Source organism: Streptomyces sp. NPDC003393, assembly GCF_053589015.1.
In genome coordinates this window covers 57,672-99,446 of record NZ_JBSFRB010000015.1, presented here as the reverse complement: position 1 = coordinate 99,446, position 41,775 = coordinate 57,672, and the positions used below count along the sequence as shown (strand labels likewise).

At 73.3% G+C, this 41,775-nt stretch carries 40 protein-coding genes and 1 pseudogene (1 of these 41 cut by a window edge); 12 read left to right on the top strand and 29 right to left on the bottom strand.

The window, feature by feature from the left end; all coding sequences use genetic code 11:
* Window positions 1–266: 266 nt before the first annotated feature.
* Both ACWDUZ_RS17270 and argH read right to left on the bottom strand, forming a co-directional pair.
* On the bottom strand, window positions 267–1,238 hold the full coding sequence (locus tag ACWDUZ_RS17270; protein WP_451632646.1) for an aldo/keto reductase: 972 nt from the start codon (window positions 1,236–1,238) through the stop codon (window positions 267–269).
* A 74-nt stretch (window positions 1,239–1,312) separates the two neighbouring features.
* Window positions 1,313–2,740: an argininosuccinate lyase gene (gene argH / locus ACWDUZ_RS17265; RefSeq protein ID WP_451632645.1), complete on the bottom strand. Its 1,428-nt coding sequence runs from the start codon at window positions 2,738–2,740 to the stop codon at window positions 1,313–1,315.
* A gap of 254 nt (window positions 2,741–2,994) precedes the next feature.
* On the opposite strand from argH, the gene ACWDUZ_RS17260 reads away from it, so the two are divergent.
* Window positions 2,995–3,582, top strand: coding sequence for a pyridoxamine 5'-phosphate oxidase family protein (locus ACWDUZ_RS17260; RefSeq protein WP_451632644.1), 588 nt, complete (start codon window positions 2,995–2,997; stop codon window positions 3,580–3,582).
* 9 nt (window positions 3,583–3,591) lie between these two features.
* Here ACWDUZ_RS17260 and ACWDUZ_RS17255 read toward each other — a convergent pair whose 3' ends face one another.
* The gene (locus ACWDUZ_RS17255) at window positions 3,592–5,100 is read right to left on the bottom strand and encodes a sensor histidine kinase (protein WP_451632643.1); all 1,509 of its coding nucleotides are present in this window, start codon (window positions 5,098–5,100) and stop codon (window positions 3,592–3,594) included.
* 11 nt (window positions 5,101–5,111) lie between these two features.
* Window positions 5,112–5,861, bottom strand: a complete 750-nt coding sequence (locus ACWDUZ_RS17250) for a response regulator transcription factor (protein ID WP_451632642.1) — start codon at window positions 5,859–5,861, stop codon at window positions 5,112–5,114.
* A 153-nt stretch (window positions 5,862–6,014) separates the two neighbouring features.
* Between ACWDUZ_RS17250 and ACWDUZ_RS17245 the strand changes: the two genes are divergently transcribed.
* The 5 genes and pseudogenes from ACWDUZ_RS17245 (at window position 6,015) to ACWDUZ_RS17225 (ending at window position 10,583) form a co-directional block, all read left to right on the top strand.
* Complete coding sequence (locus tag ACWDUZ_RS17245) at window positions 6,015–7,367, top strand: ferredoxin reductase family protein (RefSeq protein WP_451632641.1); 1,353 nt, start codon at window positions 6,015–6,017, stop codon at window positions 7,365–7,367.
* A 7-nt stretch (window positions 7,368–7,374) separates the two neighbouring features.
* Window positions 7,375–7,839, top strand: coding sequence for an FMN-binding protein (locus tag ACWDUZ_RS17240; RefSeq protein WP_451632640.1), 465 nt, complete (start codon window positions 7,375–7,377; stop codon window positions 7,837–7,839).
* A 61-nt stretch (window positions 7,840–7,900) separates the two neighbouring features.
* The gene (locus ACWDUZ_RS17235; protein ID WP_451632639.1) at window positions 7,901–9,283 is read left to right on the top strand and encodes a ferredoxin reductase family protein; all 1,383 of its coding nucleotides are present in this window, start codon (window positions 7,901–7,903) and stop codon (window positions 9,281–9,283) included.
* Window positions 9,284–9,310: 27 nt separating this feature from the next.
* A pseudogene (locus ACWDUZ_RS17230) lies at window positions 9,311–9,784 on the top strand (FMN-binding protein); the annotation flags it as partial.
* A 61-nt stretch (window positions 9,785–9,845) separates the two neighbouring features.
* A complete protein-coding gene (locus tag ACWDUZ_RS17225; RefSeq protein ID WP_451632695.1) occupies window positions 9,846–10,583 on the top strand; it encodes an FAD:protein FMN transferase in 738 nt (245 codons plus the stop codon).
* A gap of 113 nt (window positions 10,584–10,696) precedes the next feature.
* On the opposite strand, the gene ACWDUZ_RS17220 is transcribed toward ACWDUZ_RS17225, so the two are convergent.
* From ACWDUZ_RS17220 to ACWDUZ_RS17195, 6 genes are read right to left on the bottom strand one after another with little or no spacing between them, the layout of a single operon-like run.
* A complete protein-coding gene (locus ACWDUZ_RS17220; RefSeq protein ID WP_451632638.1) occupies window positions 10,697–11,248 on the bottom strand; it encodes an arginine repressor in 552 nt (183 codons plus the stop codon).
* A 7-nt stretch (window positions 11,249–11,255) separates the two neighbouring features.
* A complete protein-coding gene (locus tag ACWDUZ_RS17215) occupies window positions 11,256–12,452 on the bottom strand; it encodes an acetylornithine transaminase (protein WP_451632637.1) in 1,197 nt (398 codons plus the stop codon).
* On the bottom strand, window positions 12,449–13,351 hold the full coding sequence (gene argB, locus ACWDUZ_RS17210) for an acetylglutamate kinase (RefSeq protein ID WP_451632636.1): 903 nt from the start codon (window positions 13,349–13,351) through the stop codon (window positions 12,449–12,451). The genes ACWDUZ_RS17215 and argB overlap by 4 nt, the downstream gene beginning before the upstream one ends.
* Complete coding sequence (gene argJ / locus ACWDUZ_RS17205) at window positions 13,348–14,499, bottom strand: bifunctional glutamate N-acetyltransferase/amino-acid acetyltransferase ArgJ (protein WP_451632635.1); 1,152 nt, start codon at window positions 14,497–14,499, stop codon at window positions 13,348–13,350. The genes argB and argJ overlap by 4 nt, the downstream gene beginning before the upstream one ends.
* On the bottom strand, window positions 14,496–15,524 hold the full coding sequence (gene argC / locus ACWDUZ_RS17200; protein WP_451632634.1) for an N-acetyl-gamma-glutamyl-phosphate reductase: 1,029 nt from the start codon (window positions 15,522–15,524) through the stop codon (window positions 14,496–14,498). Before argC ends, argJ begins: the two co-directional genes overlap by 4 nt.
* Before the next feature lie 44 nt (window positions 15,525–15,568).
* The gene (locus tag ACWDUZ_RS17195; RefSeq protein WP_451632633.1) at window positions 15,569–15,979 is read right to left on the bottom strand and encodes a GtrA family protein; all 411 of its coding nucleotides are present in this window, start codon (window positions 15,977–15,979) and stop codon (window positions 15,569–15,571) included.
* Between the two features lie 235 nt (window positions 15,980–16,214).
* Between ACWDUZ_RS17195 and ACWDUZ_RS17190 the strand changes: the two genes are divergently transcribed.
* Window positions 16,215–16,682 carry a DUF6314 family protein gene (locus ACWDUZ_RS17190; protein ID WP_451632632.1) on the top strand — a complete coding sequence of 156 codons (468 nt, stop codon included), beginning with the start codon at window positions 16,215–16,217 and terminating at the stop codon, window positions 16,680–16,682.
* Here the strand turns inward: ACWDUZ_RS17190 and ACWDUZ_RS17185 are convergent.
* From ACWDUZ_RS17185 to ACWDUZ_RS17175, 3 genes are all read right to left on the bottom strand, one after another.
* A complete protein-coding gene (locus ACWDUZ_RS17185; protein ID WP_451632631.1) occupies window positions 16,664–17,257 on the bottom strand; it encodes a histidine phosphatase family protein in 594 nt (197 codons plus the stop codon). The two genes, ACWDUZ_RS17190 and ACWDUZ_RS17185, sit on opposite strands and share 19 nt — an antisense overlap.
* A 75-nt stretch (window positions 17,258–17,332) precedes the next feature.
* Window positions 17,333–17,785, bottom strand: coding sequence for a GNAT family N-acetyltransferase (locus tag ACWDUZ_RS17180; RefSeq protein ID WP_451632630.1), 453 nt, complete (start codon window positions 17,783–17,785; stop codon window positions 17,333–17,335).
* A gap of 18 nt (window positions 17,786–17,803) precedes the next feature.
* Window positions 17,804–19,297, bottom strand: coding sequence for an aminotransferase-like domain-containing protein (locus ACWDUZ_RS17175; RefSeq protein WP_451632629.1), 1,494 nt, complete (start codon window positions 19,295–19,297; stop codon window positions 17,804–17,806).
* On the opposite strand from ACWDUZ_RS17175, the gene ACWDUZ_RS17170 reads away from it, so the two are divergent.
* Window positions 19,296–20,213 (top strand): DMT family transporter, encoded by a 918-nt coding sequence (locus ACWDUZ_RS17170; protein ID WP_451632628.1) that lies wholly within the window; start codon window positions 19,296–19,298, stop codon window positions 20,211–20,213. The two genes, ACWDUZ_RS17175 and ACWDUZ_RS17170, sit on opposite strands and share 2 nt — an antisense overlap.
* A 122-nt stretch (window positions 20,214–20,335) precedes the next feature.
* Entirely contained in the window at window positions 20,336–20,542 is a 207-nt protein-coding gene (locus ACWDUZ_RS17165; protein WP_451632627.1) for a DUF1918 domain-containing protein, read from the top strand.
* Window position 20,543: 1 nt separating this feature from the next.
* Here ACWDUZ_RS17165 and ACWDUZ_RS17160 read toward each other — a convergent pair whose 3' ends face one another.
* Entirely contained in the window at window positions 20,544–21,803 is a 1,260-nt protein-coding gene (locus tag ACWDUZ_RS17160; protein ID WP_451632626.1) for a glycoside hydrolase family 10 protein, read from the bottom strand.
* 217 nt (window positions 21,804–22,020) lie between these two features.
* Between ACWDUZ_RS17160 and ACWDUZ_RS17155 the strand changes: the two genes are divergently transcribed.
* Window positions 22,021–22,881 carry a 3-hydroxybutyryl-CoA dehydrogenase gene (locus ACWDUZ_RS17155; RefSeq protein WP_451632625.1) on the top strand — a complete coding sequence of 287 codons (861 nt, stop codon included), beginning with the start codon at window positions 22,021–22,023 and terminating at the stop codon, window positions 22,879–22,881.
* Between the two features lie 64 nt (window positions 22,882–22,945).
* Here the strand turns inward: ACWDUZ_RS17155 and ACWDUZ_RS17150 are convergent, their stop codons facing one another.
* From ACWDUZ_RS17150 to infC, 10 genes are all read right to left on the bottom strand, one after another.
* On the bottom strand, window positions 22,946–23,476 hold the full coding sequence (locus ACWDUZ_RS17150) for an NUDIX domain-containing protein (RefSeq protein ID WP_451632624.1): 531 nt from the start codon (window positions 23,474–23,476) through the stop codon (window positions 22,946–22,948).
* 93 nt (window positions 23,477–23,569) lie between these two features.
* Complete coding sequence (locus ACWDUZ_RS17145; RefSeq protein ID WP_451632623.1) at window positions 23,570–24,910, bottom strand: transcriptional regulator; 1,341 nt, start codon at window positions 24,908–24,910, stop codon at window positions 23,570–23,572.
* A gap of 341 nt (window positions 24,911–25,251) precedes the next feature.
* Window positions 25,252–26,166, bottom strand: a complete 915-nt coding sequence (locus ACWDUZ_RS17140) for a PP2C family protein-serine/threonine phosphatase (RefSeq protein ID WP_451632622.1) — start codon at window positions 26,164–26,166, stop codon at window positions 25,252–25,254.
* Between the two features lie 269 nt (window positions 26,167–26,435).
* On the bottom strand, window positions 26,436–28,940 hold the full coding sequence (gene pheT / locus ACWDUZ_RS17135) for a phenylalanine--tRNA ligase subunit beta (RefSeq protein ID WP_451632621.1): 2,505 nt from the start codon (window positions 28,938–28,940) through the stop codon (window positions 26,436–26,438).
* Complete coding sequence (pheS, locus tag ACWDUZ_RS17130; RefSeq protein WP_451632620.1) at window positions 28,940–30,058, bottom strand: phenylalanine--tRNA ligase subunit alpha; 1,119 nt, start codon at window positions 30,056–30,058, stop codon at window positions 28,940–28,942. The genes pheT and pheS overlap by 1 nt, the downstream gene beginning before the upstream one ends.
* A gap of 174 nt (window positions 30,059–30,232) precedes the next feature.
* Window positions 30,233–31,441, bottom strand: coding sequence for an ATP-binding protein (locus ACWDUZ_RS17125; protein ID WP_451632619.1), 1,209 nt, complete (start codon window positions 31,439–31,441; stop codon window positions 30,233–30,235).
* A 49-nt stretch (window positions 31,442–31,490) separates the two neighbouring features.
* Window positions 31,491–32,354: a TrmH family RNA methyltransferase gene (locus ACWDUZ_RS17120; protein ID WP_451632618.1), complete on the bottom strand. Its 864-nt coding sequence runs from the start codon at window positions 32,352–32,354 to the stop codon at window positions 31,491–31,493.
* Window positions 32,355–32,451: 97 nt separating this feature from the next.
* The gene (rplT, locus tag ACWDUZ_RS17115; RefSeq protein ID WP_006141703.1) at window positions 32,452–32,835 is read right to left on the bottom strand and encodes a 50S ribosomal protein L20; all 384 of its coding nucleotides are present in this window, start codon (window positions 32,833–32,835) and stop codon (window positions 32,452–32,454) included.
* A 128-nt stretch (window positions 32,836–32,963) separates the two neighbouring features.
* The gene (gene rpmI, locus ACWDUZ_RS17110) at window positions 32,964–33,158 is read right to left on the bottom strand and encodes a 50S ribosomal protein L35 (protein ID WP_007829094.1); all 195 of its coding nucleotides are present in this window, start codon (window positions 33,156–33,158) and stop codon (window positions 32,964–32,966) included.
* 107 nt (window positions 33,159–33,265) lie between these two features.
* Complete coding sequence (infC, locus tag ACWDUZ_RS17105) at window positions 33,266–33,895, bottom strand: translation initiation factor IF-3 (protein WP_358865176.1); 630 nt, start codon at window positions 33,893–33,895, stop codon at window positions 33,266–33,268.
* A gap of 367 nt (window positions 33,896–34,262) precedes the next feature.
* Between infC and ACWDUZ_RS17100 the strand changes: the two genes are divergently transcribed.
* Window positions 34,263–34,619 carry a DUF1844 domain-containing protein gene (locus ACWDUZ_RS17100; protein ID WP_451632617.1) on the top strand — a complete coding sequence of 119 codons (357 nt, stop codon included), beginning with the start codon at window positions 34,263–34,265 and terminating at the stop codon, window positions 34,617–34,619.
* 58 nt (window positions 34,620–34,677) lie between these two features.
* On the opposite strand, the gene ACWDUZ_RS17095 is transcribed toward ACWDUZ_RS17100, so the two are convergent.
* The 3 genes from ACWDUZ_RS17095 to ACWDUZ_RS17085 all read right to left on the bottom strand — a co-directional run bounded on the left by ACWDUZ_RS17095 (window position 34,678) and on the right by ACWDUZ_RS17085 (window position 38,779).
* The gene (locus tag ACWDUZ_RS17095; RefSeq protein WP_451632616.1) at window positions 34,678–35,415 is read right to left on the bottom strand and encodes an SseB family protein; all 738 of its coding nucleotides are present in this window, start codon (window positions 35,413–35,415) and stop codon (window positions 34,678–34,680) included.
* Between the two features lie 320 nt (window positions 35,416–35,735).
* A complete protein-coding gene (gene mycP, locus ACWDUZ_RS17090) occupies window positions 35,736–36,935 on the bottom strand; it encodes a type VII secretion-associated serine protease mycosin (RefSeq protein WP_451632615.1) in 1,200 nt (399 codons plus the stop codon).
* Window positions 36,932–38,779, bottom strand: coding sequence for a hypothetical protein (locus ACWDUZ_RS17085; RefSeq protein WP_451632614.1), 1,848 nt, complete (start codon window positions 38,777–38,779; stop codon window positions 36,932–36,934). Before ACWDUZ_RS17085 ends, mycP begins: the two co-directional genes overlap by 4 nt.
* Window positions 38,780–39,171: 392 nt before the next feature.
* On the opposite strand from ACWDUZ_RS17085, the gene ACWDUZ_RS17080 reads away from it, so the two are divergent.
* Window positions 39,172–40,374 (top strand): amino acid deaminase/aldolase, encoded by a 1,203-nt coding sequence (locus tag ACWDUZ_RS17080; protein WP_451632613.1) that lies wholly within the window; start codon window positions 39,172–39,174, stop codon window positions 40,372–40,374.
* A gap of 52 nt (window positions 40,375–40,426) precedes the next feature.
* Here the strand turns inward: ACWDUZ_RS17080 and ACWDUZ_RS17075 are convergent, their stop codons facing one another.
* A complete protein-coding gene (locus tag ACWDUZ_RS17075) occupies window positions 40,427–41,389 on the bottom strand; it encodes a DUF2510 domain-containing protein (RefSeq protein WP_451632694.1) in 963 nt (320 codons plus the stop codon).
* A gap of 131 nt (window positions 41,390–41,520) precedes the next feature.
* Window positions 41,521–41,775 carry the final stretch of a 3-oxoacyl-ACP reductase gene (locus tag ACWDUZ_RS17070; RefSeq protein WP_451632612.1) on the bottom strand. The gene runs 546 nt beyond the window's last position, so 255 of the gene's 801 nt are visible here — the last part of the coding sequence; its start codon lies beyond the right edge, outside the window; its stop codon occupies window positions 41,521–41,523.

Genomic DNA, 41,775 nt, shown 5'->3' with positions numbered 1-41,775 from the left:
TGAGCGTCTCATGTCTCACTACGGGCGTGAGCGTCTCATGTCTCACTACGGGCGTGAGCGTCTCATGTCTCACTACGGGCGTGAGCGTCTCATGTCTCACTACGGGCGTGAGCGTCTCATGTTCTGCCTGATCAGTGGCAGGGCCTGGACCACCGGCCGGCGCGACGTCTCCGGGCCGCCCTCCGGCGCGGTGTGCCGGACCACCGGCCCGTGTGACGGTTGTCGTCCGTAGGCCGGTGCGGTGGTCCGGCCGGTGCGGTCGTCCGTCAGTGCCAGGGCAGCTGGCCGCGCTGCTCCCAGTAGGCACGCGGGTCCTCCACGAGGCCGGCGAGGCGGGTCAGCCGGTCCGCGTCGAGGTCGACGACGGCCGCGTGGAGGTTGGAGGCGAGCTGGGTGACGGTCGCGGCGCCGGAGAGGACGACGCCGGCCCAGGGCTGACGCAGGATCAGGGCGAGGGCCACGGCGTCGCAGCCGAGCCCCGTCTCGGCGGCCACGGCCTTCAGCGCGTCCGGGGCGTGGGGCTCGGCGAGCCTGCCGTTGGCCATGCCCTCCTTCACGATCACCGTCAGCCCGGCGTCGTGGGCCTCGGCGAGAGCGGGGCCCACCGAGGTCTCCAGGACGTTGTACGTCGACTGCACGGTACGGAAAAGGGGTTCGCCGTCGACGGTCACCTGGAGCGCGGCGCGGACCGTGTCGGCCTGGGCGGGGCCACTGGTGGAGAAGCCGATGGTCAGGCCGGAGGCGGCGGCCTCGGCGAGCCTGGCGTGCAGTTCCTTGTCGGTCAGGGCCGGGCTGTCCGGGGTCAGCGAGTGGATCTGGTAGAGGTCGAGCCGGTCGCCCAGCAGTTCGTCGGTCTCGGCGCGCTGCCGCTCGTAGGCCGCGAGACTGTGGTCCTTGATCTCGTGCCGCTCGGCGTCGGTGGTCCAGTCGGCGGTGTAGGTGTAGCCCCACTTGCTGCCGACGACGACGTCGTCGATCTCGGGGTGGGCGCGCAGCCAGTCGGCGAGGAACTCCTCCGAACGGCCGTAGGAGCGGGCGACGTCGAAGTACCGGACGCCCTGCGCGTAGGCCGCCTCGAGCAGCTCGTGGGTGCGCTCGCGCAGGGCGTCGACGGTGCGGTCGGCGGGGAGGTCGCCGTCGCGGCCGAGGTTGATGTATCCGGGGCGCCCCACGGCGGCGAGGCCCAGGCCGAGATGGCAGGTGGGAGTCGTGGCTGCGGCCAGTCGGGCGAAGGGCATCGCGGGCTCCGTTCGGTCGGCTCCTTACGGCTTGCGACCAACGTACCCGCGATGTCCCGGTGGCACCCGGGGCATCACTTCCGGGCGCTCGCCCACTGGTGCTGCGCGACGACGTCCGCCTTCACCTCGGCGAGCTGGACCGCGACCGCGCTCGGGGCGGTGCCGCCGCGTCCGCTGCGGGAGGCGAGGGCGCCGGGGACGTTCAGGACGGTGCGCACCTCGGGGGTCAGGCGGTCGGAGATCTTCGCGAACTGCTCGTCGCTCAGCTCGTGCAGCTCCTTGCCCTCGGCCTCGGCGGCCTTCACGCACTCGCCGGCGACCTCGTGCGCCACCCGGAACGGCACGCCCTGCTTGACCAGCCACTCGGCGATGTCGGTGGCGAGCGAGAAGCCGGCCGGGGCCAGCTCCTCCATGCGCTCGCGGTGCACGGTGAGCGTCGCCATCATTCCGGTGAAGGCCGGGAGCAGCACCTCCAGTTGGTCGATGGAGTCGAAGACCGGCTCCTTGTCCTCCTGGAGGTCGCGGTTGTACGCCAGCGGGAGGGCCTTCAGCGTCGCCAGGAGACCCGTCAGGTTGCCGATCAGGCGGCCCGACTTGCCGCGCGCCAGCTCGGCGATATCCGGGTTCTTCTTCTGCGGCATGATCGACGAGCCGGTGGAGAACGCGTCGTGCAGGGTCACGAAGGAGAACTCCTTCGTGTTCCAGATGATGACCTCCTCGGCGATCCGGGAGAGGTTCACGCCGATCATCGCGGTGATGAAGGCGAACTCGGCGACGAAGTCACGCGAGGCCGTGCCGTCGATGGAGTTCGCGACACTGCCGTGCTCGAAGCCGAGGTCCCGCGCCACCGCCTCCGGGTCCAGGCCCAGGGAGGAGCCCGCGAGGGCGCCCGAGCCGTACGGCGACACGGCCGTGCGCTCGTCCCACTGGCGCAGCCGCTCGGCGTCCCGGGACAGGGCCTGCACATGGGCGAGGACGTGGTGGGCGAAGAGGACCGGCTGGGCGTGCTGGAGGTGGGTGCGGCCGGGCATCGCCACGTCGGGATGGGCCTCGGCGAGACCGATCAGCGCGTCCTGGAGGTCGGCGATCAGGCCGCCGACGACCCGGGCGTGGTCGCGCAGGTACATGCGGAACAGGGTCGCGACCTGGTCGTTGCGCGAGCGGCCGGCGCGCAGCTTGCCGCCGAGGTCCGGGCCGAGGCGCTCCAGCAGGCCGCGCTCGAGCGCGGTGTGGACGTCCTCGTCGGCGATGGTGCCGGTGAAGGAGCCGTCGGCGACGTCCGCCTCCAGCTGGTCGAGCCCGGCGATCATGCGCTGAAGCTCGTCCTCGGTGAGGAGACCCGCCTTGTGCAGCACGCGTGCGTGGGCGCGTGAGCCGGCGATGTCGTAGGGCGCGAGCCGCCAGTCGAAGTGGACGGACGCGGACAGCTTCGCCAGGGCGTCGGCGGGGCCGTCGGCGAAACGGCCGCCCCAGAGCCGTACGTCACCGCTGTTGCTGCTCACTTGCGCTGCTCCTAGGGAAGAAGGTCGATGCCGCGAGGTCCCCTTCAGGATCCACCGGCCGGATCACGCCGCGCGGCGATTCCCGACGGCAGGCTGCGGGTGTCGCGCTCGGTCACTGGTCTGTCCTCACAGTGCTCTGCTGCATGATTATGCAGAGTGCTGCATGATTCGTCAATCAACGGTTCCGCCTCGCCGCGAGGCGACCCCGAGAACCCCTTAGACAGCCGAAAGAAATACCCGAATAATCATCAGACATGGGAAAGACCTATGAGCGCATAGACGGCAGGCTGCGCACATTCATCGAGGAGCAGCCCCTCTTCTTCACCGCGACCGCCCCCCTGTCCGGCGACGGCACGGTCAACCTCTCGCCCAAGGGCCTCAAGGGCTGCTTCGCGGTGCTCGACGAACACAGCGTGGCGTACCTGGACTTCGCCGGGTCCAACGCGGAGACCATCGCCCACCTGCGGGAGAACGGCAGGATCACCCTCATGTGGTGCGCCTTCCAGGGCCCGCCCAACATCGTGCGCGTGCACGGCAGGGGCGAGCCGGTCTTCCGCGACGATCCCCGTTTCCCGGAGCTCCTCGACCGTTTCCCCGACATCGACCCCACCACGCACGGGCTGCGCGCGATCATCGTCGTCCACGCCGAACTGATCCGGGACACCTGTGGGTACGGGGTCCCCTTCATGGCGTACGAGGAGGACCGCGATCTGCACGGCAGGCGGTTCGCCCGCGAGGACGACGCCTCGCTGAGCGAGTACTTCGCCAAGAAGGAGCACATCGCCACGAGTCTGGACGGACTGCCGGGGCTGCCGCTGCCCCTGCCGCCGTCGCCGGTCTGAGCTGAGCGCTCAGCCGGTGCCGCCGCCCACCGCGGCGGTCGGCAGGCGCACCGTGAACGTCGTCGAGCCCGCGCGGCTCTCCACCTCCACGCTCCCCCCATGGGCCTCGGTCACCGCTGCGACGATCGACAGACCGAGGCCCGCTCCGGCTCCGGCGCCGGCCGAGAGGTCGATGCGGCGGCGATCGGCGCGGGTGAAGCGGTCGAAGACGCCCGCGCGGATCTCCTCCGGGACGCCGGGGCCGTCGTCGCGGACGGACAGGGCCGCCGTGGAGGCGTCGGCCTCCAGGGTGACCGTCACCTTCGTGCCTTCGGGAGTGTGCAGACGGGCGTTGGCCAGCAGGTTGGCCAGGACCTGCTGGAGCCGGTGAGCGTCGCCGACCACCGTCACGGGTTCCTCCGGCAAATCCAGCGCCCAGCCGTGCCCAGGACCCACGGCCCGGGCGTCAGTGACCGCATCCAGGACCAGGCGGGTGAGGTCGACCGGGCGACGCTCCAGTGGGCGGCCGGCGTCCAGCCGGGCCAGAAGCAGCATCTCGTCGACCATCTCGCCCATGCGCGCGGACTCGGCGGCGATACGTCCCAGGGCTCGCGACACCTCGGGCGGCACGGGGCCGGGATGCAGCAGGGCGAGCTCGGCGTGCCCGCGCACCGAGGCCACCGGGGTGCGCAGCTCGTGGCTTGCGTCGGCGGCGAAGCGGCGCAGCCGCTCCTCGCTGGTGTGCCGCTTGGTGAGCGCGTCCTCGACATGGTGGAGCATCCGGTCGAAGGCGGTGGACACCCGGCCCACCTCGCTGTACGGGTCCGCCTCTGGCGCCCGGGACGGCAGCGCCACCTCGCCGCTGGCCAGCGGCAGCTCGCTGACCCGGGTGGCGGTGGCCGCGACCCGGCTCAGCGGCCGCAGCGACCAGCGCACCCACAGGGCGCCCGCGACTGAGGCCGCGACCAGGACGAAGCCGAAAACACCCCCGGCGACCAGTTCCAACTGGCGGACCGTGGTCCGTACCGGCTCCATCGGCAACCCGCTGACCAGCACGTCGCCGTCCCGACCCGGCCAGGCCGCCAACCGATAGTCGCCCAGCGCCGACAGGCGCACGGTGTGACCGTGGCGGTCCACCGGCAACGCGGCCAGGGCCTCGCGGTCGGCTGCGGTGAGGGGAACGGCGAAACCGGGGTGGGAACGGGAGGGGACGACCGCCGCGTTGGTCACCGTGCCGTCCAGCAGCCGGGCCCCGAACGTCTCGGCGGCCTGCCGGCGGGTGTCCCCGTGTTCGTCACCGTCGTGGTCAGAGGGCTTGCCCGTGACGTCACCCCCGCCGGTGCCGTGCTCCAGGCTCTGCGCGAAGCCCGGCCCGGTCTGCTCCAGCTGCTGGTCGAGCCGGCCCATGAGGAAGCCGTTCAGCTCGACGACGGCGGCCACGCCGACCGCGGCGCAGCCGACGGCGAGCAACACCACCAGGCCGAACGTGAGCCGGGCCCGCAGCGTACGCGGCCGGGGCAGCCGTCCGGCCCGTCGCACCACCCGCGCCCTCACCGGACCGCCGGCTTCAGCGCGTAACCCGCCCCGCGCACCGTATGGATCATGGGTTCTCGGCCCGCGTCCACCTTCTTGCGCAGATAGGAGATGTACAGCTCCACGACATGGGCCCGGCCGCCGAAGTCGTAGGACCACACCCGGTCCAGGATCTGGGCCTTGCTGAGCACCCGGCGCGGGTTGTGCATCAGAAAGCGCAGCAGCTCGTACTCGGTCGGAGACAGCTCGATCAGCTCCCCGGCCCGGGTGACTTCGCGCGCGTCCTCGTCCATGACCAGGTCGCCCACGGTCAGCCGCGGGCCGTCGTCCGGTTGCCGGGCCATTCCGGCGCGGCGCAGCAGCCCGCGCAGCCGGGCGACCACCTCCTCCAGGCTGAACGGCTTGGTCACGTAGTCGTCGCCGCCCGCGGTGATCCCGGCGATGCGGTCCTCCACCGCGTCCCGCGCCGTGAGGAAGAGCACACAGACGTCCGGGCGCACGGCGTGAAGGTCCCGCAGCACGGCGAAGCCGTCGGTGTCCGGGAGCATCACGTCGAGCACGACGGCGTCAGGCCGCCGCTCACGGGCGCGGGCGACGGCGGTGGCGCCGTCGCCCGCGGATTCGACCTCCCAGCCCTGGTAACGCAGGGCGCCGCAGAGCACCTCGGCGAGGTCGGGGTCGTCGTCGACGACCAGGACCCGGACGGCGGTGCCGTCGGGACGCCTGAGCACGGGAAGGCCGGGAGAGGCCGGGCGGGATGCGTTCATGACTCTTCCAGCATCGCCGGTCGCGCGGCGGGGCGGTGCGTGAGGTGCCTCTGAGTTTTCTGTGAGTGAAGGCCGCAGGCCCCGTGCTCAGAGCTCTCTCAGAGGTTCGGCCCGCACAGTGGCGTCCTGGACCGGTGAAAGGACGCAGGAGAGATGACCACGATGGACGAGCGAGGGGCCGCGCCGCCCGTCCCGGCGGTGCCCCGGCGCTCGCCGGCCGGTGCCGTACTGGCGCTGTTGTGGGCCGGTGCCGCCGCTGTGGTCGGCCTGTGGTGGTACGGCACCCCGTCCGTCGTCGGCCCGGCCGGCCTGCTGACCGGCGCGGGACGCATCTCGGGCCTGCTGTGCGGATACGCCTGCGCGGTCCTCGTCGGGCTGATGGCGCGGGTGCCGCTGCTGGAGCGGAGGGTCGGCTCGGACCGGGTGGCCCGCTGGCACACGATGGCCGGCCGGTACACCGTCTGCCTGCTGGTCGCGCATGTGGTGCTGACCGTGCTCGGTTACGCGGCCCAGGACCGCGCCCCGGCCTGGCACGAGGCGCTCTCGATCGTCCTCGACTACCCGGAGATGCTGAAAGCCACCCTCGGCACCGCGATCCTCCTCGCCGTGGGCGTCACCTCGGCGCGCGCGGTGCGGCGGCGCGCCAGCCACGAGTTCTGGTACTACACGCACCTGCTCACCTACGCCGCCGTCTTCCTGGCCTTCGGGCACCAGTCGGCGCTGGGCGACCAGTTCAACGGCCACACCGCGGCCACGGCCGCCTGGTACGTGCTGTACCTCGGCGTCGCGGCGCTCGTGCTCTGGTTCCGCGTTCTGGCTCCGGTGCGGCTCAACCTGCGGCACCGACTGCGGGTCGAGTCCGTGCATCCTGAGGCGCCAGGGGTGTACTCGGTGGTCGTGCAGGGCCGACGGCTGGACGAACTCGGCGCCCGGCCGGGCCAGTTCTTCCGCTGGCGGTTCCTCGCCGACGGCATGGGCTGGACCTCCACGCCGTACTCGCTGTCGGCGCCGCCCCGCCCGGACCGCCTGCGCATCACCGTGAAGGCGCTCGGCGACCACAGTGCGGCCGTGCCACTGCTGCGGCCCGGCACCCGGGTGTGGGCGGAGGGCCCCTACGGCTCGCTGACCTCCGACCGGCGCACCGCGCACAAGTCCCTGCTGATCGCCGGCGGTGTCGGCATCACCCCGCTGCGGGCGCTGTTCGAGACGCTGCCCGGCGAGGTCACCCTGCTGTACCGGACGCGTACGGCGCAGGACCTGGCCCTGGGCGCCGAACTGGAGGCGATCGCCCGGTGGCGCGGGGCACGGGTGCTGTACGCGCTCAACGGCCCGAACGGGGAACGCCCCGCCATCACCGTCGCGTCCCTGCGGGCGTCCGTCGCCGACCTGTCCGGGCACGACGTGTATCTCTGCGGTCCGTACGCCTTCGCGCAGGGCCTGTACGAGGTGCTGCGCGCGGCGGGAGTACCGGACCGGCGTATCCACCACGAGTCCTTCGAGCTGTGAGGCCCCGTTGCACCCGTTGAAGAAGAACCGTCCGCTGCGCCGTGTCGTCCTGGCGAGCGCCGCCACCGTCGGCGGGCTGGTGATACTGCTGTCGCTGAAGCCGCACACCCCGCCGGAGATCGCGGCGGCGCCCGCCCCGGCGGTGTCCGCCGACGCCCCCGCGGGCTCCGCCGGCGGGTCCGGCGAGTCCATCGGCACGAGGACCGTCACCGGCGAGACGGCGCAGACCCGCTGGGGTCCGGTCCAGGTGCGGATCACGCTGAAGAACGGCCGGATCACCGATGTGACCGCCGTCTCCTACCCCACGGACAACCCACGGGACCAGGAGATCGACAGCTACGCCCTCCCCCAGCTGAGGCGGGAGGCGTTGGCCGCGCAGAGCGCGGACATCCACTCGGTCTCGGGAGCGACGTACACGAGCGACGGCTACCGCCGGTCGCTCCAGTCGGCCCTGGACTCCGTCGGGACGTGAACACCCGGCGCACACGCCACGTATGTGTGGGCGGCCAAGGGTCGAATCCCACGGAGGAACCGTGACCACCACGCTCGCAGGAGGCCGCGCCGCCCGGCGCCAGACGATGCGCCGCATCCGGCCGCGCCGCTCCCCCGCCGCCGCGCTGCTGCTCGCCGTCGGGGCGGGCGCGGCGGGCGTCGTCTGGCTGTGGTGGATGAACACCCCGTCCATCGCCGACACGAACGGGAAGATCCTCAACGCGGGTCGCATCACCGGCCTGCTCGCCGGCTATCTCATGGCGCTGGTCGTGCTGCAGATGGCGCGCGTCCCCGCCCTGGAGCGACGGGTGGGCTCCGACCGGGTCGCCCGCTGGCACGCGCTGAGCGGCCGGTACCTGCTCTGTCTCGTGCTCGCCCATGTGGTCCTGACCATGTGGGGCTACGCGCTCCAGGCGGGCAGATCGCTCGGCGACATCGTCCGGCAGACGATCGACTCCGTGAACCAGCTGCCCGACATGGGCAAGGCGGCCGTCGGCACCGGGCTGCTGCTGGCCGTCGGCCTGGTCTCCGTCGGTCCGGTCCGCCGCCGGATGCCCTACGACACCTGGTACCACGTGCACCTGTTCACCTACGCGGCGGTGTTCCTGACGTTCTGGCACCAGATCACCACCGGCAACGACTTCGCCGTCGAACCGGTCGCCAAGACCTTCTGGTACGGGCTGTACGGCGGTGTGACCGCGCTGGTGGTCTGGTACCGGATCCTCACCCCGATCCGGCTGAACACCAGGCACCGGATGCGGGTCGAGGCCGTCGTCGAGGAGACGCCCGGAATCGTGTCGGTGCTGATCCGGGGGCGGAAGCTGCACCGGATGGGGGCCGAGGCCGGGCAGTTCTTCCGGTGGCGCTTCCTGGCGCCCGGCATGCGGTTCAGCTCCCACCCGTACTCGCTGTCGGCGGCCCCCCGCCCGGACCTGCTGCGCATCACCGTCAAGGCGATCGGCGACCACAGCGCCCGGCTGCGCGAACTCGAGCCCGGCACCCGGGTGTGGGCGGAGGGCCCGTACGGCGCGCTGACCGCGGCCCGGCGCAGCCGCGGCAAGGTGCTGCTGGTGGCGGGCGGCGTCGGCATCACCCCGATGCGGGCGCTGTTCGAGACGCTGCCCGGCGCCGCCGGGGACATCACCCTCCTGTACCGGGCCAACAGCACCCAGGACCTGGCCCTGTGGGACGAGCTGGCGAAGATCGCCGACGAGCGCGGCGCCCGGCTGATGTACGCGGTCAACAGCCCCGACGGCGAGCGCCCCGACATCTCCGCCGAGTCCCTGCGGCGCAAGATCGCCGACATCGAGCGCCACGACGTCTTCATGTGCGGCCCGCCCGGTTTCGCGCAGTCGGTGTACGAGGCACTGCGCGGCGCGGGGGTTCCCGCGCGCCGCATCCATCACGAGTCGTTCGAGATGTAGCGACGGGACGTCAGGAGCTCATACGCGATGAGGAAGAGCCACCCCGTTCGGCGCGCGGTGCTCGCCGGCGCCGCCACCGTGTCCGGGATCGTGCTGCTGCTGTCGCTGAAGCCGGCCTCCGACCCGGCCTCCGCCTCGGCCGCCGGCGCGGCACCGCAGCAGACGGCGACCGCACGGCCGTCCGCGGCCGCGCAGGAGTCGCCTCAGGGGGGCCGCGGCGCGCAGCGCACCGGCACCCGGACCGTCACCGGGGACGCGGCCCAGACGCAGTACGGCGCCGTCCAGGTCCGGCTGACCGTCAGCGACGGGAAGATCGTCAAGGCGGAGGCGGTGCAGGCCCCCAAGGGGGGTCTCAGCGACCAGAAGACCGCCATGGCCGTTCCGAAACTCAACCAGCAGGCGGTCGCCGCACAGAGCGCCGACATCGACGCGGTGTCCGGGGCGACCTACACCAGCGGCGGCTACCGCGAGTCCTTGCAGTCGGCTCTGGACCGGATCCGTGGGTGAGGCCGTGGCGGAGCCGCTCGACGCTCCCGCCGCGGTGCGGCACACGGAGGAGGTCATGGGGACGGTCTTCTCCTTCGACGTCCGCGGCGGGGAACCCGAGGCGGTCGCCGCGGCGCTGCGCGCGGCGGTCGCCGGCTTGCACCGCGCCGACCGGCGGTTCAGCACGTATCGCGAGGACAGCCAGGTCTCCCGGCTGGCGCGCGGTGAACTCACCGTGGCGGACTGCGCTCCCGAAGTCGCCGAGGTGCTGGAGCTGGGCGCCGAGGCGGAGCGGGTCAGCGAGGGCTGGTTCAGCCTGCGCTACCAGGGGCGGCTGGATCCGACCGGGATCGTCAAGGGCTGGGCGGCCGAGCGGGCGGCCCGGCGGATCGCGGCGGCGGGGGCGAGCGGGGTGAGCGTGAACGGCGGCGGGGACGTGCAGCTGCTGGGCTCCCCGGAGGCGCACCGGGCATGGCGGGTGGGGGTGTCGGATCCGCTGCGCACCGGAGGTCTGGCGGCGGTGGTCTCGGCGGCCGCCGCGAAGGAGCTGGCCGTGGCCACGTCCGGGACCGCCGAGCGGGGCGCCCATATCGTCGATCCGCGCACCGGCCGCTCGGCGGTGACCGACCTGGTGTCGGTCACCGTGCTCGCACCCCGGCTGACCTGGGCGGACTGCTGGGCGACGGCCGCCTTCGCGATGGGCTCGCGGGAGGGGCTGGCCTGGTTGCAGGCGCTGCCGGAGGTGGAGGCGTTGCTGATCACGGCGGGGGACGAGGTGCGGTGCACGGACGGGTTGGCCGCCTGGCTGGGGTGACGCGGCCTGCCGGCCGTGCCGCGGGACGGTGCGCTCACCCGCGCGTGCGGGGTGTCTCCGGCCCGGCCGGCCCGTGCCGTCCGGGCCCGACCGCCCGCGGCCGCGTCGCCGCTTCAGTGACCGTTCTGGGCCAGGCGCAGCAAGTGGTCCGCCAGGGCCTGGCCGCCGGTCGGGTCGCGGCTGATCAGGAGCAGGGTGTCGTCCCCGGCGATCGTGCCCAGGATGTCGTGGAGTTCGGCCTGGTCGATCGCCGAGGCGAGGAACTGCGCCGCACCGGGAGGGGTGCGCAGGACGACGAGGTTGGCGGAGGCCTCCGCGGAGATCAGCAGCTCCTGGGAGAGCCGCCGCATCCGCTCCTCCTTCGCCGACTCCCCCAGCGGCGCGCGCGGCGTGCGGAAGCCGCCCTCGCTCGGCACCGCGTAGATGAGGTCGCCGTCCGTGTTGCGGATCTTCACCGCGTTCAGCTCGTCCAGGTCCCTGGAGAGGGTGGCCTGGGTGACGCTCAGTCCGTCGTCGGCCAGGAGCTTCGCCAGCTGGCTCTGCGAGCGCACCGGTTGCCGGTTGAGGATGTCCACGATCCGGCGGTGGCGTGCGGTGCGGGTCTGCGGCACGGCGGGACCGGTGGCCCCGGCGTCGGTGTACCCGTTGTCCTGTGCCTGACTCATCGTCGTCTCATTCTCCGGATCGTCCGTCCCCGTCGGCCACGTCCAGGACGCCGGGCAGCGCCGTCAGGAAGGCGTCCGCCTCGTCGTCGCGGAGGTTCAGCGGCGGCATCAGCCGTACGACGTCCGGGGCGGGCGCGTTCACCAGGAACCCGGCCTCCTGGGCCGCCTGCTGCACCTGCGGCGCGTGCGGCCCGGTGAGCACGATACCCAGCAGCAGGCCGGCGCCCCGTACGTGGGAGACCAACGGGTGACCCAGGGACTCGATGCCGCCCCGCAGCCTCTCGCTCTGCCGCTTGACGTTCTCCAGCAGCCCCTCGTCCGCGATGGCGTCCACCACGGCGAGCCCGGCGGCGCAGGCGACCGGGTTGCCGCCGAAGGTCGTGCCGTGCTGGCCGGGCCGAAGCAGTTCGGCGGCCCGGCCGAAGGCGACGGTGGCGCCCAGCGGCAGCCCGCCGCCGAGCCCCTTGGCGAGCGTGACCACGTCGGGCAGGACGCCCTCGTGGGCCTGGTACCCGAACCAGTTCCCGGTGCGGCCGATGCCGGTCTGCACCTCGTCCAGGACCAGCAGGGCGCCCGTGGCAGCGGTGATCGCGCGGGCCGCCTTGAGATAGCCGGCCGGGGGCACCACCACCCCGTTCTCGCCCTGGATCGGCTCGATGATCACCAGGGCCGTCTCCTCGGTCACCGCGGCGGCCAGCGCCTGTGCGTCGCCGTACGGGACGTGGGTGACGTCGCCGGGCAGCGGCAGGAAGGGTTCCTGCTTGCCGGGCTGGCCGGTGAGCGCGAGGGCGCCCATCGTCCGGCCGTGGAAGCCGCCCCGGGTCGCGACCATGTGGGTGCGCCCGGTCAGCCGGCCGATCTTGAAGGCGCCCTCGTTGGCCTCGGCGCCGGAGTTGCAGAAGTAGACCCTGCCGTCCCGGCCGAAGAGCTGGAGCAGCCGTTCGGCGAGGGCGACGGGCGGCTCGGCGACGAAGAGGTTGGAGACGTGGCCGAGGGAGGCGATCTGCCGGCTCACGGCCTCGACGACGGCCGGGTGGGCGTGGCCGAGCGCGTTGACCGCGATCCCGCCGACGAGGTCGAGGTACTCCTTGCCGTCGGCGTCCCACAGCCTGGCACCCTCACCGCGCACCAGCGGCAGGCGCGGGGTGCCGTAGTTGTTCATGAGCGCGCCCTGCCACCGCGCGGTCAGCTCCTGGTTGCTCACGACTCCCCCTGTTCGTCCGGCACGACCATGGTGCCGATGCCCTCGTCGGTGAAGATCTCCAGCAGGATCGAGTGCTGGACCCGGCCGTCGATGACGCGGGCGGTGTGCACGCCGTTGCGCACGGCATGCAGACAGCCCTCCATCTTCGGCACCATGCCGGAGGACAGCTCCGGCAGCAGTTTCTCCAGTTCGGAAGCGGTGAGGCGGCTGATCACCTCGTCCGAGTCCGGCCAGTCCTCGTAGAGGCCCTCGACGTCGGTGAGGACCATGAGGGTCTCGGCGCCCAGTGCCGCAGCGAGTGCCGCAGCCGCCGTATCAGCATTGACGTTGTAGACATGTCCGTCGTCCTGACTGCGGGCGATGGAGGAGACGACCGGGATGCGGCCGTCGGCGAGCAGCGCCTCGATGGCGCCCGTGTCGATGTCGGTGATCTCGCCCACCCGCCCGATGTCGACCGGCTCGCCGTCGATCTCCGGGGTGTGCTTGATGGCGGTGATGGTGTGCGCGTCCTCGCCGGTGAGGCCGACGGCGAGCGGGCCGTGCCGGTTGAGCAGCCCGACCAGCTCGCGCTGCACCTGCCCGGCCAGCACCATCCGTACGACGTCCATGGCGTCCTCGGTGGTGACCCGCAGGCCCGCCTTGAACTCGCTGACGATGCCGTGCCTGTCGAGGGCGGCGCTGATCTGCGGGCCGCCGCCGTGCACCACGACCGGTCTGAGGCCGGCGTGCCGCAGGAAGACGACGTCCTGCGCGAAGGCGGACTTCAGTTCCTCGTTCACCATGGCGTTGCCGCCGAACTTGATGACGACGATCTTGCCGTGGTGGCGGGTCAGCCAGGGCAGCGCCTCGACGAGAATCTGCGCCTTGGGGAGCGCGGTGTGCTTACGCGTGGTGCTCATGAGGAGTAGGCGCTGTTCTCGTGGACGTAGTCGGCGGTCAGGTCGTTGGTCCAGATCGTCGCGGTCTCGGAGCCCGCGGCCAGGTCGGCGATGATGTGGACCTCGCGGTAGCGCATGTCCACCTTCTCGCGGTCCTCGCCGACGGAGCCGTTCTTGCAGACCCAGACGCCGTTGATGGCGACGTTCAGCCGGTCCGGCTCGAAGACGGCCCCGGTGGTGCCGATCGCCGAGAGGACGCGGCCCCAGTTGGGGTCCTCGCCGTGGATGGCGCACTTGAGGAGGTTGTTGCGGGCGATGGAGCGGCCCACCTCCACGGCGTCCTCCTCGGTCGCGGCGCCGACCACCTCGACCCTGATGTCCTTGCTGGCGCCCTCGGCGTCGCCGATGAGCTGCCGGCCGAGGTCGGCGCAGACCGTGCGGACGGCCTCGGCGAACTCCTCGTAGGCCGGGGTGATGCCGGAGGAGCCGGAGGAGAGCAGCAGCACGGTGTCGTTGGTGGACATGCAGCCGTCGGAGTCGACGCGGTCGAAGGTGACCTTGGTGGCCGCGCGCAGGGCCCGGTCCAGGGTCTCGGCGTCGAGGTCGGCGTCGGTGGTGAGGACGACCAGCATGGTGGCCAGGCCCGGGGCGAGCATGCCGGCGCCCTTGGCCATGCCGCCGACGGTCCAGCCGTCCTGGGTGACCACGGCGGTCTTGTGGACGGTGTCGGTGGTCTTGATGGCGATGGCGGCCTTCTCGCCGCCGTGCTCGGAGAGCTGGGCGGCGGCCGTTTCGACGCCCGGCAGCAGCTTGTCCATCGGCAGCAGGACGCCGATCAGGCCGGTGGAGCAGACGGCGACCTCGATGGCGCCCCGGCCGAGGACCTCCGCGGCCTTCTCGGCGGTGGCGTGGGTGTCCTGGAAGCCCTTGGGCCCGGTGCAGGCGTTGGCGCCACCGGAGTTGAGCACCACGGCCGACACCTGGCCGCTCTTCATGACCTGCTCGGTCCACAGCACCGGCGCGGCCTTGACGCGGTTGGAGGTGAAGACGCCCGCGGCGGCGCGGCGGGGCCCGTTGTTGACCACGAGGGCCAGGTCCGGGTTGCCGTTGTCCTTGATCCCGGCGGCGATGCCCGCCGCCGTGAATCCCTTGGCGGCCGTGACGCTCACGGTGCGACTCCGATCGTGGAAAGTCCGGTGCTCTCGTCGAGCCCGAGGGCGATGTTCATGCTCTGCACGGCACCGCCCGCGGTGCCCTTGGTCAGGTTGTCGATGGCGCTGATCGCGATGACGCGGTGCGCGGCGGGGTCGTACGCCACCTGGATCTGGACGGCGTTGGAGCCGTACACGGAGGCGGTGGCGGGCCACTGGCCCTCCGGGAGGAGGTGGACGAAGGGCTCGTCGGCGTAGGCCTTCTCGTAGGCGGCGCGCACGGACTCGGCGGTGACGCCGTCGCGGGCCCTGGCGCTGCAGGTGGCGAGGATGCCGCGGGGCATCGGCGCGAGGGTGGGTGTGAAGGAGACGGTGACCGGCTCGCCCGCCGCCGCGCTGAGGTTCTGGATCATCTCGGGGGTGTGCCGGTGGCCGCCGCCGACGCCGTACGGGGACATGGAGCCCATGACCTCGGAGCCGAGCAGGTGGGGCTTGGGCGCCTTGCCCGCACCCGAGGTGCCGGAGGCCGCGACGATCACGGCCTCGTTCTCGACGAGGGCGGCGGTGTAGGCCGGGACGAGGGCCAGGGACGCGGCCGTGGGGTAGCAACCGGGCACCGCGATGCGCTTGGACCCCTCCAGCGCAGCGCGGCCGCCCGGAAGTTCGGGGAGGCCGTAGGGCCAGGTGCCGGCGTGCGGGGAGGCGTAGAACCGCTCCCAGTCGGCCGGGTTCTTCAGCCGGAAGTCGGCGCCCATGTCGATGACCAGGACGTCGGGGCCGAGTTGCTCGGCGACGGCCGCTGACTGGCCGTGCGGCAGGGCGAGGAAGACGACGTCGTGCCCGGCGAGGGCCTCGGGCGTGGTCTCGGCGAGCACCCGGTCGGCCAGTGGCAGCAGGTGCGGCTGGAGCGCGTCGAGCCGCCGGCCGGCGTTGGAGTTGCCGGTCAGGGCCCCGATCTCGACCTCGGGGTGCGCCAGCAGCAGACGCAGGGCTTCTCCGCCCGCGTATCCGCTCGCTCCGGCGACCGCCACACGTACAGCCATGGACCCTCCTTGTCGATGGCATGACTATACGTATCGATGCACGTTTATGCAATCTCCTCCGCGGGGTCGGCCTTGGGCAGCATGATCCAGCGGGACACCACGAAGGTCACCGGGACCGCCGCCGCGGAGGCGAGCAGCGGGGCGAAGCGGCTGCCGTGGTGCAGCACGTCGACCATCACGTACACGCCGGTCGTGCTGACCACGAAGTTGGCTGCGTTCGTCAGCGGGAACATCAGGAACTTCCGCCAGGTGGGCCGGGTCCGGTAGGTGAAGCGCGCGTTCAGGAAGAAGGAACCGGTCATGCTGAGCAGGAACGCGAGAACGTGCGCGAGGAGGTAGGGCAGACGCGTGAGGAACGACAGGTAGCAGCCGTAGTACGTCCCGGTGTTGACGACGCCGACCATGGCGAAGGTGACGATCTGTCTCGGCGTCGAGCGGGTCATGACGGTGGTCATCAGCGCATGAGGTCTTTCGTCCGTTCCACGTCGGTCGCCTTCACCGGGCGGTGCGGGCGCCCCTCGGCCGCGTGACGGATCCGGCCGGTCCGCACCCCGATGACGCCCGGCAGCACCCTTCGCCCCCCGCGCGCGGTGACTGCGGTGACGATGGTGACACAACCGGGGCTCTCGAAGCGCCCGCCGCCGGACCGGGTGGACAGCTCGCCCCGTAAGCTCGATCGGGAGCGCGGCCATGACGAAAGAAGGCACGGTGATGGACGTCGGGTTCTGGCCGGTGGCCGACGTACTGGCGTATCTCGCCGGGCGGTGGCGCGTGGAGCGCGAGGTCCGGGACCTGGCGAGCGGTGACGTGGGGCACTTCGAAGGGGTCACGGTCTTCGGCGCCCTGGCCGGCGGCGGGCTGCTGCACGAGGAGTCGGGGACGTTCGAGTGGCGGGGGGTGTCCCGGCCCGCGACGCGGACGCTGCGGTTCCTGCCGGGGAGCGCGCCGGGGACGGCGGACGTCCGGTTCGCCGACGGGCGGTTCTTCCATCCGCTGGACCTCACGACGGGGCGGTACGTCGCCGAGCACCCGTGCGCGGCCGACCTCTACCGCGGCGAGTTCACCGTCGGGGGCGCCGACCGCTGGCGGTCGGTGTGGCGGGTCGGCGGTCCGGCCAAGGATCTGGTGCTCACCACCGGCTACAGGCGCGAGGGCTGAGCGCTGGCGCCCTCGAGGCGGAGGTTCCAGCGGCCGGAGCGGCCGCTGACGGTGGTCGCCGCCAGCGGCCGGACATCGATGTTCCAGTAGGTGGCGGGCGGCGCCTTGAGGGCGTAGACCAGGGCGGCTCGGATCACGGAGGGCTCGGCGACGGCGACGATCCGGCCGCTGTCCTCCACCGGACGCGTGTCGAGCCAGCCGCCCACCCGGGCGATGAAGGCCAGCAGGGGCTCCCCGCCGTGCGGGGTGGAGCGCGGATCGGCGAGCCAGGCGTCCACGGCCTGCGGCTCACGGGCCATCGCCTCGCCCAGAGTCAGCCCGCGCCAGCGGCCCATGTCGCAGTCCCGCAGCGCCGGCTGGACCAGCGGGGCGTATCCCAGGGCGTCGCCGGTGGCCCGGCAGCGCGGGGTCGGCGAGCAGTAGCGCAGCTCGGCCGCCGCCAGCGGCAGCAGCTCTCCTGCGACGCGCTGGAGCTCCTCCCAGCCCGCCTGGTCCAGCGGCCGGTCGTCGTCGAAGCGCTCCGCGAGCAGCGGTGAACTGCGTGCGGCGGCCACGAACGTCACCCTCAGTGGCATGCCGTGATGGTGATCCTCCTGTGTCCCCGGGTCAAGGGGCGACGAGGTACCAGTTCCGAGGCGCGTGGGTCCGGCTCAGTCGAAAATGTGCGCCATCCACTGGTCCGGCCGCTCCAGCGGGCGGAAGCCGAGCTTCTCGTAGACGCCGTGCGCGTCGTGCGTGGCGAGCAGGACGCGCTTGAGATCGTAGGGCCTCAGGTGTTCGCGGACGGCCCCCACGAGCGCCGTGCCGATGCCCTTGCCGCGGACCGCGCGGTCCACATACACGTCGCACAGCCACGCGAAGGAGGCCAGGTCGGTCACCACCCGCGCACAGGCGACCTGACGCCCGGACACCATCTCGTACACGCCGAAGTTGAGCGACCCGGCGATGGCCCGTTCCTGCTTCTCGCGTGAGCGCCCGAGCGCCCAGTAGGCGTCGGTGGACAGCCAGCGGTGCACCCGCTCGACGTCGATGCGGGCGGGGTCGGTGGAGATCTCGTAGCCCTCGGCGAGGGGCGGCGTATCGGTCCCGGGCGTGTCCGTCATGGGCGAGAGATTCCCAGGTCACAGGAGCGGGCGTCGAGGGGTTTTCGCCGCGCGCACCTCGTCGCAGGCCGTCCGCAGCCGGCGGACCCCCTCCGTGATCTCGGCCGTGCCGGGGACCGCGGCGAAGCTCAGGCGCAGGTGGGAGGCCGGGGGTTCGGCGCTGAAGTAGGGACGGCCCGGGGTGACGGCGACGCCCGCGCGCAGGCCGGCCGAGGTCAGGGCGGACTCCTCACCGGAGCCGAAGGCCCGCAACGCGCCCCCCGCGCCGTCGGGCAGGCGCAGCCAGAGGTGGTATCCGCCGGACGGGACGTGCGGCAGGGCGAGTTCGGGCAGGTGCCGTGCGAGCGCGGTCGTCATGGTGTCGCGGCGGGCCTTCAACTCTGCCGAGAGCGCGCGCAGATGGCGGGGCCAGGCCGGGGAGCCGACCAGTTCCAGGGCGGCCTCCTGCAGCGGCCGGGGGACGAAGAAGCTGTCCACGACCTGGATGGCGCGCAGGCGCTCCAGCACGGGTCCGCGTGCCGCGAGTGCGCTCACCCGGAAGCTGGGCGAGGTCGCCTTGGTCAGCGAGCCGACATGGACCACCACGCCGTCCGGGTCGTCGGCGGCCAGCGGGCGGGGAAGCTCACCCGCGTCCGCATGGGCGAGGCGGCGCACGAAGTCGTCCTCGATCACGAACGCGCCCGCCTCACGGGCGATGCGCAGCACCTGGGCGCGCCGGTCGCCAGCCAGTACGGCGCCCGTGGGGTTCTGGAACAGGGGCTGGCAGACGAACACCCGGGCGCCGCTGGCCCGGAAGGCGTCCGCGAGCAGATCGGGCCGTACGCCGTCGGGGTCGACGGGGACGGGGACGGGCCGAAGGCCGGCCGCGCGGGCGAGCGCGAGCATGCCCGGGTAGGTGGGCGACTCGACGAGGACCGGCGCGCCGGGCGGCGCCAGCGCGCGCAGGGCGGTGGCCAGCGCGGACTGGCCGCCGGCCGCGATCAGCACCTCGGCCGCGGTGACGCTCCCGCCGATCTCCCTCGCGAACCACTCGCGCAGTTCGGGCAGTCCCTCCAGCGGCGGTCTCCCCCAGGCTCCCGGCCGGCGCCCGGCCCGGGCCAGGGCCGCCGCCATGGCGCGCTCGGGCTGGAGGGAGGGATGGAGATAGCCGCCGTTGAACTCCAGCACGCCGGACGGCGGCGCGGCGAGCGAGACGGTGACCCCGGAGGCGTCCACCGTGCGTGGGACGAGGTCGGGGGTGTCGTCGGCGCTCAGCGCGACCTCCTGCCAGGACGTGTCCCCGGCGGGGGTCTCCGTGGCGCGCGGCCGGGCACGGAAGGCACCGGCCCCGGGCCGGGTGACCACCAGGCCCTCGGCGGCGAGCCGGGCCAGTGCGCGCGAGACGGTCACCGGGCTCACCCGGAATCGCTCGACCAGTGCCCGGCTCGACGGGAGCTTTCCCCCCGGTGGATAGCGGTCGAGGTCCTGTCGGAGATGTTCTGCCAGATCGCCCACACTGCTACGCTGGTGCATGAGTACAGAGAGTAGCGCTACCGCCCCGAGTTCGATAGCGGTCACCGCCACCCGCGAGCGCCGCGGTGCCGGCACGGCACTGGCGGCGCTCGGCGTCGCCTCCTTCTCGCTGACGTTTCCGGCCACCGCCTGGGGTCTGGAGGGGTTCGGACCGTGGTCGCTGGTGGCCGTGCGCAGCGTGCTCGCCGCCGTGATCGCGGGCGGCGCGCTGCTGGCACTGCGGGTGCCGCTGCCCGAGCGCCGGCACCGGCCGGGGCTGGCGGTGGTCGCCGCGGGTGTGGTCTTCGGTTTCCCGCTGCTCACCACGCTCGCCCTGCGGACCTCGACCACCGCACACGCCGCGGTGGTCGTCGGCCTGCTGCCGCTCACCACGGCGCTGCTGTCCGCGCTGCGCACGGGGACGCGGCCGTCGCGGACGTTCTGGGCGGCGGCGCTGGCGGGGGCGGCGGCCGTGGTCGCCTTCACCGTGCAGCAGAGCGGCGGCGCCCTGACCGCCGCCGACGGGTATCTCTTCGCCGCCCTGCTGGTGTGCGCCGCCGGTTACACCGAGGGCGGCCGGCTGGCGCGGATCATGCCCGGCTGGCAGGTGATCGGCTGGGCGCTGGTGCTGTGCCTGCCGGTGGCGGTGCCCGGTGCCGCGCTGGCGCTGGCGTACGAACCGGTGCACCTGGGGTGGCACAGTGTGGCGGGGCTGCTGTGGGTGGCGGCCGGATCGCAGTTCCTGGGGCTGGTCGTCTGGTACCGCGGCATGGCGGCGGTGGGCATCCCCAAGGCCAGCCAGTTGCAGTTGGCCCAGCCCCTGCTCACACTGGTGTGGTCGGTGCTGCTGCTCGGCGAGCATCTGACGCCGGCCGCCCCGTTGACGGCCGTCGCCGTGCTCGTCTGCATCGCCGTCACCCAGCGGGCGCGCGGCTGACCGACGCCACCGGTTCCGACCGCACACCGGCCCCGGCCGCTTCACCGGTTCCGGCCGCGCTCCGCGCCGTAGACTCGAAGTCGAGGACGCTGCTCCCGCAATGTGGTGAGGAGGCCCCGCAGATGCGAGCAACCGTGGGCGACAAACTCGTCCAGCACGGCCGCGTGGTCGGCCAGCACGACCAGGTCAGCGAGGTCGTCGAGGTCATGGGCCAGGAGGGCAACCCGCCCTACCGCGTCCGTTTCCCGGACGGGCACGAAGCCGTGATGTCACCGGGCCCCGACTGCCAGGTCCGGCACGAGGAGAAGAAGAAGCGGAAGTCGAAGTAGCTCAGCGCGGAGGGCTCGCCGGCTGCCGATAGTGGTCGGCGACCACCCGCGCCATGGCGCCGGACGGGTCCGCGGCGACGTCCTTCGCCGCGAAGAAGACATGACCGCGCACCTCCGGGTACTTCTCGGCCAGGGCGAGATGCCGGGACAGTTCCTCCCGGTTCCGCCAGGCCGCCTCCTGCGCCGCGTCCCCCGCCTTGTACAGCGCCTCGCCCACGTACAGCTCGGTACGGCTGCCCCGGGCGACCCGGGCCCACCAGGGCACCAGTTTCGCGTAGTCGGCGGCCGGCAGGCCGATGGACCAGTACAACTGCGGGACGATGTAGTCGATCCAGCCTTCCCGGACCCATCTGCGGGTGTCCGCGTACAGGTCGTCGTACGTCTGGACGCCCGCCTTCGTGTGCGAGCCGCGCGGGTCGCTCGAGGCGTTGCGCCACACCCCGAAAGGGCTGATCCCGAACTGGGTGCCGGGCCGCAGCCGGCGGACGCCGGCGGCCGTCTCGCGCACGAGCCGGTCGATGTTGTCGCGCCGCCAGGCGGCCCGGCTCGCGAAGCCCCGGCCGTGCCGGGCGTAGGCCGCGTCGTCGTCGAAGGTCCGGCCGGCCACCGGGTAGGGGTAGAAGTAGTCGTCGAAGTGGACGCCGTCGACCGGGTACCTCCGAACGGCGTCGAGCATCGCCCGCTGCACGAAGGCCCGCACCTCGGGCAGGCCCGGGTTGTAGTACAGCTTGCCGCCGTAGGGCACGACCCAGTCGGGGTGCTTGCGGGCCGGGTGGGAGGCCACCAGCCGGGACGGGTCGGCGTCCAGCGCCACGCGGTAGGGGTTGAACCAGGCGTGCAGCTTCAGTCCGCGGGCGTGCGCCTCCTTCACGGCCGTGCCGAGCGGATCCCACCCGGGGTCCTTGCCCTGGGTCCCGGTCAGCCACCGCGACCACGGTTCGTACGGCGAGGGCCACAGCGCGTCCGCGGTGGGGCGCACCTGGAAGATCACCGTGTTGAGCCGGCGCCGGACCGCCGCGTCGAGCAGGGCGGTCAGCTCTCCGCGCTGCCGGGCCACGCCGAGTCCGGTCCGCGAGGGCCAGTCACGGTTCGTCACCGTCGCCAGCCACATGCCCCGCATCTCGGCGGCGCCCGTGCGCGGACGGCGGGCGCGGGAGGCGCCCGGTGGCGGGGGCGCGGCCGGTGCGGCGCCGGCCGCCGGTGTCACCGCCAGGGTGGACAGGGCGGCGACGGTGAACGCCCGTCGCGTCACTCGGCTCATCCCGGGGCTCCCCGTACGCCGTGGATCCGCGCCGTCACGGATCGTGCACCGGCTCAGCATGCACGACCCGGGCGATCGATCATCGCTGCGACAGGGGTAACGTGCACGATCGGAGCAGGCGCCGCTCACATGGACCGCCTGCCCCACGCTGTAGATCAGCGCCGACGAGCGCGCTTCGAGAGCGCGCCGGTGTCGCGCAGACAACGAAAGGGACGATGTGACCGACATCGAACGCGTCGGAGTGGTGGGCTGCGGCCAGATGGGCGCGGGGATCGCCGAGGTGTGCGCCCGGGCCGGTCTGGACGTGAAGGTCGCCGAGACCACCGGCGAGGCTCTGGAGTTCGGCCGCACCCGGCTGTTCAACTCGCTCGCCAAGGCTGCTGAGCGCGGCAAGATCACCGAGGAGGAGCGGGACGCGACCCAGGCGCGGCTGAGCTTCACCACCGACCTCGGCGAGTTCGCCGACCGCGATCTGGTGATCGAGGCCGTGGTGGAGAACGAGCAGGTCAAGACGGAGATCTTCCAGGTCCTGGACCAGGTGGTGACCCGGCCGGACGCCATCTTGGCCTCCAACACCTCCTCCATCCCGCTGGTGAAGCTGGCCGTCGCCACCGGGCGGCCGGACCAGGTCATCGGCATCCACTTCTTCAACCCGGCTCCGGTGCAGAAGCTGGTCGAGCTGATTCCCGCGCTCACCACCTCCGAGGGCACGCTGAGCCGTTCGCAGCTGTTCACCGAGAAGGTCCTCGGCAAGCACGCGATCCGCGCCCAGGACCGCTCCGGCTTCGTGGTCAACGCGCTGCTGATTCCCTACCTGCTCTCCGCGATCCGGATGTTCGAGTCGGGCATCGCCAGCCGCGAGGACATCGACAACGGCATGGAGCTGGGCTGTGCCCACCCGATGGGCCCGCTGAAACTGTCGGACCTGATCGGCCTGGACACCGTCGCCTCGGTGGCGCAGAGCATGTACGACGAGTACAAGGAGCCGCTGTACGCCGCTCCCCCGCTGCTCCAGCGCATGGTCGACGCCGGCCGGCTGGGCCGCAAGAGCGGCTCGGGTTTCTACACCTACGGCTGACCCGGTTCGACGCGCCGAAGGACCGCCCCTGGGCCCGGCACCGCACGACGGTGCCGGGCCCGCGTCATCCGAGGCGGAGATGGTGCAGGAGAAGTAAGGCGGCCGCCATGTTCGCGGCCGGGACCTCGCCGCGGGCGACCATGTCGGGGACGAGCTTGAGCGGCACCCACTCACGGCGGTCGGACTCGAAGTCGTCCACGGGGTGTCCGACGTACTCCCCCTCGTCCGACCAGTAGATGTGGTGCCGGGCGTCGGTGAGGCCGTTGGACGGCTCCACGCTCATGAGGTGGTGCAGGGGGCCGGGCCGCCAGCCCGTCTCCTCCTCCAGTTCCCGGGCCGCGGCGCGGGCGGCGTCCTCGCCGTCCTCGACGACGCCCGCGGCCAGTTCCCATCCCCAGCTGTCGGTGATGAAGCGGTGGCGCCACAACAGGAGCACCTCGTTGGCCTCGTTGACCACGGTGGCCACGGCGACGGGCCGCAGCCGTATCAGGAAGTGGTCGAGGTGCCGGCCGTCCGGCAGCTCGACATCCGCGAGGTTGACGGTGAACCAGCGGTTTGCATACACAGTTTGTTCATTCTGTTTCGTCCACTGCACGGTTCTGCCACCTTCCGTCGGGTCAGTGGCAATATCGCAGCCGGAGCCGCCGCGCAGCAGGCGCACGGTGCGCCACTCACGGCGCACGGTTCATCACAGCGGCACGCGCAGCGCCCCGTCGATGAGTTCGGCCGCCTCAGTGGTGCCGGCACAGCCGCTGCGCACCAGGTGCTCACGCACCGCCCGCAGCCTGTCCCGCAGCCGCTGCGACTCCATGCCCCGGGCCTGCTCGGCCATCCGCACGGCGGTGGCGACGGCCTTGTCGGCGTTGCCCCGGCGCAGCTCGATCGTGCTGAGCATGGCCAGCCGGTGCACCCGGCCGCGGTCGTGCGCCGGGTTGTCGACGGCGGCCGTGGCGTGCTCCTCGGCGGCGGCCAGCTCGCCGAGGCTGAGCAGCGCCTCCGCCACCTGCACATTGACCAGGCCGGGTTGGACATAGCCCGTCTCGTCGGGCTCGTACCCGCGCCGGATGCGTTCGGCGGCGGCCTCGGCACGCCGGATGCAGGACAGGGCGCTCGAGCCGTCGCCGAGGTGGGCGTACGCCTTGGCCTGCATCGCGTACAGGTCGGAGGCCAGCGCCGGCGTGATGTGCTTGCCGGCGGCGCGCAGCGCGGCCTCCGCGAAGGCGACGGCCTGGCGGTGTTCCCGCATGAACAGCGACTGGTTGACGAGCAGCGCTATCACATAGGCGCCAAGTCCCCGGTCACCGCTGGCCTTGGCGAGCCTGAGCGCCTGGTGGAAGTAGCGCTGGGCCAGGCCGTGCGCGTCGGAGTCGTAGGCGCAGATCCCCGCGATCGCCACCAACCCGCCTGTCGCCCGGTGCAGTTGGCGGCCGGTGGCGTCGGTGTAGCCGCCGCGCAGCAGCGGCGCCGCCTCGGCGTTGAGGAAGCCCACGACGCGGCTGCGGGTCGCCACGCCGCCGGCCTTGCGGTACATCTGCTCGTAGTGCGTACGGGCCGCACGCAGCATGTCGATGTCGGCCGGGGTGACCCGGTGCCGGCCGCCCCGGGAGACGTCCACGTCCTCGGGCGGGTTCTCCCACTCCCACACCGGCATCACCGCGGGCGTTCCGGTCACCGCGGGGGCGCCCAGGACGTGGGGGCGCTGCTGCTCGTCGGAGCGCCACAGGGCGGTGGCCCGCTCGACGAAGCCGGACAGCGAGGTGCCGTGCGGCGCGGCCGGCTCACCGGGCACGCCCAGACCGATGTCGTCGAGCGTGACCGGCCGGTGCAGCCGGAGGGCGAGCACCTCGCAGATCAGGTCGGGCACCTGGCCGCGCGGCCGCTGGCCCTTCAACCAGCGCCCCACCGCCGTGTGTTCGTACCGCAGTGCGAGTCCGCGTGCCCGTCCCGCCTGGTTGACGTGCGCCGCGAGACCCGCGTGGGACATCCCCGCCTCGTCCAGGATCGCGTCGAGCAGAGTGTTGGGCTGCATGTCCTGCCCCCCGGTGACTCGGTGCCGACAGCGTAGTGCGTTCGCATTCACACGGGGTGTGAACCAAGCGCCCGCATCCGCACCGTGCGCGCGCTGTCGCGGAGCGTGGGCAGCCGGTTGACTGAGATGCCTCGTCAAGAGGCCGGCCGGGCCGCCGGCTCCCCCTCGTACAGTGCGGCGGCCCGTATCCGCGCCGCCCGCTCCGCCGCCTGCCCGACACTCCGTGGCGGGGCGGGCGGCCGTCGGCTCCGCCGGGTACGCGGGGCGGCTGCCGGCTCGGGCTCCCGGTCGTCCGCCGGCCGACGGCGGGCGGGGGCCGATCGCGCCCCGCGGCGAAGCCGCTATCGGTGGAGCCCCGCGCCCCTTCTCGCAGGCTCCGTGCCCGGAACGTGCCCGGCGTTGTGGATCAGCACGACTGCCGCGTCATCCGTGGGGCGCCGGCCCGTGTGGTGCAGGAGCCGGGTGAAGACGGCGCGCAGGACGGCCTGTGCGGGCAAGGGTCCCGCCCGGGTCGCCTCGGTCAGGACCGACGGCAGGGGGAAGAAGCGACCCTCGGTGTTCCGCGCGTCTTCCACACCGTCCGTGTAGAGGACCAGGGTCTCGCCGGGGACCAGGGGGGCGGGGTGCTCGGCGGGCAGGTCGCAGGGAAGGGGGAACGGGCCCAGGGGCGGCAGTGGATCGGCGCCGGAGAGGGGCTCCGCCTCCGTGCCGTTCAGCCGGTACGGCCAGGGATGACCGCAGTTCAGGGCGTGCAGGGTGCCGTCCTCGGCGATCTGCAGGAGAAGCACGGTGACGAAGTGCTCGCCCGCCTCGGGGTCCGGTTCCCGGGCGCGGACATGGCGGGCCAGTGCCCGGTCCAGACGGCGCAGCACGCCCGCGAGGTCCGGCTCGTCGGGGGCGGCCGCGCGGAAGGCGGCGAGCACGGCGGCGACGGTGTCGAGGGCGGCGGGGCCGTGCCCCCGGACGTCGCCGATCACGGCGCGGACGCCGTGTGCGGTGGCGATCACCTCGTACAGGTCGCCCCCCGCGGCCGCGTCCCGGTCGGCGGGCAGCTGGGCCGCCGCCAGGTCCAGCCCCGCCAGGCGCGGCGGCAGAGGCCGCAGCGGCACGCTCCGGGCGGCGCCCACCGCGGCACGGACCTGCCGCGGTTCGCGCAGGAACGCGCGCCGGGCGTGCAGGACCAGACCGGCGCCCACCGCGAGGAACGCGGCGCCCGGCCGCATCCGGCGCGGAGCCACAGCCCTGATGCGGATCACGACGATGCCCCCCAACGGCGCCGACAGCGCGGACCGGCCCGAGACCCCTCGCCAACGCCGCGAGTGCGTGCCGGACGCCGCCGGGCAGGCGGACATGTGACGACAGGGCCTGAGAGGCCGGTTGCGATTCTGTCGACCGCACGGGCGGTCGGGGCCGGATCGCCCTCCGTTCTCACCCGAACGAGTGAGCACCCTCCGAGTGTGCATTTATGCAGGTCACAGCGGAGGGGCGGACCCGGCGTACCGGACCCGCCCCTCGTGACGCGACCTCAGCCGCGCAGGACCGCCCCGGTCCGCTCGGCGGCCAGGGCCACCGCCGCGTCCCGGGCGGCCGACGCCTCGTCGACCGTCAGCGTGCGGTCGGGGGCGCGGAAGCGCAGCGCGTACGCCAGCGACTTGCGGCCCTCGCCGAGCTGCTCGGCGTTCTCGTAGACGTCGAACAGGCGGATGGCCTCCAGGAGCTCACCGGCGCCCTCGCGCAGCGCGGCCTCGACCTCGGCGGCCGGTACCGGCTTGTCGACGACGAGGGCGACGTCCTGGGTGGCCACGGGGAACGAGGAGATCCGCGGCGCGCGCACGATGCCGTCCCCGGCCCGCTGGACCAGGTCGAGGTCGGCCTCCATCGCGCAGGTGCGCTCGGGCAGGTGCATCGCCTTCACCACACGCGGGTGCAGCTCACCGGCGTGGCCGACGAGCGTCTGCACGCCGTCCACCTCGACGTACAGCGCGGCACAGCGGCCGGGGTGCCACGGGGCGTGCTGGTCGGCGCGCACCGTCAGTTCCGCACCGGCCTCGCGGGCCACCAGGCGGGCCGCCTCGATGGCGTCCGCCCAGTCGGTCGGACGGCCCTTGCCCCACCAGCCGGCCTGCTCGCGGGCGCCCGCGAGCACCACGGCGACCCGCCGCGGCTGGTGCGGCAGCGCGGTGTCGAGCGCGGCCAGCTCCTCCTCGGTGGGCCGGCGGTCGGCGGGCAGCCGGGCCGGGATCTGCTCCTGACCGGTGGGCCGGAAGACCAGGCCGGTCTCGAACAGCGCCAGGTCGTGGCTGCCGCGTCCGTCGTTGCGGCGCAGCGCGCCGAGCAGGCCCGGCAGCAGCGTCGTCCGCAGGGACGGCTCCTCGTCGGAGATCGGGTTGACGAGGGTGACCACGGTGCGGCGCGGGTCGTCGGCGTCCAGGCCGAGCTGGTCGAGGGCGGCCTCGCCGACGAACGGGTAGTTCAGCGCCTCGACATAGCCGGCGCCGGCCAGGGCGCGGCCGACGCGGCTGTGCAGCCGCTGCCGGTCGGTCAGGCCGTGTCCGGGCAGCGGCCTGGGCAGCGTGGAGGGCAGGTTCTCGTAGCCCTCCAGGCGGATGACCTCCTCCGCCAGGTCGTTCGGGTCGTTCAGGTCCGGCCGCCACGAGGGGACGGTGACGATCAGCTCGTCCTGGCCGTAGACGTCGCAGCCGATCTGCTGCAGCCGCCGTACGACGGTCTCGCGGCCGTAGGTGACGCCCGCGACCTTGTCGGGGTGGTCGGCCGGGATGGTGATGGTGCGCGGCGCGGAGGGCGCGACGACCTCGGTGACGCCCGCGTCGGCGGTACCGCCGGCGAGGAGGACCAGCAGGTCGACGGTGCGCTGCGCGGCGGCGGAGGCGGCCTGCGGGTCGACGCCCCGCTCGAAGCGGCGGGAGGCCTCCGAGGACAGCTTGTGCCGGCGGGCGGTGCGGGCGATGGCGACCGGGTCGAAGTGAGCGGCCTCGATGACGACCTCGGTGGTGGTGCCCTCGGTGTCGTCGATCTCGGTGTGCGCGCCGCCCATGACACCGGCGAGACCGATGGGGCCGCGCTCGTCGGTGATGACCAGGTCCTCGGTGGACAGCGTCCGGGCGACGCCGTCGAGGGTGGTCAGCTTCTCGCCGCGCTCGGCCCGGCGCACGCCGATCGCGCCCTGGATGCGGCCGCGGTCGTAGGCGTGCAGCGGCTGGCCGAGCTCCAGCATCACGTAGTTGGTGATGTCCACGGCGAGCGAGATCGGGCGCATACCCGCCTTCTGCAGCCGGCGCTGCAGCCAGATCGGGGACCGGGCCTCGGGGTCGAGGCCGGTCACCGTACGGGCGGTGAAGCGGTCGCAGCCGAACGGGTCGGAGATCTGTACCGGGTGCCCGAAGGCGTTGGGCGCCGGCACGTCCAGCAGCGCCGGGTCGAGCAGCGGGCGGCCGTAGGCGATGGCGGCCTCGCGGGCCACGCCGCGCAGGGACAGGCAGTAGCCACGGTCGGGCGTGACGGCGATGTCCAGGACCTCGTCGACGAGCTGGAGCAGCTCGATGGCGTCGGTGCCGACCTCGTGCTCGGGCGGCAGCACGATGATGCCGTGGCTGCCGTCGTCGCCCATGCCCAGCTCGTCGGCGGAGCAGATCATGCCGTGCGAGACCTTGCCGTAGGTCTTGCGGGCGGAGATCGCGAAGCCGCCGGGCAGCACGGCCCCGGGCAGCACCACGACGACCTTGTCGCCGACGGAGAAGTTGCGGGCGCCGCAGACGATCTCCTGCGGCTCACCGGTGCCGTTGGCCTGCCCGACGTCGACGGTGCAGAAGCGGATGGGCTTCTTGAAGCCCTCCAGTTCCTCGATGGTCAGCACCTGGCCGACGACGAGCGGCCCCTTGAGGTCGGCGCCGAGCTGTTCGACGGTCTCGACCTCGAGGCCGGCCGAAATGAGCTTGGCCTGGACGTCGCGCCCGGTCTCCGTCGCCGGCAGGTCGACGTACTCCCGCAGCCAAGAAAGCGGGACCCGCATCAGATCTCCATCCCGAACGGCCGGGTGAACCGGACGTCACCCTCGACCATGTCTCGCATGTCTTCGACGTTGTGGCGGAACATCAGCATCCGCTCGATGCCGAACCCGAAGGCGAAGCCGCTGTACCTCTCCGGGTCGACGCCGCAGGCGGTGAGCACCCGCGGGTTGACCATGCCGCAGCCGCCCAGCTCGATCCAGCCCTCGCTGGAGCAGGTGCGGCAGGGCCGGTCGGGGTCGCCGACGGACGCGCCCTTGCAGACGTAGCAGAGCATGTCCATCTCGGCGGACGGCTCGGTGAAGGGGAAGTAGTTCGGGCGCAGCCGGGTCTTCATGTCGGCGCCGAAGAGCGACTGGACCATGTGGTCCAGGGTGCCCTTGAGGTCCGCCATGGTCAGCCCCTCGTCGACGGCGAGCAGCTCGATCTGGTGGAAGACCGGGGTGTGCGTGGCGTCGAGCTCGTCCGTGCGGTAGACGCGGCCGGGGCAGACCACGTAGACCGGCGGCTCGCGGTGGAGCAGCGAGCGGATCTGCACCGGCGAGGTGTGGGTGCGCAGCACGACGCCGCTGTCCTCGCCCTTGCCGCCCTCGACGAAGAACGTGTCCTGCATGGTGCGGGCCGGGTGGTCGGGCGCGATGTTGAGCGCGTCGAAGTTGAACCACTCGGCCTCGACCTCGGGGCCCTCGGCGACCTCGTAGCCCATGGACACGAAGACGTCCGCGACCCGCTCCATCATGGTGGTCAGCGGGTGCCGGGCGCCGGCCGGCACCCGGTCGTAGGGCAGCGTGACGTCGACGGCCTCCTCCACCAGCACGCGGGCGTCCCGCTCGGCCTCCAGCTCCGCCTGGCGGGCGGCGAGGGCCTTGTTCACCGCGCCGCGGGCCGTGCCGACGCGTTTGCCGGCGTCTGCCTTGGCGTGCGGGGGCAGGGCGCCGATCTCACGGTTGGCGAGGGCCAACGGGGAGGCGGGGCCGGTGTGGGCGACCTTGGCCTCGTGGAGCGCGTCGAGGGAGTCCGCGGCGGCGAAGGCGGCGAGCGCCTCGTCCCGCATGCGCTCGATCTCTTCCGGTTTCAACGCCTCGACCTCGACAGGGTCGTACGACTTATTGGGTGCCGACATCTCTTCCCGTGCTTCCGATTGTCCCCCAGCTGACGCTGGGAGGTGCCCCCAGGCTGACAGTCCCCGTCACCGACTCATGGACATTCCGTCTCCAGTGGTGGGACACGAAGGTGCCAAAGGCCGAGTCTAACGGTGCCGGGGAAAGCGAAGGCGCCCGTGGGTCCTCGGCAGGTGTCAGAGCAGGTGTGCCGGGGTGCCCACGGGCAGGGTAAATCGGAACCGGGCGCCGCCGCCGACGGCGCGGCCGACCGTGATCGTTCCGCCGTGGGCCTCGACGATGCCCTTGACGATGTAGAGCCCGAGGCCGGTGCCGCCGCGCTTGCTGCCCCGCCAGAAGCGGGTGAAGACGCGGTTCATGGACTCCTCCGGGATGCCGGGCCCCTCGTCGCTCACCGTGACCGACGTGGCCGTGTTCTCGATGTTCTCGGCGTTCTGCGCGTTCTCCCCGTCCGGGGGGTCGTCCCCGTCGCGGGGCGAGGACGCCGCCGTGATGTCAATGGTGACGGTTCCCTCGCCGTGCCGCACGGCATTTTCGATGAGGTTGCTCAGCACCTGGTCGATCTTGTCGGGGTCGGCCCACAGTTCGGGCAGCGGGTGCTGCGTACGGACCAGGAAGCGGTCGGCGGGCTGACCGGCGGCGACATAGGCCTGGACGTGCCGGCCGACCGCGGCTCCCATGTCGACGAGCTGGCGGCGCACCTCCAGGCGGCCGGAGTCGATGCGGGAGATGTCGAGCAGTTCGGCGATGAGCCGGGTGACCCGGTCGGCGTCGGCGTCGACGGTCTCCAGCATCAGCCGCTTCTGGTCGTCGGTGAACCTCTCCCACTTGGCGAGCAGGGTTGCGGTGAAGCCCTTGACGGAGGTCAGCGGGGAGCGCAGCTCGTGCGCCACGGTGGCGATGAGCTCGGCGTGGCTGCGCTCGGTGCGGCGGCGGGCCTCGGTGTCCCGCAGGCAGACGACGACACGGCGGACCGGGCCGGTGGGGTGGTCGCGGACGTAGCGGGCCGAGACCAGGACCTCCCGGCCGCCGTGCAGCAGGAGGTTGCGCTCGGGCTGGCCCGCGCGGATGGCGAGGCCGCCGTAGGGGTCGGTCAGCTGCCACCAGCGGCGCCCTTCCAGGTCCTCCAGGGGCAGGGCCTTCTCCAGCTGCTGTCCGAGGGCCTGCTCGGCGGGGACGGCGGTGATGCGGGCGGCGGCGGCGTTGAAGCAGATCACCCGTCCGTGTGCGTCGGCGACGACCAGTCCGTCGGGCAGGTCGTCGGGGTCGACGCCGAGTCCGACGGGATCGCCGGAGCCGAGTCCGCCGGGATCACCGGCGCTCCGGGGCGCTGGCGGTCGTCGCGCCTCGCGCCCGCCCGGTGCACCGCTGGTGCCGACACTCATCCCCGTATCCCACCCTTCCCGCCTGTGGGCCCCCGAGCCGGTCAGCCTACTAGGTGGCGGTGACGGAGCGGCATCCCCCGAAGGCGCGCTGTGCACGGGCCGAGGCGTAGAGACATACGGCGGCGGCGGTCGCCAGGTTCAGGCTCTCCGCCTTTCCGTGGATCGGGACACGGACGACGGCGTCGGCCAGGGCCCGGGTCTCCTCCGGCAGGCCCCAGGCCTCGTTGCCGAACACCCAGGCGGTGGGCCCGCCCATGGCGCCCTTGTCCAGTTCCTCGTCGAGGTCCTGCTCGCCCGCGCCGTCGGCGGCGACGATGCGCACCCCGGCGTCCCTCAGGCCCGCGACCGCCTGCTCGACCGGGACGCCCACGGCGACCGGCAGATGGAACAGCGAGCCGACGGAGGCGCGCACGGCCTTGGGGTTGTACAGGTCCACGGAGGCGTCGGTGAGGACGACCGCGTCTGCTCCGGCGGCGTCGGCGCAGCGCAGCACGGTGCCCGCGTTGCCGGGGTCGCGTACGTGTGCGAGGACGGCGACGAGGCGGGGACGGGCGGCGAGGACCTCGTCGAACGGCGTGTCGAGGAACCGGCAGATCCCGACGAGACCCTGCGGGGTGACGGTGGTGGAGATGTCCGCGATGACGTCCTCGGAGGCGAGGTGGACCCGGGCGCCGGCGGCGCGGGCCTCGCCCACGATGTCGGCGTACCGCTCGGCGGCCTCCAGGGTGGCGAACAGCTCGGCCAGCGTCGCCGTCCCCTGCGCTCCGCGATGCCCGGCCGCCTCGCGCACGGCCTGCGGTCCCTCCGCGAGGAACAGCCGGTCCTTGCCCCGGAAGTTCCGCTTGGCCAGCCGCCGGGCGGCGGCGACACGGGCGGAGCGGGGAGAGATGAGGTCGGGTGTGGCGGGGGGCATGGAGAGCTTCACCTTCGGTAGGAACAGCACAGCGGACCCGCGGGCACAGGGCCCACGGGTCCGCACAGTCACGTCGGCTGCCGAAACCGGCGCGGCGTCAGGCCGCCTTCGGCGCGTTGACGTCGCTCGGCAGAGCCTTCTGGGCGACCTCGACGAGCGCGGCGAACGCGTTCGCGTCGTTCACGGCCAGCTCGGCCAGGATCTTGCGGTCCACCTCGACGTTGGCGGCCTTCAGACCCTGGATGAAGCGGTTGTAGGTGATGCCGTTGGCGCGAGCGGCGGCGTTGATGCGCTGGATCCACAGCTGGCGGAAGTCACCCTTGCGCTTCTTGCGGTCGTTGTAGTTGTAGACCAGCGAGTGGGTGACCTGCTCCTTGGCCTTGCGGTACAGGCGCGAGCGCTGACCGCGGTAGCCGGAGGCCTGCTCGAGGATCGCCCGGCGCTTCTTGTGGGCGTTGACTGCCCGCTTGACGCGTGCCACTTGATTGACTCCTTGTAGCGGGGTCGTGGTTGTCCTCACACGACCCGGAAACGAATGGGTCCCGGTCCTGACGTACGGCGCTCGGGACCGGCTGCGCGCGGGGGCTCAGCCGATCGGGCGCCGCCGCGTCACTTGCCGAGAAGCTTCTTGATCTTCTTGGCGTCGCCCGGGGCCATTTCGGCGTTGCCGGTGAGGCGACGCGTCAGACGGGACGACTTGTGCTCGAGCAGGTGGCGCTTGCCGGCGCGCTCACGGAGCACCTTGCCGGAGCCGGTGACCTTGAAGCGCTTGCTGGCACCGCTGTGCGACTTGTTCTTCGGCATAGCGCCGTTCTCTCCTCGTCGGTGGCGCTCCGGTGCCCGGTCACGAAAACCGGGCACGGTGGAGCGTCGCTCTCTGTTGGTTACATCCTGGGACGCGTGTCCCGGGATCACGCCTCGGCAGGCTCCTCGGACGGCGCCTCCTGCGGGGAGGCCGCCGCGCCACGACCCTGACGCTCGGCCTTGCGGGCCTCCTGCGCCTGGCGGGCCTCGGCCATCGCCTCGGTCTTCTTCTTGTGCGGACCGAGAACCATGATCATGTTGCGGCCGTCCTGCTTCGGGTTCGACTCCACGAACCCGAGATCCTGGACGTCCTCTGCGAGCCGCTGCAGCAGTCGGTAGCCCAGCTCGGGCCGGGACTGCTCGCGACCACGGAACATGATCGTGATCTTGACCTTGTCGCCCTGCTTGAGGAACCGGACGACGTGACCCTTCTTGGTGTCGTAGTCGTGCGGGTCGATCTTCGGCCGGAGCTTCATCTCCTTGATGACCGTGTGCGCCTGGTTCTTGCGCGCCTCACGGGCCTTCATGGCCGACTCGTACTTGAACTTCCCGTAGTCCATGAGCTTGCACACGGGCGGACGGGCGTTCGCCGCGACCTCGACCAGGTCCAGGTCGTACTCCTGCGCAAGCTCCAGTGCCTTCGCGAGCGGCACGATGCCGACCTGCTCGCCACTGGGACCGACAAGTCGCACCTCGGGAACGCGAATCCGGTCGTTGATGCGGGGCTCGGCGCTGATGGATCCTCCTCGGTAGCACCACGCGACGGTCTGGCGGACTGCCGCGTACGTCTGTGTTCGTGAGACCTAACCGCGCCGAGGCGACAAAAATGCCCCGGACGATCACAGGCGGAACTCCGAACACAACCCGGAGCACCGCGCGAAAGTCGCGGGGCGCGCTTCGGACGACTCCATCGTCCGTACGGAACGATGGTGGCCGCCTGACCGGATGACCCGCCGTCCCGGAGGGCGGTCAGGTGGGAGATCGGAGCCTCCACTTGTGGGCCGAGCACGTACGTGTCCGGCCGGTCGCACACCAGACTAGCAGGATCCCCTTGACAAGGACCAATCGAGGAGGCGTGATCCGGCACGGCCTATCGTGTGGGGCATGAGTGAGACCCCTCCTGAGACTCCCGACTTCGACGCGATGGCCCGGGACATCGCCGAGGTCCCCGCCGTAGAGGTGATCGTGACGGTCGCCGTCAACCTGATGAGCGCCGCCGCCGTGAAGCTCGGTCTGACCGAGGAGGGCGACACGTACAAGGACCTGGACGAGGCCCGCAAGCTGATCACCGCGTTGGCCGGCCTGCTGGACGCGAGCACCACCGAGATCAGCTCCTTCCACGCGGCGCCGCTGCGCGACGGCCTGAAGTCGCTCCAGCTGGCCTTCCGCGAGGCGTCGGTCGTCCCGGACGAGCCGGGCCAGGGCCCGGGCGAGAAGTACACCGGCCCGGTCTACGGCTGACCTCACGGCTGAACCCGCCTCCGGCCCGCCGCGCCGCCCGGCACGGCGGGCCGTCCCGTCACTCCTTCACGTACAGGGGCTCGCCCGGCGGCATCGCGTCGGCCGGCAGCAGCGCCAGGTCCAGACCGCGCACCAGGCGGGCCCTCAGCGTGTCGCTGGCGGCCAGCCGCCCGGCGACGGCGCGGACGGCCTCGGCCGGGGCCGCGGCGGCATCCGGGTCGAGCACCAGGGCCAGGGTGCCGTCGGCCTGTCCGGGGCCGAGGTGGGCACGGAGCACGGCCGGCTCGGCGGCCACCGCCTCCCGTACGGCCGCCGCCACCGCCGGGTCGGCCAGCGGGTCGGCCGTGCTGCGGCCCTCGGCGAGCGCGAGCAGCGCCGGCCCGGTCAGCTCGAACGGCACCGGCCCGGCCAGGTCCAGCACCACCGTGTCCGCCTTCTCGTGCGCGGCGGCCTGCAGCGCCTGGTGCAGGGGTACGGCGACGGGGCGGGCCGCCGGGTCCCAGCGGGCCAGGGAGTCGGTGGAGGTGAAGGCGGGCAGGGCCGTGCGCCCGCCGGCCTTCAGGGTCGGCACGGCCATGTCGCTGGTCTTCTCGCGGCGCAGCCCCCGTTCGTCCTCCTCCACCTCGCCGAGCACGGCGACGACGGGGACGAGCAGCCGGGCACCCTCGAGCGCCTCCAGGACCGGTCCCACGGCGGTGCGGTCCTCGGCCCAGGCGGCGAGCGCCGCACTCAGCCGGGGGTCGGCCGAGCCGTCGTCGTCGGAGAAGCCGGGGTCGGGAATGTTCTTGTTCGCCACGGCCACGACCCTATCCGGGGCCGTGCGCGGTCCCGTCCGGGACCCTTCACGCGCTGCTCGGGGCCCGGGGCCCGTGTCTCCCGCCGAGGGGGCGGGACTCGGCGGACCCGGGCGCCGTGGGGTCGGCGGCACCGGCGCCTCCGTCGGCATCCGCGTCGGCGAACGGGAGGACGTCGGTGGAGAGCGGGACGCACCAGGCCGCGAACCGTACGGCGCTGCCGGCCGAGGCGATGAAGCCGGTGGCGCCGGCGGACGGGGCGACGGTGTCGGTGTTCGCGGACGGGACCTGATCCCGCTGCCGGGGACTGCGGCGACGGGCGTCAGGGCCGGAAGCCCGCCCCGCCGTCGCCCGCGTCGTTCTCGCGGCGGGCGCGCCACAGGACGACCGCGACGACCAGCAGCACTCCCCCGACGCTGCCGGCGAGGGGCCCGGCCCAGCCGGAGGCGGCGTCGTCCGGCCCGGTGGTGTCGGGGCCGGGGCCGAAGTACCTCTCGCCGTACGCGGCCGCGTGCAGGCCCTCCGGTTCCAGGCGGTCCGCCGCCTTCAGGGCGGCCACGGGGTCCACCATGCCGAAGCCGCGGGAGTCGTCACGGCCGCCGACGGGGGCGTTGCGGGCCGTGTCCTCCAGGAGCCTCTTGATCTGCGCGGGCGTCAGACGGGGGTGGGCGGCCTTGATCAGGGCGACGGCTCCGGAGACGAACGCGGAGGCCGCGCTCGTGCCCCAGCCCTGGTAGTACCGGTGGTCCGGGGCGGTGATGACGATGTCGACGCCGGGCGCGCTGACCGCGGCGTACCAGCGGCGGGTGGAGAAGTCCGCGCGGGTGCCGTAGCGGTCGACCGCGGTCGCGGCGATCACGCCCGGGTAGGCGGCCGGGTAGGAGATGTGGTCGCCCTTGTCGCCGCCGTTTCCGGCCGAGGCGACGACGACGGTGCCCTTGCTCAGCGCGTACTGCACGGCCTCGTCCTCGGCCGGCTCGGGGTGCGCGGAGGCCGAGTCGTCGCCGAGGGAGAGGTTGATGACGTCGGCGCCGTGGTCGGCGGCCCAGCGGATGCCGTCGGCGAGGGCGCTGCCGCGGGTGGTGCGGGCCCGGGCGCGGGCCGAGTCGTCGTCCTCCAGGATCACGCGGACGGGCAGGATCTTGGCCTCGGGCGCGATGCCCATGACGCCGTCGGCGTGACCGGCGCCGTGGCCGTGCCCGGCGATGATGCCCGCCATGCCGGTGCCGTGGCGGGCCCAGGCGCTGTCGCCGGGCCGGGCGCCGAAGCCGACGAAGTCCTTGGTGGGCAGGACGTTGCCGACGAGGTCGGGGTGGTCGCGCTCGACGCCGGTGTCCAGGACGGCGACGGTGACGCCCTTGCCCTTGGTGACCCGCCAGGCCTGCTGGGTGTGCATGGAGTCCAGTGCCCACTGCTGGGCGCGGATGCCGTCGGCGTGCGCGGCGGCGGCCGGGACGAGGACGAGCAAGGCGGCCAGGAGGACGCTCAGCGCGCCGTTCCTTCGGGCGATGACGGCTCTCACGAGTCCTTCTCCGTGTCCGTGGCCGAGTCGACGTCCTTGCGCAGGCCGCGTTCGATGCGGTCGGCCAGGCCCTGGGCCTCGTTGCCGAGGCCGGCCTGGGCGGGTGCCGTGGTGGCGCCGGAGCGCATCGCGTCGGCGGCGGGCTGCGGGGAGTCGACGGTGCGGCCGTCGGCCCAGCCGGAGACGGCGTAGACGACCACGGGCGCCTCGGTCAGCACGGAGACGGTCCACGACGCGCGCTGCTTGTCGCCGAAGGCGGCGGCGACGGTGCCCTTGGCGGCGTAGGAGCGGGGCATGAGGTCGGTGCGCCGGGCCAGTCCCTCGTGGGCGAACCGGGCCGCGAGGGACTTCATGGCGGAAGCGTCGGCCTTGGTGAAGAGCAGTCCGACGGTGGTGACGTAGGTCTGGGTGGCGTCGGTGTAGGTGGCGCGGAGCAGGCGGGTGCAGCCGACGGGGGCCAGCGCCTCGCGCAGCAGCGGGTCGAAGGCGTCCGCGCAGCCGCTGTCGGGTGCCACGGCGACGCGGGTCCAGGTGCGGTCGGCTCCGCCGGGTCCGGCGCCGCGGCCCTCCACCGTGGGCGGGAACAGCCGGTCGACGGGGATGCTGTGCCACAGGTCGCCGGCCGTGACGAACGCACCGGCCGGGCCGCCCTCCCCGGAACCGCCGGTGAGCCAGCTCCCGGTCACGGCACCGCCGATGAGTCCGAGTCCGAGCACGAGGCACGTCGCCGCCGCGGCGGTCCGCGTCCGCACCCGCCCGCCGAGGGCACGCCCCCGCCCCCGCCGGTCGTGCCCCTCGGGCTCGTCGAGCCGCACCCGGTGCGGCCGCACGCCGACGGGTCCCGTGAAGGCGTTCCAGGACAGGGCGGGGTCGGGTGCCACGCGCGGGCCCGGCGGCACGGCGGTGGACCGCGCGGCTTCCGCCGGGCCGGCCAGTGCCCCGGATCCGCGCGCCGGGGTGGGGCCGCGGTCCGGGGCGCCGCCGGCCGGGCCGCGGGCGGCGAACGCGCCCATACTCGGGGCGGCGGAGTCCCGTCGGGGGCCGGCGCCGGACGGCGCGGCGGGCCGGCGGTCGGAAAGGGGGCGCAGGCGCGCGGTCGTCTCCGACGGTGTCTCGGCGGGCACGGCGGTCCATGGCGCGGCCGGCGACGGCCGGCGTCCGGGGCGCGCCGGCACGGCACCGGGGGCATCCAGGTTCGGCGTCCCGCGCCCGGAGGCCGGCGCCGCGCCGGTGCGGGTCCGGTCCTCGACGTCACCGGCGGCGGACGGTCCGGCGGCCGGGGTACGCGGCGCGTCCGGGAGGCCGGCCCGGGTCGGTGCGGCGCCGGGCGGCGGGCCCGTGAGCCCGGCGCGCGTCCCGGCCCGGCCCGCGGCCGGCTCGCGTCGCTCACCGGAGCGCGGCCCGGCCGGACGGCCGATCCGTGGCGGCGCGTCGGGGAAACGGGCGGAGGCGGCGGGCGGGGGCGGTGTCGTCGGGGCAGGGTCGCGGCGGACCGGAGGCACGAACGCCTGGAAGCGGGACCGGGCGTCCGCGGCGCCGTCGTCCGCGCCGGCGCCGGGTACGGCGCAGGGTACGGCGCCGGGCGCGCCGGGTCCGTTCCACGCGGCGCCCCGCCCCGCCGGACGCGGCTCACCGTCCGGGCCCGCCGCCTCGCCACCCGGTGGGACACCGGGCACCGTCGTACCGCCGCCCGCGCGTGCAGCCGTCTCGTGTGCCGCCGAGGGCGGGCGGGTGAAGCCGGAGCCGCGTACGGCGGCCTCGGGCGCGCCCCCGCGCCCGAGGCCGGTGCCGGTGCCGTCCGTCGGGCCGGCCGGCCGCTCGCGTGGCCCTGCGGGCGGACTCACCGGTGCGGCGGGGCGCGGTTCGTCGGGGAGCTGGGAGGCGCCGTCGGGAGGGGTGGACGGGCGTGGGGGTCTCGGGGGGCGCGGGGGGATCGGGGCGTGGCGCGCTTCCGTGCTCATGCACCCCCCGTTTCGTCGGCCCGGGCCGTGTCTCCCGGCGCGGTCTTCCTCGTGGCCCCGCCCGGCGGCGACTCGTCGTCCCCGGGCACGCATACCCGTACGAGCGAAGTGCCATCCCGGCTCAAGGGCGCGGCCGGGAGCGTTCCGCCGTTGCGGCGTACGTGCGCGTCACTCTACGGGCTGACCCCGGCTGGACGGGAACCGGTCGGCGGGCCCGGGGCATCTGCCCGGAACGTCCCCTACCCTGCGGTAATCCGCTCTGGCAGGCTTCGTCCATGACCGCGCGCGCCGCCGACCGGGCCCGGTACGACCGGGCCACCGCCCATCTCGACGCCCCCGTCGCGATCGTCGACCTGGAGGCCTTCGACGCCAACGCCGACGATCTCGTCCGCCGTGCCGCCGGCAAGCCCGTGCGGGTGGCCAGCAAGTCCGTGCGCTGCCGGGCGCTGCTCGAACGCGTCCTCGCCAGGGACGGCTTCGCGGGCGTCATGTCGTTCACCCTCGCCGAGTCGCTGTGGCTGGCCCGCTCCGGGTTCGAGGACGTTCTGCTGGCCTATCCGTCCGCCGACCGGGCCGGCTTCGCCGAACTGGCCGCCGATCCCAAGCTCGCCGCGGCCGTAACGGTGATGATCGACGACCCGGCGCACCTCGACCTCGTCGACGCCTCGCGTGAGGGCGGCCGCGAAGTGGTGCGGGTGTGCCTGGAGTTGGACACCTCGCTGAAGCTGCTCGGCGGGCGGATCCGCGTCGGCGCGCGCCGCTCGCCGCTGCACTCCCCCGCCCAGGTCGCCGAGATGGCCCGTGCGGTCGCCCGGCGGCCGGGGTTCCGGCTCGTGGGCGTCATGGCGTACGAGGGTCATGTCGCGGGGGTCGGTGACGCGGTGGCCGGGCGGCCGCTGCGCTCGCGCGCGGTCCGGCTGATGCAGGCGGCCGCGCGCCGGGAGCTGGCGGAGCGGCGGGCCGCGGTGGTGCGGGCGGTCCGGGCGGTGGCGCCGGAGCTGGAGTTCGTCAACGGCGGCGGTACGGGCAGTGTCCAGCACACCGCGGCGGAGGACGCCGTCACCGAGATCGCCGCGGGCTCGGGGCTGTACGTCCCGCGTCTGTTCGACAACTACACGTCCTTCCGCGGCCGTCCGGCGGCGCTCTTCGCGCAGCCGGTCGTGCGGCGCCCCGGGGTGGGGGTCGTCACGGTGCTCGGCGGCGGCTATCCGGCCTCGGGAGCGGCCGGCGCGGACCGGTTGCCGGTGCCGTATCTGCCCGAGGGGCTGCGCTACGACCCCCAGGAGGGCCCCGGCGAGGTGCAGACCCCGCTGCTCGGCTCGCCCGCCGACGACCTGCTGATCGGCGACAAGGTGTGGTTCCGGCACGCCAAGGCGGGCGAGCTGTGCGAGCGGTTCGACACGCTGCACCTGGTGGAGGGCGACCGGGTCACGGCGGCCGTGCCGACGTACCGGGGTGAGGGCCGCACGTTCCTGTGAGCCCCCGCCGGGCGGACGACGAAACATCGGCGACGGGCGCTCGCGGCCCGGTTCAGCCGGCCGGGCCGATGCTGCTGCCGACGCCCCCGCTCGTGCCGGCGTCGCCGAGGGGCCGGATGCCCTTCCTGATCCTGTCGATGTCGGACAGGGGCGGCCCGTCCGGTCCCGCGTCGAGCACGAAGCGCACGACGACCGGCGCCTCGCTGCCCACGCTGGACGGGAAGACCAGCGACTCGACGTAGCCGCCGGGGCCCTCGGCGGTCCTGACCCGCCAGCGGACGAAGTACCCGGCGCGGCCCGCGACCGCGATCTGACCGGAGGCGACGGCCCGGTGGGAGGTGATGCCTCCGTAGAGGCGCTGTCCGGCCGCGTTCTCGTCGTACGCCAGGTCGGCCGCCTTCTCGATGTCCTCCTCCGCCAGGGCCTCGGGCGCGGCCGCGTCGGTCGCGCTCCCCGTCAGCGTCAGCACCAGGCCGTGCCGGCACAGGCCCGTGCGGGTCGGGCAGTCGTAGGTGCCGTGCGTGGTCATGACGACCTTGTCGTCCGCGACGTACTGCGGCTTCTCCCAGCCGTCGGGGACCGGCAGCGTGATGCCGTTGAGCTGGTCGACGACCACGGACGGGTCGCCGGTGGCGGTCGCGGACGGGGAAGGGGACGACGGTGACGGGGAGGTCGCGGCGGTGGACGGGCCCGCCGCGGTCGCGGAGCCGCCCGAGGGCGCGGTTTGCGCGCCGGCGCCGCCGTCGTCACGGCCGAGCAGGACCGCTCCCGTGACGACGGCGGCGACCAGGACGGCCCCGGCGGCGGTCAGGGCCACCGCCTTGGCCCGGGTCGCCGGGCCCCCGTCGGCGGGCGGAGGGGGCTGCGTCGGCGGCGTCGGCGGCTGGGGTGGCGCCGGCGGCTGGGGCTGAGGTCCCTCGGGGGCGCGCCGGTGGTCGGTCCACGCCGTTCCGTCCCACCAGCGCTGCAGATGCGGGGCCGACGGATCGCGGTACCAACCGGGCGGGGGTGTCATGCTCACCCCCGGAACTGTAGGAGGACCCGCCCCGGCCCGGCCACACGGGTCCGGGGGCTGCCGCGTCGTTCAGGCCGGGCCAGGCGGCGGTTCCGGCCATCGCGCGCCCGGCGCGACCGGCGCACCACCCCCTACAGCGGGGTGACGTACGCCCCCGAAATACCCCCGTCCACCAGGAAGTCGGTGGCGTTGACGAAGGAGGAGTCGTCGCTGGCGAGGAAGGCGACGGCGGCGGCGATCTCCTCGGCCTCCGCGAACCGTCCGAGCGGGATGTGCACGAGCCGGCGCGCGGCCCGCTCCGGGTCCTTGGCGAACAGCTCCTGCAGCAGCGGGGTGTTGACCGGTCCGGGACACAGGGCGTTGACCCTGATGCCCTCCCGTGCGAA

Excerpts from the sequence above, each read along its gene's own strand:
- ACWDUZ_RS17270 (WP_451632646.1), bottom strand. The coding sequence starts at position 1,238 with ATGCCCTTCGCCCGACTGGCCGCAGCCACGACTCCCACCTGCCATCTC.
- ACWDUZ_RS17260 (WP_451632644.1), top strand. The coding sequence starts at position 2,995 with ATGGGAAAGACCTATGAGCGCATAGACGGCAGGCTGCGCACATTCATC.
- ACWDUZ_RS17250 (WP_451632642.1), bottom strand. The coding sequence starts at position 5,861 with ATGAACGCATCCCGCCCGGCCTCTCCCGGCCTTCCCGTGCTCAGGCGT.
- ACWDUZ_RS17245 (WP_451632641.1), top strand. The coding sequence starts at position 6,015 with ATGACCACGATGGACGAGCGAGGGGCCGCGCCGCCCGTCCCGGCGGTG.
- ACWDUZ_RS17225 (WP_451632695.1), top strand. The coding sequence starts at position 9,846 with ATGGGGACGGTCTTCTCCTTCGACGTCCGCGGCGGGGAACCCGAGGCG.
- ACWDUZ_RS17220 (WP_451632638.1), bottom strand. The coding sequence starts at position 11,248 with ATGAGTCAGGCACAGGACAACGGGTACACCGACGCCGGGGCCACCGGT.
- argB (WP_451632636.1), bottom strand. The coding sequence starts at position 13,351 with ATGAGCACCACGCGTAAGCACACCGCGCTCCCCAAGGCGCAGATTCTC.
- argC (WP_451632634.1), bottom strand. The coding sequence starts at position 15,524 with ATGGCTGTACGTGTGGCGGTCGCCGGAGCGAGCGGATACGCGGGCGGA.
- ACWDUZ_RS17195 (WP_451632633.1), bottom strand. The coding sequence starts at position 15,979 with ATGACCACCGTCATGACCCGCTCGACGCCGAGACAGATCGTCACCTTC.
- ACWDUZ_RS17190 (WP_451632632.1), top strand. The coding sequence starts at position 16,215 with ATGACGAAAGAAGGCACGGTGATGGACGTCGGGTTCTGGCCGGTGGCC.
- ACWDUZ_RS17185 (WP_451632631.1), bottom strand. The coding sequence starts at position 17,257 with ATGCCACTGAGGGTGACGTTCGTGGCCGCCGCACGCAGTTCACCGCTG.
- ACWDUZ_RS17180 (WP_451632630.1), bottom strand. The coding sequence starts at position 17,785 with ATGACGGACACGCCCGGGACCGATACGCCGCCCCTCGCCGAGGGCTAC.
- ACWDUZ_RS17170 (WP_451632628.1), top strand. The coding sequence starts at position 19,296 with ATGAGTACAGAGAGTAGCGCTACCGCCCCGAGTTCGATAGCGGTCACC.
- ACWDUZ_RS17175 (WP_451632629.1), bottom strand. The coding sequence starts at position 19,297 with ATGCACCAGCGTAGCAGTGTGGGCGATCTGGCAGAACATCTCCGACAG.
- ACWDUZ_RS17165 (WP_451632627.1), top strand. The coding sequence starts at position 20,336 with ATGCGAGCAACCGTGGGCGACAAACTCGTCCAGCACGGCCGCGTGGTC.
- ACWDUZ_RS17160 (WP_451632626.1), bottom strand. The coding sequence starts at position 21,803 with ATGAGCCGAGTGACGCGACGGGCGTTCACCGTCGCCGCCCTGTCCACC.
- ACWDUZ_RS17145 (WP_451632623.1), bottom strand. The coding sequence starts at position 24,910 with ATGCAGCCCAACACTCTGCTCGACGCGATCCTGGACGAGGCGGGGATG.
- pheT (WP_451632621.1), bottom strand. The coding sequence starts at position 28,940 with ATGCGGGTCCCGCTTTCTTGGCTGCGGGAGTACGTCGACCTGCCGGCG.
- pheS (WP_451632620.1), bottom strand. The coding sequence starts at position 30,058 with ATGTCGGCACCCAATAAGTCGTACGACCCTGTCGAGGTCGAGGCGTTG.
- ACWDUZ_RS17125 (WP_451632619.1), bottom strand. The coding sequence starts at position 31,441 with ATGAGTGTCGGCACCAGCGGTGCACCGGGCGGGCGCGAGGCGCGACGA.
- ACWDUZ_RS17120 (WP_451632618.1), bottom strand. The coding sequence starts at position 32,354 with ATGCCCCCCGCCACACCCGACCTCATCTCTCCCCGCTCCGCCCGTGTC.
- rpmI (WP_007829094.1), bottom strand. The coding sequence starts at position 33,158 with ATGCCGAAGAACAAGTCGCACAGCGGTGCCAGCAAGCGCTTCAAGGTC.
- ACWDUZ_RS17100 (WP_451632617.1), top strand. The coding sequence starts at position 34,263 with ATGAGTGAGACCCCTCCTGAGACTCCCGACTTCGACGCGATGGCCCGG.
- ACWDUZ_RS17080 (WP_451632613.1), top strand. The coding sequence starts at position 39,172 with ATGACCGCGCGCGCCGCCGACCGGGCCCGGTACGACCGGGCCACCGCC.
- ACWDUZ_RS17075 (WP_451632694.1), bottom strand. The coding sequence starts at position 41,389 with ATGACACCCCCGCCCGGTTGGTACCGCGATCCGTCGGCCCCGCATCTG.